The sequence below is a fragment of the Kitasatospora sp. NPDC043949 genome (genome assembly GCF_056435365.1).
The window spans coordinates 108646-163651 of record NZ_JBWKEQ010000012.1 but is presented as its reverse complement, the minus strand read 5'-3'; the positions used below and the strand labels follow the sequence as shown (position 1 = coordinate 163651).

The window sequence follows — 55006 nt, the reverse complement described above, 5'->3', positions numbered from 1 at the left end:
CCTGCGCCCGGCCTTCTCCGGCTACCCGACCGACTCCCTCGTCCGGCAGGACTCCTCGGGGATCCCGGACGCGAAGGAGGACGCCAAGCGCAACTGGAAGCAGTTCGAGTGGAACCCGATCTCGACCGGGCTGAACGACGTGGTGCGCAAGGTGCTGTGGAACCAGCCCAACTGCGTCAACGGGGACACGAAGTCGGACGGCTCGCACGACCTGTGCCCGCCGCTCAAGATCGGGAAGCGGACGCTGTTCGCGATCATGGACACCGGTGAGGCGAAGGCCTACTCGCTGCCCGAGGCCCAACTGCTCAACCCGGCCGGCGGTTTCGTCTCACCGGACGGCCCGGGCTTCCAGGCGGCCGTCGCCGACATGACCGTCGACCAGGCCACCGGCGTGCAGTCCCTGCCGTACGGCGCGTCCGACTCGGCCCTCTCGCGTGACCAGAAGGCCTACCCGCTGACCGCCGTGCAGTACGCGATGCTCCCGACCAAGGACGTCGCGGCCGGCAAGGTGGCCGCGATGACCAAGTTCATGCGCGCGGTGACCACCACCGGCCAGGTCTACGGGTACGAGCCCGGCCACCTCGCCCCCGGCTTCCTCGCCCTGACCGCCGCCCAGCGGACCCAGGCCGGGGACGCGATCAGCCACCTGGAGGCGCAGGACGCCAAGCTGCCCGGCAACCAGGCCGCGCCGCCGAACCCGCCCGCGACCGGCGGCGACGGTTCGACGCCGGCCTCCGGTACGGGGGGTGGGCAGGGCGTCGCCCCGGTCACCCAGGTCGGTGAGGGCGGGGCGTCCGGCGGGAGCGGGGCCGCGGCCTCCGGCGAGACCGGGGACCAGGCGTCCGGCGGGTCCGGCGGGTCCTCCACCGGTGGCCTGTCCGGCACCGGTGCGGGCTCCGCGTCCGGTGGAGCGGGAACGGCGGCCGGTGGAACTGCGGCGGGTGGAGCGGCGGCGGGTGCCGGTGCCGGTGCCAAGCCCGGCGCGACGCCCAGCACGCCCGGCAAGCCGCTGTCCGCCGCGCCCGTCGCGGCCGGTACTCCGGCGCCCGACCGCTCCGGCGCCGCGCGGCTGCTCCTGCCCGTCGCCCTGATCGGCGGCCTGGTGCTGCTGGTCGGCGGTCCGGCGGTCCTCTTCCTGGGCGGGACGCCCGCCGGGGCGCGGGCGCTGGCGGAGGTGCGGAAGGGCTGGTCGCGGTTGCGCCGCCGCCCGTGACGGACTGACGCGGGGACACAACAGAATCACCGAAGCACGACTCGGCGGGGCCGCCGTTTCGGCCCCGCCGAGTCGTTTTCGCATGGCTGAAGTCGCTTGGAGCCAACGCGCGTTGCGTCTGGGATGGAATCGGCCAATGGTCCGGCCGCGCGTGATCGAAGGCAAATACCTTTCACATCAGAGGACTTGGGTGAGAAGCCCCAGCACGGACATGTCATTCGCCGGTCCGGTCCGGCCATTCGGAGTTCCCAACTCCGCCACCGAGTTGCCGCGTTGGGCCCTCGTACACACGCACGACCCGATCCGGCCACCTGTGGCTGGCCGAATGGGTACGCACCGGATCCGTCCCCCGCACCCGAGCACGGAGAGCAGACCATGACATCCGCCGCCGAGCCCGCGGCACCGTACGCCGGGGTGCCAGGCCAACCCGGCCACGGGCCCGACCGGGACGTCCCGCGCACCATCACCGCCCCCGCGACCCCGGGCGACCGGGTGTTCCGCGGGGTGCTGCGGGTCGCCGGGCTCTCAGTCTTCGCGATCATGGGGATGATCGCGTTCTTCCTGGTCCTGCGGGGCACGGACGCGCTGCGCGCGGTCGGCTGGTCCTTCCTGACCGAGCAGAAGTGGCAGACCGCCGCGCACAACTTCGGCATCGCGGCCGTCCTGCCGAACGGCCTGCTGATCGCCGTCATCGCCCTGGTGATCGCCGTCCCGGTCGCCCTCTTCACCGCGATCTTCATCTCCGAGTACGCGCCGGTCCGGTTGCGGGCGGCGCTGATCTCGCTGATCGACCTGATGGCGGCGATCCCCAGCATCATCTACGGCCTGTGGGGGCTGTTCTTCCTCCAGCCGCGCATCATCGGCTTCGTCCGCTGGCTGACCAACCACCTCGGCGACACGATCCCCTTCCTCAAGGTGCGCACCGGCGACATCGGCACCTCCTACACCTCCTCCACCTTCATCGCGGGCGTGGTCGTCGCGTTGATGATCATCCCGATCGTGACCTCGCTCAGCCGGGAGGTGTTCTCCCAGGCCCCGCAGGGCGAGCGGGAGGGCGCGTACGCGCTGGGCTCGACCCGTTGGGGGATGGTGCGCGCGGTGGTCCTGCCGTTCGGCAAGGGCGGGGTGATCGGCGCGATCATGCTGGGCTTCGGCCGGGCGATGGGGGAGACGATCGCGGTCGCGCTGATCGTCTCGCCGAGCTTCAAGACCATCACGCACATCCTGGAGAACGGCGCCAACTCGATCTCGGCGCTCATCGCGCTGCGCTTCGGCGAGTCGGACGCGCTCTCGCTCTCCGCGCTGATGGCAGCCGGCCTGGTGCTGTTCGCGCTGACCCTGCTGGTCAACGTGGCAGCCGGCTTCGTGATCAACCGGTCCCGCTCCGGGGCCTCCACCGCGGACTGAGGCGGCGTACCGACATGACCCACCGCGTCGAAGGGACGACCCGATGACCACGCTCGACCTGCCACCGGTCGCCGCGTCCGGGCCCGGAGGTCCGACGCCCTCCGGCTCCGCCGAGGCACCTGCCGAGGCCGCGCCACCGCGCTCCCAGACCAAGGTGCGGCTCGGCGGTGTGACCCGCGAGGACGTGTTCACCGTGGCCGGCTCACTGGTCGGCTCGCTGGCGCTGAACTGGGCGCTGTACGAGCGGGTGCTGCCGTTCAGTGGCGCGTTCGGCTTCCTGGTCTGCTGGTACCTCCTGTTCCTGGCGGGCTACTTCGCGCTCGGCCGGCTCCAGTGGGGCAGGCTGATGGTGCGCGACCGGCTGGTGTCGGTGGCCTCCTGGAGCTCCGGGCTGCTGGTGGTCGCGCTGATCGTCGACCAGATCGGCTACGTGGCCAGCCGCGGCTTCGAGGCGGCTCAGCACCTCAACTTCTTCACCGAGTCGATGGAGCGGACCGCCGCGCTCTCCCCGATCACCTCCGGCGGCGCGCTCAACGCGATCGTCGGCTCGCTCGAACAGCTGGGCCTGGCAACGCTGTTCGCGGTGCCACTGGGCATCGCGGCGGCGATCTTCATGTCCGAGGTCGGCGGCCGGCTGGCGCGCCCGGTGCGGACGCTGGTCGAGGCGATGACCGCGCTGCCCTCCATCGTGGCCGGCCTGTTCATCCTCGGCGTCTTCATCATCACCTTCGGTTTCGAGAAGAGCGGCTTCGCGGCCTCGCTGGCGCTGACCGTGATGATGATGCCGATCGTCACCCGGGCCGCCGAGGTGGTCATCCGGCTGGTGCCCGGCACCCTGCGGGAGGCCTCGTACGCGCTCGGCGGCAGCCAGTGGCGCACGGTGTGGAACGTGGTCCTTCCCACCGCCCGGCCCGGTCTGGTGACGGCGGTGGTGCTCGGCATGGCGCGCGGCGTCGGCGAGACCTCGCCGGTGCTGCTGACCTCGGGCTTCACCTCGCAGTTCAACGCCGACCCGCTCCACGAGCACCAGGTGTCGCTGCCGCTGTACATCTGGAACTACGTCAAGCAGCCCTACCCCGAGATGGTCGCCCGCGCCTTCGCGGCCGGACTGACCCTGATGGTCCTGGTGCTGATCCTCTTCGTCACCGCGCGCGTGCTCGGCGGCCGCAAGCCGGGCGAGCTGACCAGGCGGCAGAAGCGCCGGATCGACCTGGAGGCGCGGCGCGCCGAGGCCGCCGCACGAGCCGCCCGGCCGTCCGACACCGTCCGTCCGGCGCTGGCGCGGACCGCGTCCTCCCATGCGTCGGCCACCGCCCTCCCACTCCCCGGGAACAGCTGATGACCCACCCAACCACCCTCCGTCCCAGAGGAGTCCCCATGTCGTGGGAGGCTGCCGGCCGCCCCGTGGCCCGCGCGCTCGCCCTGCTGATGTCCCTGTTGCTGCTCGCGGCCGCGCCGATGCTGGGGCCGGGCTCCCGGGCCTTCGCGGCGAGCGTCGCGCTGAGCGCGGACGGGTCCAGCTGGGCCGGTCCGGCCATCGACCAGTGGCGCCAGGACGTCGGGTCGCAGGGCATCCAGATCAGCTTCAACCCGGTCGGCTCGGCGGCCGGCCGCAACTCCTGGACCCTCGGGCAGAACGACTTCACCGCCTCCGACGTGCCGTTCCGCACCACGCCCGACGCCGGCGTGAACGACGCGGGCCGCCGCAACGGCCAGGGCAGCGCGGAGCAGCCGACCTACGGCTTCTCGTACGTGCCGATCACCGCCGGCGGCACCACCTTCATGTACAACCTGGTGGTCGGCGGCAAGCAGGTCCGCGACCTGCGGCTCTCGCCGCAGACCGTCGTCGACATCTTCACCAACAAGATCACCAACTGGAACGACCCGAAGATCACCGCCGACTACGGCAAGACGCTGCCCAACCTGCCGATCACCCCGGTGGTCCGCTCGGACGGCTCCGGCGCCACCGCGCAGTTCACCCGCTGGATGGAGCACACCCACAAGGACCAGTGGGACGCGTACTGCTCCTCCGTCAACGGCGTCTCCTGCGGTGACTACACCGAGTTCTTCCCGCCGTCCGGCCGGATGGTCGCCCAGAACGGCTCGGACGTCGTCGCCGGCTACATCAAGGCCTCCTCCGGCCTCGGCACCATCGGCTACGACGAGTACGCCTTCGCCAAGCGCAGCAACTGGCCGGTCGTGAAGGTGCTCAACCAGGCCGGCTACTACTCGCTGCCGACCGCCTCCAACGTCGCCGTGGCGCTCACCGCGGCGAAGATCCGCGGCGTCGACGACAACACCCCGGTGTCCGACCCGAACTACCTGCAGCAGAACCTCGACGGCGTCTACACCATGGACGACCCGCGCTCCTACCCGATCTCCAGCTACAGCTACGTGATCGTGCCGCGCTCCGGGGCCGCGCTGCCCCCGCCGCCCCGCTTCAACAACGACAAGGGCAGTGCCCTCAGCCGCTTCCTCGCCTACGTGCTGTGCGAGGGCCAGGGCGAGGCGGACGGCCTCGGCTACTCGCCGATCCCGCGCGGCCTGGTCAAGGGCGGCCTGCTGCAGACCAGGAGCATCCCCGGCAACGCCAGCCCGGTCGACCCGGACACCCTGTCCAACTGCGCCAACCCGACCTTCAACTCCACCGGTGAGCTGACCGTCCTCAAGAACGCGCCGCAGCCCAGCCCCTGCGACAAGCAGGGCGCTCCGCTGGACTGCACCGTGCAGGGCGGCCAGGCGGTCAAGACCGGCTCGGGCGCCGGCGGTTCCAGCAGCGGCGGCAGTGGCGGCGGCGCGGCCGGCGGTACCGGTGGCGGCGGCGGTACGGGTGGCACGGGCGGCGGCAGCGGCGGCGGCACGGGCCGGACCGGCAGCGGAACGAGCGGTGGTGCGGCCGGCGGCGCCGGCGGCACGGGCGGTGGCGCCGCGGGCACCGGCGGCACCGGGGACGGCGCCGCGGCGGCCGACGGCGCGGCCGGCACGGACCCGAACGCGGACGGCGCCGCACCGGGCGACCCGGGCACCGAGGACGTGGTCGACCCGCAGACCGGCCAGGTGGTCGCCCGCGGCCGCGGCGGCAGCACCGAGGTCGCGGCGAACGTGGTCGAGGTGGCCGGCAAGCCCGAGGACTGGACGCTGAGCACGCTCACCGCCCTCGAACTGCTCGCCGTGGTGCTCGTCCCGCCGCTGCTCGGCCGACGGCTGCTGCGCCGGCGCAAGTCCTCGGACGGCGCCTCGTGACCGCCCCGGTGCTGGAGAAGCCGGCCGCCCCCGCGCGGCCGGCCACGCCCGCGGGCCCGCCCGCCGCGACCCCCGCGACCGGGCCCGCCGCCGCCCCCGCGCGGCGCCGCCTCCTCCAGGGCGCCCGGGTGGCCAGCCTGCTGGCCGCGCTGGTGCTGGGCTTCGTCGGCTACCTGTTCACGCTCTCGCACGTCCAGGAACGGCACTTCCAGTCCACCGCGTACAAGACCTTCCGGGACCAGCTCGCCCGGGCCGTCGCCCCCACCGGGGCCGCCGCCGACGGCGCCCCGGTGGCCCTGCTGGACATCCCGGCGATCGGCCTGCACCAGGCCGTCGTGGTCGAGGGCACCACCGGCCGGGACCTCATGCGCGGGCCCGGCCACCGCCGGGACACCGCCCTGCCCGGCCAGGGCGGCGTCGCGGTGCTGTTCGGCCGCGGCGCCACCTTCGGCGCGCCCTTCGCCGAACTGTCCGGGCTCCGGGTCGGCGACAAGATCGAGGCCACCACCGGGCAGGGCAAGTTCACCTACACCGTCAACGTGTACGGCGACGGCGACCACCCGATCACCGACCCGGCCCGCAACCGGCTCGTCCTGGTCACCGGGGACTCGGACTGGATCCCCGGCTCGACCGTGATGGTCGGCGCCCGGCTGGACGGCGACCCCGAGCAGAACCCCGGCGGCCGGCCCAGGACCGTCCCGTACGACAAGGCGCTGGCCGCCGACAAGGGCGCGCTGGCCACGCTGCAGCTGTGGTCGCTCGGGCTGCTGGGCGCGGTGCTCGGCGCGCTCCTGCTGGCCCGGTACTGGCGGGCCTCGGCGGCCTACCTGAGCCTCGCGCCGGTGCTCGGCGCGCTGCTCTGGGCGGTCTACGAGAACGCCGCGGCCCTGCTGCCCAACCTCTACTGAAGCGCGCCCGGAAGGCCGTACCGATGACGGATGCACCGATGACCGACACCCCGACCACCGGCCTGGGCACGGCGGACGCCCCGGCGACCGACCCGGCCGCCGACACCCTCACCCTCCCGCCGCTGCCGCCGGCCCCGCACCCGGGCAGCGAGCCGCTGGCCGGGCTGGAGACCAGGGAGGTCTCCGCGTGGTTCGGCGCCCGCAAGGTGCTGGAGCGGGTCTCGCTGGCGATGCCGGCCGGCGAGGTCACCGCGCTGATCGGCCCGTCCGGCTGCGGCAAGTCCACCTACCTGCGGATCCTCAACCGGATGCACGAGATGGTGCGCGGCGCCGCGCTCGCCGGCGAGGTGCTGCTGGAGGGCGACGACGTCTACCGTCCCGGCCGGCGCCCCGCCGAGGTGCGGCGCCGGATCGGCATGGTGTTCCAGCGGCCCAACCCGTTCCCGGCGATGTCCATCCAGGACAACGTCGCCAGCGGCCTGAAGCTGGCCGGGATCAAGGTCTCCAAGGAGGAGCGCCGGGACCTGGTGGAGACCAGCCTGCGCCGCGCCGGGCTCTGGGACGAGGTCTCCACCCGGCTGCACACCCCGGGCGGCGCGCTCTCCGGCGGGCAGCAGCAACGCCTGTGCATCGCACGGTCGTTGGCGGTCTCGCCGGACATCCTGCTGATGGACGAGCCGTGCTCCGCGCTCGACCCGACCTCCACCCGGAGGGTCGAGGAGACCATCGCCGAACTGCGCGGGCGGCTCACCATCGTGATCGTCACCCACAACATGCAGCAGGCCCAGCGCGTCTCGCAGACCTGCGCCTTCTTCCTGGCCACCCACGACACCCCGGGCCGGATCGTGGAGGCCGGGCCGACCGCTCAGGTCTTCGGCAACCCGCGCGACCAGCGGACCTCCGACTACGTGAACGGCCGCTTCGGCTAGGTCCTGTTGTCCAGGGCCCGGGCGGCACGCCTTCAGGGGAGCCGCAGCAGCTCCTCCAGCACCGCCGCGACGCCGTCCTGCTCGTTGCTCACGGTGTGCAGCGGCACCGCCGCCAGCACCTGCGGGTGCGCGTTGGCGACGGCGTACGCGGTGCCGGCCCAGTCCAGCATCTCCAGGTCGTTCGGCATGTCGCCGAAGGCCACCACCTCGCTCCGGTCGATCCCGTGCCCGGCGCACCAACGGGCCAGCGTGCTGGCCTTGGTGACGCCGGGCGCGCTGATCTCCAGCAGCGGGATCGGCGCCGAGCGGGTGATCTCGGCCAGGTGCCCGGCCGCCTCCCGGGCCCGGGTGAGGAACGCGTCCGGGTCGAGGTCGGGGTGCTTGGCCAGCAGCTTGAACAGGCCCCGGACCGGCCCGCCGGCGCCCAGCAGCTTCTCCGCCGGGCCGACCGCGTGCTCCAGGTCGTCGCCCCACATCGGCACCGCGTACTCGGGCTCGCGGGCCCACCCGTCCGGGTACTCGAAGGCGAACGCGGTGCCGGGCAGCTTGGCGCGCAGCACCTCGACCACCGCCAGGGTGGTCTCCACCGGCAGCGGGAACGACTCCAGCAGCTCGCCGCGCCGCACGTCCACCACCGCGCCGCCGTTCGAGCAGATCGCCACCCCGTGGCCGCCGATGTGCGCGCTCACCTGCTGCATCCAGCGCGGCGGACGCCCGGTGACGAACACCACCTGCACCCCGGCCGCCTCCGCGGCCGCCAGGGCCGCGGCGGTGCGTTCGCTGACGGTGCCGCCGGCGCACAGCAGGGTGCCGTCCAGGTCGGTGGCGATGAGGCGGGGGGCGGTACGGGCTTCGGTCACCGGTCCATCTTCGCCCATCGGTGCCGCACCGGTCACCGGCGAGGACGGACCTCGTCGCGGACCCGCAGGACGGCGCCGCCGACCCGCCGGACCTGTGGCTTTCGGCCCCCTTTCGGCCCCCGAGGCTCCGTTTCCGGCCTATTCGCCCGCCGGCCGGGGTGTCCCCGGGGCGCGACGGGCAGGAGTGTGCACGGCCACCCCGTCGGCAGGAAGAGCCATGCCCACTCGCCAGCTCCGAGACGAGCCTCCCCCGACCATCCCGCCCGCCGCCTCCCCGGACGCCTCCCCGGACGCCTCCCCGGACGTCTCCTCGGGCGCTTCCCCGGACGCCTCCCGCGAGCCGGTCCTGCTCGGCGACGTCCTCTTCCACACCCTCGCCGAGATCGCCCGCCGCGCCCCCGAGCCCCGCCTCCCGGCCCAGCGCACCCGCCCGCACCCGTAGCTGCGGCACCGCCCGTTCGGGGCAAGGAATTTGATGCCGTCTCACCCCTGGTCGAGGCTTGTTCGATTCCCTAAACTGCACTCCCCACCCGCCGGCACCGGAGCACGTCATCGGGGCGTGCTCGGCCGCGCCGGCCAGCCCCACCAGGAGGTCTTGACATGGTCAAGCACTACTTCAAGTACGCCCTGAGCACCCTCACCGCCGCCATGTTCGCGCACATGGCCTGACCGAGTCGTCCCGGCCTGGGCCGGGGTGAGCATCCCCGGCCCAGGTTCCAGGAGGTCTCGTGTTCGGCACTGCGGTGAGTCAACTCCGGTACGGCGCATCGATCCTGCTCAACCGCAGGATCCGCCCCAAGGACCTCGGGCGGATCGCCGACGACATGGTCCGCACGCTCGCCGAGTTCGGCGAACCGGGCGCGGACTCGGCGCTGCTGCCGGGGCAGGCCGGTCAGGTCGACCCGGAGGTGCGGCGCACGGTCACCCGGCGGAGCCTGCGGGCCACCGCGCGCGCCGCCGTCCGCCACACGGCCTACTACCGGCGGACCTTCGACGACCTCGAGATCGACCCCGAGACGCTCGACACGGAGACCTGGTCGCGGGTGCCCGTCACCCCGAAGGCGGCCCTGCGCGGCCTGCCCGCCGCGTTCGTCTCCGCCGCCGCCACGCCCGCCCTGATGGCGCTGACCACCGGCACCAGCGGCACCCCGACCGCGGTCTGGTACTCCCGGGCCGAGTTGGAGACCACGATCGCCCTCAGCACCATCTCGGCGGCCCTGACCCTTGGGCTGCGCCCCCGGCACACCGTGGCCTACGCGGGCTGCTCCAGGGCCACCCTGCCACTGGTCGTCGCCGAGGAGTCCACCACCCGGGTCGGCGCCTCGTTCGTCCAGTTCGGGACGATCGACCCCGCGCTCGCCCTGGAACGCCTCGCCGCACCGCTCGGCCTGCCCGGCAAGGCCCCGCAGATCACCCACCTCACCGCCTCCGCGTCGTACCTCTCCGCGCTCGTGCAGGAGGCCGAACAGGGCGGGTGGCGGTCCGCGGACTTCGGGCTGGAGAGCATCGGGGTGGGCGGCGAGGTGCTGTCGGCCCCCCTGCGGGAGCGGGCCGAAGCGGCGTTCGGGGCACCGTTGTCCACGTCCTACCTGATGACGGAGACGCTCCCCTCGGGCGGCACGCCGTGCTCCCAGGGGCATCTGCACCACACCACCGAGTTCGGGCACCTGGAGGTGCTCGACCCGCAGACCTGGGAGCCGACCGCGCCGGGGGAGGTCGGGATGCTGGTGCACACCCCCTTCGTGCCCTACCGGGAGTGCACCCTGCTGCTGCGGTACGCCACCGGCGACCTGGTCCGGCTGCCCGTCGGCGGGACGGGGTGCGAGTGGGCGCACCTGCCGGCCACGTCCGCCGTCCTGGGCCGCTGGTCGGGGCCGCTCAGCGCCTCCGTGCCGACCAGGGACGTCCTCGACCTGGTCGAGGGGGAGCCGGACGTGCCGCTGCCGGCCAGGTACACGCTGACCGAGGAGCCGGACGGCGGTGCGCTGCTGCACCTCCTGGTCCGGGCGCTGCCCGCGGCGACACTGCGCCGCAGGCTGGAGGAGCGGGCGTCGGCGGCGGGGCTGCCGCTGGCCGGCATCGTGCTCCACGACGACCGGTCGAAACTGCCGCCGTCCAGTCCGGTCCGCGCGGACCTGCGGGAACACACCTTCGAGTCGGCCCGTCCGGTCGGCGTCCGGGCCGGGAGCGGCGCATGAACGCGATCCCCCTCATCGCCCTGAGCTGCTGCGTGGCCCTGCTGATGGCCGCGGCCGGGGGGTACCTGGTCCGCGTGCGGATGCCCAGGCCTCCGGTGGGCGTCTACACCTCCGGCGACATCGCCGTCCTGTGCGTCGGCGTCGTGCTGGCCCCGCTGCTCTACCTCGAGCTGCCGGGCGTGGTCGTCTCGGCGCTGTTCGGCCTGGTGCTCTGCCTGGCGGTGCAGTTCACCCTGGCGCCGGTCTGCTCCGGCCGCTGGGCCTGGGGCCTCGCGCTCGTGGCCGCCGGAGCCACGGCGGCGTGCAGCGGCCACCCCGTCGCGGTGCGCGCCTGCACCGACGTGATGCTCGCCGTCGCGGTGGTGGGCGTGGCCAACCTGTGGACGCAGAGCGGAATGCGATCGGCGCACGCGGCCGGCCTGGCCGCCGTCCTGTCCTGCTACGACCTGGTCGCGACCACCCTGACGCAGGTCACCGCGAACTTCGTCACCCAGGTCCAGGGAAGGCCGTTCGCCCCGATGCTCGTCCTGACGGGCGGCAGCCCGCCGGTCGCCGTGGGCCTCGGCGACCTGCTGCTCCTCGTGCTGTTCCCCCTGGTCGCCGCCAAGGCGTTCGGGCGGACGGCCGCGTTGCTGGCGGCGGTCGTCGGAGTGGTCGTGACCAGCGCGGTCAGCGCGCTGTTCGCCCTGGGCGCGCTGACGGCGGGCTTCCCCCTGCTGACCGTGCTCGGCCCCCTGATCGTGGTGCAGCACGTGGTGTGGTCGCGCCGGCTGGGCGGCGAGCGGACGACGGCCCGCTGGCGCGCCGGCACCGCGTCGCCGGCCCCACGCCCCGACCGCCTCCAGCCGGACCACGCCGTGACGTCGGCCCTGTCCCTCACCCCGCCCACCGGGCTGGCACCGGGCACCTGGATCGCGATCGCCGACGGCCGGATCCTCGGCACCGGCAACTCCCCCGGCCTCGCCCGCCGCGACGCCCGCCAGCGCGGCACGGCCACCCTCCCCGTCGTGCGCCAGCTCTGACCGGGCGTCGGCCTTCTGACGGCGGCGGCCACGGCGGCCACGGCGGCCACGGCGTTCTCGGCGTTCGTGGCTAGGGGCGATGGGGTTGGCCCGGCACGCGCCGTGCGCTGGTGAACCGCTGCCGTCGCCCGCCGGCCGCCAGTTCGCCGAGGCGCTCGCCGACGACGGAGACGCCGGGCCGGGGCTCCTGCGCGTAGTACCAGGGCTTGCGTCGGCGCAACAGTTCCTCGCCGTGCTCGCTCCAGGCGAACCCGGGTTTCCGCAGCAGCTTCCGGAACACCGAGTCGGCGGTCTCCGGGTGGGCGGCGGCCAGTCGCCGGATCGGCAGTGGCGTGATCGACTGCTCGCGCAGGTACGTGCGCAGCAGGTCCTGGTGCGGTTTGCGACCCGTGAGGGAGGGGTCGGCGAAGAGCTCCCGCAACAGCCCGTAGTCCGCGTAGAAGTTGAGCCCGTCGACCTCGTCGTAGATGACTCCGATGGTGTCCGCGTCCGCAAGGTCCCGCGGCAGCTCGAAAGCCGGAAAGTCGAGGCCCGGGAGCCGCCTGCCCCGGGCGCGGTCGGGACGCCCGGCGGCGGTGTCCTCCTGCCGGTGCCGGTAGTAGGCGTTGAGCCGTTCCTCGGTTTCGGCGGGCGGAAGGACCAGTTCGTCGCCGCCGAAGAACTCGACGAACGCGTCCCGGTCCGCCCGCATCGACTCCCATCCCTGCTCGATCTTCTCGGGGTTGCGGAAGACCAGTTCGGGGTGGCTGGTGGCCAGTTGGAGTGCGGCCCGGGCGATCTCGGTGGCGCTGGACCTGGGGTAGAACGACATCGCCCCGGAGATCAGCCACGTCCCGTCGGCCGAGAAGACCGGCACCAGGCAGGCGTGGAGGAACCCTCCCTTCGTCACTCCCCGGAAAGCAGCCCGTCCGGCGTTCGAGTACGTGCGGTACTCCAGGTCGTCGATCAGGTTCAGCAGGACGAGGGCATCCCCGTCCTTGCGGCGGATCTCGAAGATCCCCTCGACCGGGTCCCGCCAGCCGAGCAGCATCTCCCGGTCGATCCCGTCCAGGTCCCGCCGCCCACCGACGAACCGGTCCACCACCGTCGAACCGTCCGGCAGGCGGAAGCGCAGGATGAAGTGGTCGGTGATCCGGACCGCCTCACCCTCGTCCAGCAGCCGTTCGGGCCCGGCCGCCTCCAGCAGCAGGGGAGTCAACCACCGGTCGAAGCGCGCACTCTGCGCGAAGGCGACCAGCTCCCCCTTCAACTCGGCACAGCGCTCGATCAGGTCGGTGAGCGAGCGCTCGCCGTGATCCGCGCCTCGAACGGCGATCGCCATGTCCTGCTCTCCCCACAAGCCGGTTCCGAAGTAGTGATGTGCGAGTTGCTCGGCTCTCGCCGTGGGCATCGACGGTGGCCCTCATCCAGCACGGCCAAAAGCTCGGCCCGCCCGGCCCGCTGCACCCATGGCGCCACGGTAGCGGTCGTGAGGGCGCCGTCGCCGAGGGTCGCTCGAAACCTCACCTGCCGGAGTGAACACGCAGGGTCGACGGCACGCGTCTGGGTACCGTGATCCCGGCAACAAGAAGGCCGACCGAGTGGGCCGAGCCGGGCGTCGGCGCGACGCCCGACGGAACGGAGTTCGTGGTCACCCAGGGCCGAGACGGCTGAGCGTCGCCGCTAGTCCGCCAACGGCCCGTCGGCCGCCGGCGGACTGGTTGCTTCGCGTGGGTCGGCGGCGCGAACCACGGGAAGCGAATCCTTGATCAGGCCAGCTGGGCGAGGCCCTCGGTGGCGATCCTCTCGAAGACGGCGAGGTCGTTCTCGAAGATCGAGTCCGGGACGGGCCAGTGGATCACCAACTCGGTGATGCCCAGGTCGCGGTAGGTGCCGGCCCAGTCCACGAAGGCGTCCAGCGACTGCAGAGGCTTCTCGGCGGTCGAGCCCTGGAGCAGCACCTTCTCCAGCTCGCCGGCGTCCCGGCCCCGTGCCTCGCAGGCGGCCGTCAGCTTCGCGATCTGCGCGGCGATCACGCCGGGCGCCTGCTCGACCGGCACGTCCGCGGGGCCCTTCGGGTCGCCGTACGTCACCCAGCCCTGCCCGTACTCGGCCGCCAGCCGCAGCCCGCGCGGCCCGGTCGCGGCGACGTAGAACGGCACCCGGGGGGTCTGCACGCAGCCGGGGACGTTCCGCGCCTCGACCGCCGAGTAGTACGTGCCCTCGCGCGTCGTGGCGTCGGTGCGCAGCAGCTCGTCCAGCAGCGGCAGGAACTCGCCGAAGCGGTCCGCCCGCTCCTTCGGCGACCACGCCTCCTGCCCCATCGCCGTCGCGTCGAAGCCGGTACCGCCGGCGCCGATGCCCAGTGTGACCCGCCCGCCGGACACGTCGTCCAGCGTGATCAGCTCCTTCGCCAGTGTCACGGGGTGGCGGAAGTTCGGCGATGTCACGAGCGTCCCGAGCCGCAGGCGCTCGGTCGCGGTGGCCGCCGCGGTCAGTGTCGGGATCGATCCGAACCACGGCTCGTCGCGGAGCGACCGCCACGACAGGTGGTCATAGGTGTACGCGGCATGGAACCCGAGCTCCTCGGCCCGCCGCCAGATCTTCTGCCCCTCGCTCCACCGGTGGATGGGGAGGATCACGGTACTCAAGCGCATGCCCTCGACCCTACGCGTGTGCTCCGGCAGGTGAGGTTGCGAGCAACCCGCAGTGACGACACATGCGTAGCCGCTAGCGTAGTGCCATGGGTGCATTGGGCAGGACCGAGCTTGAGGCCATGATCGATGAGGCCACCGTCGACGCCTACGGCGAGGACGAGCAGCTGACCGGTCTGTTCACCATGCTGGAGGAGAACCTCGCGGTGCCGTTCGGCACGACGGTTCTCGGAGTGGAGGTGACTGTGCGCGGCGTCGACCTCACTCAGGATGGCCGGATCGTCGCACTGTGCTTTCGCGGCCGTGTTCGACAGGAGATCGGGATCCTGGAGCTGCCGATGCCGACACCTGCCCCGGACGGCGCCGAGTGGATCGAGGCTTACCGCCACTGGACCGGCTGACGCCAAGCAGCTCACACATCACTTCGGAACTCACCTGCAGAGAAAGCAGGACATGGCGATCGCCGTTCGGGATACGGATCACGGCGAGTGCTCGCTCACCGATCTCATCGAGCGCAGTGCCGAGTTGAAGGGGGAGTCGGTCGCCTTCGCGCAGAGCGCGCGCTTCGATCGGTGGTTGACTCCCGCCCTTCTGGAGGCGGCGGGCCCTGAGCGGCGGCTGGACGAGGGCGCGGCGCGTCTCGGCGGCCTCATCCGGGTGAAATGCTGGCGAGCCTGATGCCCGTACGGGACGATGAAGTAGCGTCGGATTGTCGTCTGGAGCCAAGGAGGTGCCGCATGTCGTACGAGCCCAAACTGGCTGCCGCGTTGTCCGGTGCGACTCTGCGGCAGCTGTCGCACTGGCGGCGGGCCACCGGCGAGCGCGGCGCTGTCCTGGTGCCGGAGATCTCGACGTCTCGTCCGATCCTCTACTCCTTTCGCGACGTGGTCGCTCTCCGAGTCTGTGTCCGTCTTCGCGAGGAGGCATCCCTCCAGAAGATCAGGCGGGCGCTGAGCACGTTGCGCGAGGGCCTCGACGAAGGGGAACACCTCTCGGCCTACCGGCTGGTCGCGGGCGGTGACACGATCTACCTGGCAGACCCGGACCACGCAGTGGACCTTGTGCGGAGCAAGGGCAATGTCGTCATTCACGACATGGTGGACGTGCTTGCGCCTTTCTACCGTGGTGGTCGGCGAATCCCGGACCTCCTTGAACCCCGGCCGCACGTGTCTATTGACCCTGCTGTGCGAGGCGGCGAGCCGGTCGTCGAGGGGACACGTATCCCGGCGACAGAGGTTGCTGCTCTCCTACGGGACGGCGTGCCACCTGAGCAGATCGGCGACTACTACCCGGGCGTCACAGCAGAGGCAGCGCGCGACGCAGCGGACTTCGCCGACTATGTCGACAGTTACGAGGATGCGGAAATCCGGCAGGCAGCGTCTTGAAGCTGCTGCTCGACGAGAATGTGCCGCTTCCCATGGCACGGATCGTGCGGCTGCTCCTGAAGCACCACGTTGTCGAGCACGTGGCCGAACTCAGCGGGTGGGCGGGAACCAGGGACGTCGACCTCTATGCGCGTGCGGCAGCGGACGGCTTTCAGATCGTTGTCACGAATGACACGAAGCAACTGAGCCGTCCACTCGAGGTAGTCGCCATCGCCGAGTCGGGCCTGCATCGCATCGAGTACCGCCAGAATCACAAGCACGGCGGGTTGGTGGGTCTCGGTGCAGCTATCGCCACCGTGTGCGCCGGCCTGCCCCATGCCTTGGCTGAACTCGACCAGGCAGACAGTCAGCGCCTGATCTCGCTGAATGCGGTCGACCCGTCCCAGCAGAGCCGCTTGCGGATCGTGGATCCTGCCAGCGCCCCGCCCAAGTTCTGGCCCGCCGACTCACAGGGGTAGTGGCATCAGGGGCTGAACCAGCGGAACATCGCAGGTCAGCGTGTGATGCATGAAGAAGGATTGACTGATGTCACGGCGTCCCGAGCCGCAGGCGCTCGGTCGCGGTGGCCGCCGCGGTCAGTGTCGGGATCGATCCGAACCACGGCTCGTCGCGGAACGACCGCCACGACAGGTGGTCATAGGTGTACGCGGCATGGAACCCGAGCTCCTCGGCCCGCCGCCAGATCTTCTGCCCCTCGGCCCATCGGTGGATGGGCAGGATCACGGTGCTCAGTCGCATGGTGTCGACCCTATGGGTCGGAACGGCCGCGTGGTCTTCGCGTCTCCCGGCCGGGTCGTCGAGGGCCGTCGACCCGGAGAGCATCGGAAGCGGCCGGTACCGCGGGCACGGCGACTCCGGTGGCGTTTCCGAGTCGGACCTCGCGCCGGATTCCCCGTTGCCGGCCTCGCACGGGCGACGAGGACGTCCTGACCCTGAGGGGGAGGTGCTCCGCCCCTTAGGGGAGATCCTCCGCGGCGTCATACCGCAGCAGCAGACGGGCTCGTCATTCCAGCTCATAGCCCTTGGCGCGTAGGCCCGTTACGTTGAGCAGGTGTCCACTGCTGTCATCAAGACGGACGGCCTCACCAAGAGGTTCCCCCGGGTCACCGCCCTCGACCAGCTCACCGTCGAGGTGCGGCCCGGGGTGGTCGGGCTGGTCGGGGCCAACGGGGCGGGCAAGTCCACCCTCATCAAGATCCTGCTCGGCCTCGCCCCGGCGACGTCCGGCCGCGGCGAGGTCCTCGGCCTGGACGTCGCCACCCGGGGCCCGGAGATCCGCGAACGGGTCGGCTACATGCCCGAACACGACTGCCTGCCACCCGACGTGTCGGCGACCGAGTTCGTGGTGCACATGGCGCGGATGGCGGGGCTGCCGGCCACCGCCGCCCGTGAGCGCACCGCGGACACCCTGCGGCACGTCGGCCTGTACGAGGAGCGGTACCGGCCGATGGGCGGGTACTCGACCGGCATGAAGCAGCGGGTCAAGCTCGCCCAGGCGCTGGTGCACGACCCGAAGCTGGTGCTGCTGGACGAGCCGACCAACGGCCTCGACCCGGCCGGCCGGGACGAGATGCTGGGCCTGATCCGCCGGGTGCACACCGACTTCGGGATCTCGGTGCTGGTCACCACCCACCTGCTCGGCGAGCTGGAGCGCACCTGCGACCACCTGGTCGTGATCGACGGCGGCAAGCTGCTGCGCTCCTCCTCCACCGCCTCCTTCACCGAGGCGACGGCCGTCCTGGCGGTCGAGGTGACGGACCACCCGCAGGACGCCGTCCCGGAGCCGGGCGACGCCGTCCGCGAACGGCTGGCCGCCGCCGGGCTGTCCGTCCAGCCGGAGGGCTCGCACCTGCTGCTGGTCCGGCTGGCCGGCGACGACACCTACGACACCATCCGCGACACCGTCGCCGGCCTGGGTCTCGGCCTGGTCCGGCTGGAGCAGCGCCGCCACCGGGTCGCCGAACTCTTCACCGACGAGAACAGGGGAGGGACGGACGATGTCGCTGCCTCCTGACACCAGGTCCGCCGACACCGGCGTCATCCACGACATCGGCTACCGCGGCTACACCGGGCCCCGGCTCGGTCGGGCCTACGCCACCCGCTCGCTGTTCACCCAGAGCCTGCGCGCCGCGTACGGGCTCGGGCGCTCCGGCAAGTCCAAGGTGCTGCCGATGCTGGTGCTCGGCGTGGTCACGATGCCGGCCGTGGTCATGGTGGCGATCGCGCTCGCCACCAGCGCGAAGGAGCTGCCGCTGGACTACCCGCGGTACCTGTCCTCGTTCGTGCTGGTCGTGTCGATCTTCCTGGCCTCGCAGGCGCCGGTGCTGTTCTCCCGGGATCTCCGGCACCACACCGTCCCGCTGTACTTCTCCCGCCCGATCACCCGCGCCGACTACGTCCGGGCCAAGTTCGCCGCCATGGTCAGCGCCCAGTTCCTGCTGATGGCGGCGCCGTTGCTGGTCCTCTACATCGGGGCGCTGCTCGGCGGGCTGGACTTCGGGCACAACACCGGGCACTTCCTGTCCGGCCTGGTCGCCGCCCTGCTGTACTCCCTGGTGCCGACCTCGGTGGCGCTGGTGGTCGCCGCCGCGACCCCGCGCCGCGGCTTCGGGGTGGCCGGGATCATGGGCTACCTGGCGATCAGCACGGCCGTGGTGGCGATCCTGACCCGGATCGGCACCGCCACCGAGCTCACCGTCCCGGACTCCGCCCAGTGGATCGCGCTGCTGTCGCCGAACGACCTGGTGGAGAGCCTGACCAACCAGCTCTTCGACGTCGGCGGGATGGACGGCCGGATGCACGCGCCCGGCGGGCTCGGCGTGGTCGTCTTCACCGCCGCCGTCCTCGCGATGGTGTCCGGCTCGTACGGGCTGCTGCTGCGCCGCTACCGCAGCGTCTGATGAACCGAGGAGTTTGAGAGGCGTCATGGCCACCATCACCATCGACAAGGTCTCCCGCTGGTTCGGGAACGTGGTCGCCGTCAACGACATCAGTATGACGATCGGCCCAGGTATCACCGGCCTGCTCGGTCCGAACGGCGCGGGCAAGTCGACCCTCATCCACATGATGAGCGGCTTCCTCTCGCCCTCCAGCGGGGCGGTCACCCTGGACGGCGCGCCGATCTGGCGCAACCAGCAGGTGTACCGGCAGATCGGCCTGGTCCCGGAGCGGGAGTCGATGTACGACTACCTGACCGGCTGGGAGTTCGTGCTCGCCAACGCCGAACTGCACGGTCTCGCCGACCCGGGCGCCGCCGCCCGGCGCGCCCTGGACCTGGTGGAGATGGCCTACGCCAAGGACCGCCGCACCGGGACGTACTCCAAGGGCATGAAGCAGCGGGTCAAGATGGCCTCCGCGCTGGTCCACGACCCGGCCGTGCTGCTGCTCGACGAGCCGTTCAACGGCATGGACCCGCGCCAGCGGCTCCAGCTGATGGAGCTGCTGCGCCGGTTCGGCGCGGACGGCCGGACGGTGCTGTTCTCCTCCCACATCCTGGAGGAGGTCGAGCAACTGGCCCGGCACATCGAGGTCGTGGTGGCCGGCCGGCACGCCGCCTCGGGCGACTTCCGGAAGATCCGCCGGCTGATGACCGACCGGCCGCACCGCTACCTGGTCCGCTCCAGCGACGACCGTCGGCTGGCCGCCGCGCTGATCGCCGACGGCTCCACGACCGGTGTCGAGGTGGACGCGCGGGAACGGGCGCTGCGGATCGAGGCGGTGAACTTCCAGGGCTTCACCACCCTGCTGCCCCGGGTCGCCCGCGAGGCGGACATCCGGCTGTACACCGTCTCGCCGGCGGACGAGTCGCTGGAGAGCGTCTTCTCCTACCTGGTGTCCGCGTGAGGCCGGGCATCCGCGTGAGGCCCGGCGTCCGCGCGAGGCCCGGCGTCCGCGCGAGGCCCGGCGTCCGAGCCACCGAACTCCCGTACCGGACCCAGGAAAGGGCCGACCGACCATGAACCCGACCGTCGCCAGGCTGACCCTGCGCGGCCTGCTGGGCCGCCGCCGCGGCCTCCTGCTGCTGGTGGTCCCCGCCCTGCTGCTGGTCATCTCGGCCGTCGCGAGCGGCACCGCCAGCGGGAACGAGCACGACCTCACCGTCAAGATCCTCGGGCAGCTCGGCCTCGGCACCCTGGTGCCGATCCTCGGCCTGGTCGTCGGCACCGGCGTGATCGCCACCGAGATCGACGACGGCTCGATCGTCTACCTGCTGGCCAAGCCGCTGCCGCGGTGGAAGATCGTCACCACCAAGCTGGTCGTCGCGATCGGCACCACCTGGGTGTTCGCCGCCCTCCCGACGCTGCTCTGCGGCCTGCTGCTGATCGGCACCAGGGACGGCATCGCGCTCGGCTACACCGTGGCCGTGCTGGTCGCCGGGGCGGCGTACAGCGCGCTGTTCCTGCTGCTCGGCGTGGTCACCCGGCACGCGGTGGTGGCCGGACTGGGGTACGCGCTGGTCTGGGAGTCGCTGATCGGCAACTTCGTGTCGGGCGCCCGGACGCTGAGCGTCCAGCAGTGGGGCCGGTCGGTGGCCGAGGCGGTCGCCGGGGACGCCGCGATCGGCGCCGACGTCTCGCTCGGGGTGGCCGTCCCGCTGCTGCTGGCGGTCACCGTGGCGGCGACGGTGCTGGCCTCGGTGAAGCTGGCCGGACTGACCCTGGCCGCCGAGGAGTAGCCGGACGGGGCCGACCCGGGGCAGTCGGGGTCGGCCCGAGCGGAGGTGCTAGCCGAGCGTCCGGTTGCGGCCCGCGCCCCAGCCGGCCGCGCCGACCACGGTGGCCAGCACCAGCATCAGCACCAGGGTGGCCGTCCAGCCGCCGGTGAGCTGGTGCAGCGCGCCGGCGCCGACCGGGCCCGCCGCCGCGACCAGGTAGCCGACCGCCTGCGACATCCCGCCCAGCTGGGCGGCGCCGGCCGCGCTGCCGGTGCGCAGCACGATGAAGGCCAGGCCCAGGCCCAGCGAACCGCCCTGGGCGACGCCCAGGATGGTCGCCGACACCCAGGCGCCGGACACCGGCGCGATCAGCAGCAGGGCGATGCCGAGGCCGTTCAGCCCGGCCATGACCACCGCCAGCCCGCGCTGGCGGGTCATCCGGCCGGCCAGCAGCGGCACCAGGAAGGCGCCCGCGACCTGCACCAGGTTGGAGAAGGCGAAGACCAGACCGGCCTCGCCGCGGTCCATGCCGTGGTCGGCCAGGATGGTCGGCATCCAGGCGACCAGGGTGTACACCAGCAGCGACGAGATGCCCATGAAGAGGCTGATCTGCCAGGCCATCGGCGAGCGCCAGATGCCCTCGATCGGCTTCTCGGCCACACGACCGGCCACACGACCGGCCGCAGGACCGGCAGGGGCCGCTGCCCCGGACGCCGCCGCCCCGGACGCCGCCGCCCGCTCCTGCCGGGAGCGCAGCACCTGCGGCAGCCAGGCCACCGCGGCGATCAGCGCGAGCAGCGACCAGGTGCCCAGCGAGGCCTGCCAGCCGCCGCCGAGGGCGTGCTCCAGCGGCACCGACAGACCGGCCGCCAGGGTCGCGCCGACCAGCATGGTGGTCGAGTAGACGCCGGTCATCGCCGCCGCCCGGTCCGGGAACTCCCGCTTCACCAGGCCCGGCATCGACACGTTCAGCACCGCGATGGCCACGCCGATCACCACGCAGCCCGCGTACAGCGCCGCCACCGAGGGCAGCACCCGCAGCAGCACGCCCGCGCCCAGCACCAGGACCGCGCCCAGCACCACCCGTTCGGTGCCGAACCGCCGGGTCAGCCGGGGCGTGAGCGGGGCGCCGACGCCCTGGAACAGCACCGGCACGGTGGTGATCAGTCCGCTCGCGGTGGCGGAGAGTCCGAAGGTCCGCTGGATCTCGCCGACCATCGGCGACACCGCCGCCAGGCAGGCGCGCATGTTCAGCGCGACCAGCAGGATGCCGGTCAGCAGCAGCGCGGGGTGGGCCAGCCGGGTGCGGACGGGAAGCGGGAGGGACGTGGTGGCAACCGGCTGCTGGGCACGGGTGACGGCCATGGGTGTGCTGTTCTTTCGTGAATGTGCGAGAGGGCGCGGAGGACGGAAGGGAGGCGGGTGCCTACGTCACTTCCGGGCCGCGATGGCCGCGAGGAGCTGCTCGACGGCCGCGGTCGGCTCGGCGAGCAGCGCACGACACGCGGCCTCGGCACGGTCCGGGTCGCCGCTCTCGATCGCGTCGACCAGCGCCGCGTGGGTGGCCACGGCCACCTCGGGCATGTCGTGGTCGCCGAAGGCCGAGGTCATCGACTCGCGCACGGAGGCACCGAAGTAGCGGTAGACCTCGGTGAGCGCCGGGTTGTGCGCGGCCTCGACGATGGCGGTGTGGAACTCCAGGTCGTGCTCGACGGTGGCCTCGCGGTCGGTCCGCTCGGCGTGCGAGGCGATCACCTCGGCCTCGCGGGCCAGCGCGGCCCGCATCCGCTCGACGTCCTCGCGGGTGTGCCGCAGCGCGGCCAGTCGGGCGGCCTCGGTCTCCAGCGCGGCCCGGACCTCCAGGACGTCCCGGATGCCCGAGCGCTGGACGCCGCGCAGGACGGCGGCCGGGTCGCTGGTGGAGCGGACGAACGTCCCCTCGCCCTGGCGGGAGACCAGCATGCCGGCGTGCACCAGCACCCGGATCGCCTCCCGGACGGTGTTCCGGCCGACCTGGAGCCGCTCGGCGAGTTCGTGCTCGGTGGGGATCTGCGATCCCACCGGCCAGACGCCGCCGGCCAGTTGTTCGCGCAGCTGGTCGATCGCGGTGTCCACCAGGGAGCGCCGTCCGGCCGCCTGGAGGCTGTTGCCGTCGTTGGTCATGCCGGTACTCCCTTCGTTGTCGGTCACCGCGCCGCTGGTCAACGCCGGTCATCGGTCATCCTACAACCGCTTGCCCGGTCATCCTACAACTGGAGGTGAACCCCCGCCGAACACTACGGCGAGGTCGGGAGGAGGAGGGCCTAGACGCCCGGGTAGAGCTGTTCCAGGACGACGGCGACGCCGTCCTCGTCGTTGCTCGCGGTGACCTCGTCGGCGACGGCGAGCAGTTCCTCGTGGGCGTTGGCCATCGCCACGCCGCGGGCCGCCCAGCCGAACATCGGCACGTCGTTGGGCATGTCGCCGAAGGCGATGGTGTCGGCCCCGCGGACGCCCAGGCGGCGGGCGGCGACGGCCAGCCCGGTGGCCTTGGACAGGCCCAGCGGCAGCAGTTCGACCACTCCGGCGCCGGCCATCACGACGCCGACCAGGTCCCCGGCGACGCGGCGGGCGGCCTCGGCGAGCGCGTCGTCGGTCAGGCCGGGGTGCTGGATGTAGAGCTTGCTCACCGGGGCGTCGAGCAGCTGGTCGCGGTCGACCCGGACGACCGGGAGGTCGGAGCCGATCAGCAGCTCGTAGCCGGGGCCGGCCAGCACCTGGCCGTCCAGGCCGTCCTGGTTGGCGGCGACGGCCAGCGGGCCGGTCTCGGCCTCGATCTTGGCGATGGCGAGCCCGGCGAGCCGGCGGTCCAGGGTGAGGGAGGTGAGCAGCCGGTGCGCGCCGGCGTCGTACACCTGGGCGCCCTGGCCGCAGACGGCTATCCCGGTGTAGCCGATCTCGTCGAAGACCGGGCGGGCCCAGGCGGCGGAGCGGCCGGTGACGACGATGTGCAGCGCGCCCGCGCCGGTGGCCGTGGCCAGGGCGGCGCGGGTGCGCTCGGAGACGGTTTCCGTGCTGGTCAGCAGGGTGCCGTCGAGGTCGGTGGCGACCAGCCGGTAGGGCAGGTCGCCACCGCTCGGGCGCTCACCGTTGGGGGAGACGGGGCTGGGGCTGGTGGTGCTCATGGGCCGTACGTCTCCCGGGAGTTGCGGGTGGTGCGGGTGGCGCGGTGCTACTTGACCGGTTCGAGGACGGTCCGCCCGCCGAGGAACGGCCGCAGTGCCTCGGGCACGACCACCGAGCCGTCGGCCTGCTGGTGGTTCTCCAGGATCGCCACGATGGTGCGCGGGACGGCGACCAGGGTGCCGTTCAGGGTGGCCAGCGGGCGGGTCTTGCCCTCCTCGCGCATCCGGATGGCGAGCCGGCGGGCCTGGTACTCGGTGGTGTTGGAGGTCGAGGTGACCTCGCGGTACTTGCCCTGGGTCGGGATCCAGGCCTCGATGTCGAACTTGCGCGCGGCCGAGGCGCCGAGGTCGCCGGAGGCGACGTCGATCACCCGGTAGGGCAGCTCCAGCGCGTTGAGGAAGTCCTTCTCCCACTGGAGCAGGCGGCGGTGCTCGTTCTCGGCGTCCTCGGGAGTGGTGTAGACGAACATCTCCACCTTCTCGAACTGGTGGACGCGGATGATGCCGCGGGTGTCCTTGCCGTAGGTGCCGGCCTCGCGGCGGAAGCAGGACGAGTAGCCGGCGTAGCGCAGCGGCAGCTTCTCGGCGTCGAGGATCTCGTCCATGTGGTACGCGGCGAGCGGGACCTCGCTGGTGCCGACCAGGTACCGGTCGTCCTCGGCGAGGTGGTACACGTTCTCGGCGGCCTGGCCGAGGAAGCCGGTGCCGTCCATGGCGGCGGGCCGGACCAGGGTCGGGGTGATCATCGGGATGAAGCCGGCCGCGGTGGCCTGGGCGATGGCCATGTTGACCAGGGCGAGCTCCAGCAGCGCGCCGACGCCGGTCAGGTAGTAGGAGCGGGCGCCGGCGACCTTGGCACCGCGCTCGGTGTCGATCGCGCCCAGGATCTGGCCGAGCTCGACGTGGTCGCGCGGCTCGAAGCCCTCGGCGGCGAAGTCGCGCGGGGTGCCGATCTCCTCCAGGGTGACGAAGTCCTCCTCGCCGCCGACCGGGGCGGCCGGGTCGATGAGGTTCGCCAGCGAGCGGAGCAGGCGATCGGCCTCCTCCTTGGCCGCGCCCTGCTCGGCGTCCGCGGCCTTGACCTCGGCGGCCAGCTCCTTGGTGCGCTGCAGCAGGGCGGCCTTCTCCTCGCCCTTGGCCTGGGCGACCTGCTTGCCGAGCGTCCGCTGCTCGCTGCGCAGTTCGTCGAAGCGACTGCCCGAGGACCGGCGCCGTTCGTCGGCGGAGAGGAGGGCGTCGACCAGGTCGACGTCCTCGCCACGGACGCGCTGCGAGGCGCGCACTCGGTCAGGGTCCTCACGAAGCAGGCGAAGGTCAATCACAGGCCCAAGCGTACCGGGCGGAGGCTCATCCACCGGTACGGGTTTTCCCCTGGGGATAACCGCCCGGATCCTGTGGATAACTTCTGTGGGGAACGGGCGGGGCCGGGGTTATCCACAGGATCCGGGCGGTGCCTGTGGATTGAAGGGGAGGTTGGCCCTCCGATCACCGAAGCCAGGGAATTGAGGTTTCAAACCTCATTTGACCTTCTCGGGTGAGGGAATTGAAGCACTCGGACGGGTGATTTGCTGGCACACGGGTGACTCTGGTCCGATTAGTCATCTCTACGCCGCTAACCAATGATCCGACCGAAACCTGCAGTGGCTATACCGGTTTGTCGACTCATCCCCAGGCCTGTGGATAACTTTCGGCTGTGGATAGTCCCCGCCCCTGTGGATGGCGGGTTCCGGCGCCGCGGGCCCCTGTGGACGACGGGTGCGGTCACCCGCCCCCTTCCGCCCGGCCGGGAGAAAGCGATCGGAAAAGGGCGGAAAGACAAAGGGCATCGATCAGATGTCGTCACGATGCCCTCGCGTGGATCAGATGTCGCCGCGCCCGTCGAGGCACCGGGAGAGCCAGTCGGCGGCGGCCGTGAAATCGTCGTCCGAGGTCCCCGGCCGCCGGTGCGTGGAGACCTGCCGGTCGGCGCGCGGATAGGAGCCGAGGAACCGCACCTGCGGGCTGATCCGCTTCAGCCCCATCAGGGCCTCCGCCACCCGGCGCTCGGACAGGTGCCCCTCGCAGTCGATCAGGAAGCAGTAGTTGCCGATGCCCTCGCCGGTCGGCCGCGACTCGATCCGCATCAGGTTGACCCCGCGCACCGCGAACTCCTGGAGCAGCTCCAGCAGCGCGCCCGGGTGGTCGTCCGGCAGCCAGACCACCATCGAGGTCTTGTCCGCGCCGGTCGGCGAGGAGACCCGGCCCGGGCGGCCGACCAGGACGAACCGGGTGGTCGCGGTCTGCGCGTCCGCGATGTCCTTGACCAGCGGGTCCAGGCCGTAGATCGGCGCCGCGAACTCGCCCGCGAACGCCCCGTCGTAGCGGCCCTCGGCGACCAGCCGGGCGCCGTCCGCGTTGGAGGCGGCCGACTCCCACTGCGCGTCCGGCAGGTTGGCCGCCAGCCAGCGGCGCACCTGCGCCTGGGCCACCGGGTGGCTGGTCACCGTCTTGACCCCCGCCAGGTCGGTGCCCGGCCGCACCAGCAGCGCGAAGGAGATCGGCAGCAGCACCTCACGGTAGATCATCAGCGGTGCACCGGCGGCGAGTTCGTCATTGGTCGCGGTGACGGCGCCCTCGACCGAGTTCTCGATCGGGACGAACGCCCCGGAGGCGTCCCCGCCGCGCACCGCGTCCAGCACCAGCGGTACCGAGGCCAGCGGCACCAGCTCCCGGGTCGCGGCCTCGGGCAGGGTGCGCAGCGCAGCCTCGGTGAAGGTGCCGGCCGGACCGAGGTAGGTGTAGCGGGTGGCCGACATGACGCCTCCGTGGGAAACAGGGGGGAACCGGGGCAGGGGTGTTGCCGAAGAAGTCACCATAACGACTCCGCCCGTCGGCCAGGAAAGCGTTTCGGTGGCCGGGACCGGAGACTGCCGGGACCGGAGACCGCCGGGGGCGTGCTACTCGAAGAGCTGCTGGCCGAGGTAGCCGCCGGCCGGGACGCCCGGCGGCACCGCGTACAGGCCGCTGGCCTCGTGCCGCAGGAAGCGGGAGAGGCCGTCCCCCCGGGCCAGCTTGCGCTGCACCGGGGTGAAGCCCTTGCGCGGGTCGGCCTGGAAGGCGAGGAAGAGCAGCCCGGCGTCCGGCGAGCCGTCGGGCAGCAGGCCGTCGTGGTACGAGAACCCGCGCCGCAGCATCGCCGCCCCGCCGTTGGCGGCCGGGGCGGCCACCCGGACGTGCGCGTCGGCGGGGATCGCCAGCGCGCCGTCCGGGCCCTGCGCGGCCAGGTCGACGGGGGTGCGCTCGCCGGCCCCGGCGGGTGCGCCGAGCGGTGCGCCGTCCGACTTGCGCCGCCCGATCACCCGCTCCTGCCGGTCGGTCGGCAGCGCCTCCCAGTTGTCCAGCAGCATCCGGATCCGCCGGAACACCAGGTACGAGCCGCCGACGAGCCAGGCCGGCTGGTCCGGCCCGGCGGTGCAGAACACCTTGGCGGCGAAGCCGTCCTCGCCCGGCTGGGGGTTGTTGGTGCCGTCGATCTGGCCCATCAGGTTGCGGCCGGTCATCGGGCGCGCGGTGGCACCGGGCGTACGGGCGAAGCCGGCCGACTGCCAGCGCAGCGCCGCCGTGCCGGCCGCCTGGCGTTGCAGCACCCGCAGCGCGTGCACGGCCACCAGGGCGTCGTCGGCGCCGATCTGGACGAACAGGTCGCCGTCGCCGCGTGCGGGGTCGAGCGCGTCGGCGGGGAAGGGCGGCAGCGGTTCGAGCGCCTGCGGGCGGCGGTCGGCCAGCCCGGCCTTGTCGAACAGGGCGGCGCCGAAGCCGACGGTGAGGGTGAGCGAGCAGGGGCCGGCGTCCAGCGCCACCTGGTTGTCGGCGTCCTCGGCCGGCTCCCCGGCGGTCAGCCGCTCGGCGGTCTTCGTCCAGCGCTGGAGCAGGGCGCGCAGCCCGTCCCGGCCGGCGCCCTCGGCCAGGTCGAAGGCGGCCAGCTGGACCCGGGCCTGCTGGGGTTCGAGGATGCCGGCCTGGTGCTCGCCGTGGAACGGCACCCGGGCCGCGCCGAGCGCGCCGCCCGGCCCGGCGGCGGGCGCCGCGCCGGGGTGGCGGTCCAGGGCGACCGCCCCGGCGGCGCCGGCTCCGGCGCCGGCCAGCAGCCCGGCGCCGGCGGTGCCGAGCAGGGCCCGCCGGGTGAAGCCGGCGCGGCCGGGCGCCTGAGCACCCTGTGCTGCGGGCCTCGGCACCGTGGCCCGGTCCGCCGTGGCCCGGTCCGCCGTGGTGCGGTCCGTCGTGGTGCGGTCCGTCGAGGTGTGCTCCATCGCGGTCAGCCGATCTTGAACTGCTGGGTCGGGGTGGTCTGGTCGATGTCGGAGGAGCGGATCTGCACCGACACCACCCAGGTGCCGGCCAGCGGCAGCTGCGCGGTGCCGCTCCAGCGGCCGGTGCCCTCCGGGGTGAGCGCCACCGGCAACGGGCCGAGGTCGCGGTCCGGCAGGGTGAAGGCGAGCTGCACCTCGGGGACGTCCACCGGCTGCCCGTCCGCGCCGGTCAGCGCGAGGTGCACTTCGTTCGGACCGGTCCGGGCCGGGTTGAGGGTGACGGTCGCCGTCCCCTTGGCGTTCGGGGTGCGGCCCTTGGTGTCGTACGGGAGCTTGAGCTCCACGGTGCGGCCCGGCTCGGTCTGCGGGGCGGGCGCGCCCCCGGCGGCCGGTCCGGCGGCGGGTGCGACGGCACCGGCCTTGACCTCGCTCGCCACCCGCCCGGGCGGGGAGTTGGTGAGCATCGTGGTGACCACCAGCACCGCCACCGCGACGAGCGCCTCGACCAGCACCGAGCGGCGCAGCCCCGCCCGGGTCGGGGTCAGTCCGCGCTCGCGCCCGGCGCTCTCCCGGGCCGCCTGCTGGCGGGCCAGCTGGGCCTGCCGGAGCGGGTCCTCGGAGTGCGCGGCGGCGACGCCGACCGGCTCCGGCACAGCGGCCGGCTCGACCTCCGCCGCCTCGGCCGGGGCCGCGCGCAGCCGGGCCAGCCAGGTGCGGGAGAACCAGGCGGCGCCGAGCATCACGGCCACGCAGCCGGTCTTCACCAGCAGCAGCCGCCCGTACTCGGTGCCGGTCAGCGCGCCCCAGCTGCCGAGGCCGCGCCAGGACTGGTAGACGCCGGTGGCGGCCAGCACCGCGACCGAGCCGAAGGCGACCTTCGAGAAGCGGTCGACGACCTGCGCGCCGACACCCTCGCGCAGCGCGACCAGCAACGCGGCCAGGCCGCCCAGCCAGAGCGCCATCGCGATCAGGTGCAGCATGCCGAGCGGCAGCGACAGCCAGACCTGGATGCCGACCGAGGCGTGGTCGGCGCCGACCCAGGTCGCCGCCAGGGCGATCGAGAGCACCAGCCCGGCGACGCCGAGGCCCAGCCGGGCCTCGCGTTGCGGCCGCTCGGCGGCGCGCTGCTCCAGCTCCCGCAGCTCGGCCTCCTCGGCCTCCTCGTCGCTCGCGCCTCCGGCGCTCCCCGTGCTCCCGGCGCCGCCGGGCCGCACCGCCGGCCGGGCCGGCTGCCCCAACTGGCCGACCAGCAGCGACAGGAACACCCCGCTCGCCGCGAGCAGCAGCAGCCGGGCGGCCAGCGCGGTGCCGATCCGCTCGTCCAGGGTGGCGCGCACCAGCGACAGGTCGAGGGCCTTGCCGATCCCCGAACCGCGCTCGTACGGGCCGCGCAGCATCAGCACCGCGACGGTGGAGGCCAGCAGCGCCGCCCAGCCGGTCATCAGCAGCCGCTGCATCCGGCGCCGGGCGGCGCCCTCCGGCCAGCAGATCAGCACGAACGCGGCGACGCCGGCGAGCAGCGCGAACGCCGCGTACGCGACGGTGCGCCCGGTGCCGTAGAGGGCGGAGACCAGGCCGTCGGCCTTGGCGCCCTGGAGCGCGGTGGCGGACACCGAGGTGTCCGAGGGCGCGCCGATGGAGAAGGTGAACGCGCCGCCGATCGGGTGCGAGTCCTCCGAGACGGCCCGCCAGGCGACGGTGTACGTGCCGTTGGCGAGCCCGCTGTTCAGTCCGACCCGGGCGGTGTCCGCCTTGCCGTCGGCGTGCCCGGGGTTGCCGGTGTCCACCGCCTTGCCGGCCGGGTCGAGCACCCGCACCGAGTCGCTGGACAGCGACACGGACTCGCTGAAGGTCAGCGTGACCGCCTGCGGGGCGGTGGCGACCACCGAGTTCTGGTGCGGGTCGGTGGACTCCAGGGTGGCGTGCGCGGCGGCCGGTCCGGCGCCGGCGAGCATCAGCGCGAGCAGCACGCCGAGCGTCCCGAGCAGTCCGGCGATGCGGCGGTGGGCGGCCTTCTCCATGCTGGCGGTCCCCTTAACTCTGGCCGGGGCGGTAGGTGAGCTCCTTGACCGGCACCTTGACCGACAGGGTGCCGGACTTGGCGAAGGTCAGGTCGAGCTCCAGCTCGTCGCCGAGGGCGGGGGCCTTCTGCCATCCCATGATCATCAGGTGGGTGCCGCCGCGGGCGAACTCCAACGCGCCGTGCGCGGGCACGTCCAGGCTCGGGACCTGCTCCATGCTCGACGGGGTCGAGCGGTGCATGGTGACGGACTCGGCGCCCGGGCTGCTCACCTTGACCAGCTGGTCCTGCCCGCCGTCGTTGCGGACGGTCAGGTAGCCGGCGGCCATCCCGCCGGCCGGGGGCAGCGGGATGTAGGAGTCGGCGACGCTCAGCTTCGCCGCCCCGCCGCCGGCACCGCCCTGACCGCCTGCCCCGCAGGCGACCAGGATGGCGCCGCCGCCCAGGGCCGTCGCCAGTACCGCGCCCGTGAGCGCCGTCCGTCGGAAGCCGAGGGTCGCGCGGCCGGCCGGGGCGTGGCCGGTCGAGGCCTTCATGCCGCGACCCCCTTGGCGAGCAGCGGCAGGTCGTGCTCGTAGGTCTTCTCCTCGGTGCCGCTCAGGTAGAGCACGTGCGCCTTGTCGTCCGAGGGGAGGAAGGCCAGCACCTGCGCGCCGTGGGTCGAGGTGACGGTGCCGTCCGCGTTGACCACCGGGTCCTCGATCATGATGCCGAGCGACCTGGCGGCCGTCTTCACCTTGGCCAGGTCGCCGGTCAGGCCTATGAAGTCGCTGCCCATCGAGTCCAGCCAGGTGCGCAGCACCTTGGGGGTGTCGCGCTGCGGGTCGGTGGAGACGAAGACGACGTTGACCTTCTGCCGCTCCTCGGCCGGGAGCGCCTTCATCGCGACGCCGATGTCGCCCATGGTGGTCGGGCAGACGTCCGGGCAGCTGGTGTAGCCGAAGAACAGCAGCGTGGTCTTGCCGTTGGTCTGCTGCCGCAGGTCGTACGGCTGGCCGGAGGTGTCGGTCAGCTGGAGGTCGGGCTTCTCGAAGTTCTTGGTGAGCACCGTGCCCTGGTACGGCGAGTCGGACTTCTGCTGGACGACCTTGGCGGCGGTCGAGCCGCCCCCGGAGGAGCCGCAGGCGGTCAGCGTCAGGGCGGCGGCGAGCGCGACGGCGGCCGCGCCGGCCAGGCGGGTGGTGCGGGTGGTGCGGAGCATGGGAGATCCGATCGTGCGGGGTGGGACCGCCGGCGGGACCGTACCCGGGGCGTGGGTACGGCCCCGCCGGCGGGGTGGGTCAGGAGGCGGAGCCGCTGCTCCGGCGGCGCAGGCCGAGCACGCCGACGGCGGTGCCGATCACGCCGACCACGATGCCGACCACGCCGAGCACCCGGGCGGTGGAGTCGCTGGACTTGGCGCCGGCCGGGGCCGCGGCGTGGTCGGAGCTGTCGCCATGGGCGCCCGCGGAGGGGGAGGCAGTGACGCCGCCGTGGGCGTCCTCACCGGCGGCGGCCTTGGTGAGCTTCAGGACGGGGGCCGGGTGGGCCGGCTCGGGCTGGCCGTCCTTGGACTCGTCGATCCAGCGGACGATGTCGCCGTTGTCGTAGGTCTGCAGGGTCTTGAAGACCATGCTGTCGGCGTCGGACGGCAGCGGGCCGATCGAGACCCGGAACTCCTGGAACTGACCGGGGGCGATCTTGGTGCCGGCGTCGGCGGTCCAGGTGATCTTGGAGACGGCCTCGTTGACGTCGCTGCCGTGCACCTTGATCGGCTTGTCGAGCTTCGCCTTCTCGACGGTCGCGGTCCAGCCCGGCAGCGGCAGGGTGCGGACGGAGGCCAGCGGGTGGTCCAGCGGGAGGTTGACCTCCAGCTTCACCGTGCCGGCGGCGTCGCTCTCGTTCGGCACCCGGAAGTCGACGGCCGTGTAGCCGCCCTGGGCGGCCGCACCCGGGTTCACGGTGACGTGCGCGAACGCGGGACCGGCCAGCGCCACCACGGAGGCGGCGGCGGTGAGGGCGACGGCGGCGAGACGGCGGGTGGGAAGGGAACGCATGATGCGGTGTCTCCGATCGGAGCTCGGCGGACCGGCCCGCGTCCGGGCGACGGGAAGACCGTGCCTCGGCGGGGCCGCGCGTGGGGACGTGCTGGGGACGTGTGGGGCGGAACCGGGGGCCGTCGGCGTGTCGGGGACACACGGGATGTCGGGGACACGCGGGACCGGCCCGGGACGCTGCGCACGACCGGGGCCCGACACGAACGGGGCGCCAGGAGCCGGATCAGTACGCGAAGGCCCCGAGCGGCGGACCGCGCCGCACCACGCTGTGCCGCAGCGCGGCACCCGCCGGAAGCGGACTCTCCCCGCCCCGGACGCCGAACCGGCGGGCCGGACCGGCCGCGCCGAACAGGCCGCGCAGCAGCGCCGCCACCAGCACCAGCGCCGACCGCAGCGGCGCCGCCCAGTGCTCCCGGGCCGCCGACGCGGTCACCCGCACCAGCCGCCACAGCGCCGCCTCACCGCGCCGCAGCCACCAGCCCGCGACCAGCGCGGCGGCCAGGTGCCCGGCCAGCATCGACGGCGTCATCCCGAACACGCCGCCCTGCCACCACGGGGCGACGGCGTACGCGTTCGGGTCCAGGCCCGCCGAGGAGACCAGCTGCTCGGCGGTCGGGCTCCCCGGCAGGCCGGCCAGCGTGCCGGGGCGCGCCTCGTTGCAGATCAGCCGGCCCGCCACGGTCGGCAGGGTCAGCGGACCGGAGCCGCCGTGGTGCATGCCGGCCATGCCGCCGATCGCGGCGTGGCCGTTGAAGCTGTGGAACAGGCAGTGCAGCCCGAGCTGCCCCGCGCCCAGCGCACCGGCGATGGCCGTCAGCGAACGCTCCCGCCCACCGCAGGCCACCGCGAGCACCAGCACCGCGGCGAAGCCCGTCGCCAACGCGGCCGGCGGCACGTTCCCGCCACCCGCCAGGGCGTGCCCGGCAGCCGCTATCAACGTGCACACCAGGGCGAACGGGACGGCCCGGGCAAGCCGCAGGTCCCAGGCGGCGGCCCCCACCGGCGCATCCGGTGCGAGGGCGCCCGGGAGCGGGGCGGCGGGGAGGGCAGTCATGGCCGAGACATCATCTCACCGCCTACCTCGCCCGCGTGGGCAGGGTGGGAAATCCCTACGAATGCCCCGTTCGGCAGCGGCGTGCAGGCCGGCGAGTGCGCCACTCGGCACAATCCACGGCCTCAGTCCATCCGCCGAACGGGCGGCAGCGGGCCCCGGGCACGGTTCACCGCCGAATCGCCCGGAGATACCTAGTTGTATGTGGAGCCGCAGCCAGGAGGGACCTCCCGTGGACATCTGGTGGACTCTGCACCTCAAGCGCGACCCGGCCAGCGTCCCGCTGGCCCGGCGCATCCTGCTCGGTGCCATGGCGACGGCGGGCGTCGACCCGCAGATCGCCCACGACCTCGGCGTCGCCCTCAGCGAGGCCTGCGCCAACGCCGTCGAGCACGGCGCCTGCGGGCGGCCCGACGGCGGCTTCCAGGTCACCGCCTCGATCAGCGGCGACCGCCTGCGGATCGAGGTCACCGACTCCGGCCCCGGCCTGCCCGGCCCCGTCGGCACCCCCGCCCCGGCGCTGCGCCGCCGCCCCGTCCCCCCGCCGCCGCCCCGCCCGGCCGCGCACCGCCGCCCCCGCCGCGGCCGCGCCACCGTCCCGGCCCGCGTCCTCACCGCCCACCAGCCCCGGCGCGACGGCCACCCCTACGACACCCACGTCCTCCCCGCCCGCCCCACGGCGCCCACGCTGCGCCCCGTGGACCTCGACACCCTCCCGGACCTCACCGCCGAATCCGGCCGGGGCCTCTTCCTCATCCACGCCCTCACCGACCACGTCCAGCTCCGCAACCACCCGCTCCGGGGCGCCATCGTGAGCTTCGACAAGATCCTCAAGTGGCAGGACGGCGCCTTGTTGCGGGCAGCGTCCTGACACGGCGAACCGATGACGACGGACTGATACGACGAACGCCGGGGGCGCGGACCACGGTCCGCGCCCCCGGCGTTCACCCGGGTGCAGGGGTCAGCTGTGCGCGCCGGCCTTGCGGCGGCGCAGGACGAACACGGTGCCCGCGCCGGCCGCCAGGACGGCGGCGCCGCCGAGGGCGATCGGCAGGGTGTTGGAGTCGGTGCCGGTCTCGGCCAGGTGCGGGCCCGCCGACGGCGAGGCGGAAGCCGAACCGTGGGCGGCGGCCGCGGGGGTCGTGGCGCCACCGGCCTCGGCGACCCGGAACTCGCCCTCGAAGGGGTTGTAGAACTGGGTGCAGGCGTTCGGCTTGTTGTTGGCCGGGGTGGGCACCTTGTCGTTGTCGAACGCGTCGGAGCCGGCGTCGTAGTTGGCGCCGTACTTCCCGACCGGGGCCTTGGCGGTGGCGGCGATCCGGACCTGGTAGGTGATCTTCTCGCCCTTGGCCAGCTTGAGGTCCGGCGACTGGAGGGAGCGGTCGTCGAGCTTTGCGGGCTTCCAGCCGGAGCCGGTGTTCAGCTGCACGTCGAAGAACTCGGTGCTCCACTGGACGGGGTAGTCCCCGTCGAACTCGTCGGTGACGTAGAGCGAGTTGTGGACGGCGGGCAGATCGACGCCGCTGTTGTTCTGCCAGGTCACGCTCAGCTCGGCGGCCGGTCCGCCCTTGACCAGGGTGGTGCCGTACAGGCCGGAGCCGGTGACCTTGAGCAGCGGGCTCTGGTAGACGCCGCCGTGGCACCGGTCGCTGGTGGTCGGGGTCGGCGTCGGCAGGGTGGACGGCCGGTTGGTGGGGGTGGCCGTCGCGGTGCGGCTGGGGGTGGTGCTTGGAGTCGCCGTGGCCGGGGCGCTCGGGGTGGTGCTCGGGGCCGGGGTGCTCGGCGCGGGGGCGCTCGGGGTGGCCGTGGTGGAGGTGGGGGGCGGAGAGGAGGGGACTCCGACCGCACTCGCGCTGACGGCGCCGACCGTGGTGCCGAAGGAGAGCGCCATCAGCGCGGACGCGGCCAGAAGGCGAGAAGAGCGCACGTTGAGAAGCTCCAGATTGGGGTAAATGGGGTTGATTTCGGGCGACTTGAGGCCTCCGGCAGGGCCGTCGGCGCGGGTCGCGCCCGCGAACCCTACCGGTTGCGGATGGCTGGTTTCGATCGGATTTGGCGCTAAGTGATCGATGCTGCCCAGCACGCCCGTTCGGCCACCGGTTGCCGGGGTGGCCGGGGGGCCGGACGATGGCCGCATGAAGCACCAGATGCGAGCCGAGTACGGGGCCGGGGGTGCGACCGGCGGGGTGCGGTTGTGGCACATGGTCCGGGGGGCGGAGAGCGTGGCGATGTGCGGCCGGGAGCTCGACCCGGGCGCGCAGGTGCGGGAGCCGGTGGACTGGGGCAAGACGCCGGAGCTGTGCTGCCACACCTGCGGGGCGTACTACCTGCGCGAGACGCCGTACCTGTCGGCCGAACACCAGTAGCGCGCCAACGGGTGGTCTACCGTGATCGGCATGGAGCAACCCCTCGCCCGGCCGCGGTCGTTGACCCGTGAGGCCGCCGGGCTGCGGTCCGGCGCACCGGGCCTGTCCGAGCACGTCGACCGGTTCTGCGGGCTGGTCGAGCGGGTGGATCCGCTGATCCACGCGTTCGTCCCGGAGCCGGGGCGGCACGAGCGGCTGCGCGCGCAGGCGCGGGCGCTGGCCGCGCGGTACCCCGAGCCGGCCGGGCGGCCGCCGCTGTACGGGGTGACGGTGGGGGTCAAGGACATCGTGCACGTGGACGGGCTGCCCACGCACGGCGGTTCGGCGCTGCCGCCGGGGGTCCTGGCGGGGCCGCAGGCCGTGGTGGTGGACCGGCTGCGGGCGGCCGGGGCGCTGGTCGCCGGCAAGACGGTGACCGCCGAGTTCGCGGCGAGCGCGCCGGGACCGACCCGCAACCCGCACCATCCCGGGCACACCCCGGGCGGCTCCAGCAGCGGGTCGGCGGCGGCGGTCGCGGCGGGGCTGGTGCCGCTGGCGGTCGGCACCCAGACGGTGGGATCGGTGATCCGGCCCGCCGCGTACTGCGGGGTGGTGGGCTTCCGGCCCACGTACGGGCGGATCCCGATGGCCGGGGTGATCCCGAACGCGCCGAGCTTCGACACCCTGGGGGTGTTCACGGCCGACCTGGCCGGGGCGGCCCTGGCGGCCGCACTGCTCTGCGACGACTGGCGGGGCGACGACTGGCGCGGCGGGCCGGCGGCCGGGGGCCGGCCGGTGCTCGGGGTCCCGGACGGCGCGTACCTGGAGCGGGCCGAGCCGGCGGCACTGCGCGCCTTCGAGGAGAGCCTGGAGCGCCTGGCGCAGGCCGGCCTGACGGTGCGCCGGGTGCCGCTGTTCCCGGACTTCGCCGGGATCACCCGGCAGTTGCAGACGATCAACCGCTTCGAGCTGGCCCGCGGCCACGCCGACTGGTTCGCCCGGTTCGGCGGCCTGTACCGGCCGGAGACGGCGGCGAGCATCCGGGTCGGCCAGGGCGTCGCGGCAGAGGACCGGGCGGCCGCGCTCCAGGCCCGGGAGCGGTTGCGCGAGCGGGTCGCCCGGGCGACCGCCGAGGCCGGAGTGGACCTGTGGCTGGCGCCGTCGGCGACCGGCGGGGCGCCGGAGGGCCTGCACACCACCGGGGACCCGGTGATGTCGCTGCCGTGGAGCTACCTGGGCCTGCCCGCGCTGAGCCTGCCGGCCGGGCGGACGGCGGAGGGGTTGCCGCTGGGCCTCCAGGTGGTCGGCGCGGCGGGCGGCGACGAGCGGCTGCTGGCCCAGGCGGCTTTCCTGGAAGCGGCGCTGGGCGGAGAAGCCCGGATCCTGTCCTAGAAGCTTCCTAGGCGAGCGCCGGGTCGGCCGGGTCGGTGGCCTCGGCGCGCAGCAGGCGCAGCAGGAGGCGGCCGGCCCGCTGGTAGGGGGTGTCCTCGTCGTGCAGCACGGCCTGCGAGTTGGCCGTCTCCAGGAGGGCGATCAGGGCGAAGGCGAGGTCGTCGAGGTCGGTGCCGGGCCGCAGGCCGCCGGTGGCGCGGGCCTCGGCGAGGGCGTCGGCGATCACCTGGCGCCACTCGCGGGCGCAGTCGGCGAGGGCGTCCCGGACGGCGCCGGGGCGGGCGTCGAACTCGGCGGTGACCTCGTAGAAGAAGCAGCCGCCGGGGAAGACCCGGGCCCGGGAGTAGGCGAGCCAGCTCTCGCAGAGGGCGCGGGCCCGGGCGAGGCCGGGCGGGGTGTCGGCGACCGGGGCGACGACGGCGTCGGCGAAGATGCGGCGGGCGGCGCGGACGGTGGCGAGCTGGAGCTCCTCCTTGGAGCCGAAGCCGGCGAACACGCCGCTCTTGCTGAGCCCGAGGTCGGTGGCGAGGCGACCGATGGAGAGCGCGCCGAGGCCTTCGACGGAGGCGATCGCGACGGCGCGGTGCAGCACCGCCCGGCGGGTCTCCTCGCCGCGCAGGACCCGTCCGTCCGTGGTCGATCCGGCCATCGGCCACCTCAGTTCTCGTCGTCGCCGTCGCCGTCGCGGTGCGTGCCGCCAGGGTAGCCCGGGGGCGGGCGGCGGACTTCCCGCCCATGAAACTGCACGAACGGTCGTGCTAATATCCGGGCCCAGTACGGCCCCCGCACCCCGGCACGCCCGTCCGCACCGACAGGGAGACCGCATGGACCCGGCCCTCGCACTGGTTCGCACCGCCCTCAACACCACCTCGCACCTGGCGCCCCGGCTGGCCGGCCGCGCCGCGTACGAGCTGTTCCAGCGTCCGCTGCGGCGCAGCGCCGTCCGCCCCGCCGAGCGGGAGACCCACCGGCAGGCCGCCGTCGAGCGGATCACCGTGAACGGCAAGGAGGTCGTGGTCTACCGCTGGGGCGACGGCGCCCGGCCGGTGCTGCTGATGCACGGCTGGCGCTCCCGTGCCTCGCGCTTCGCCCCCTACGTGCCCCGGCTGCGCGCGCTCGGGCTGAGCCCGGTCGCCTTCGACGCGCCAGGCCACGGCGACTCCGGCGGCCGGGCCACCACGGTGCTGGAGTACCGCGCCATCGCCGGGCAGCTCCAGGACGGCTACGGCGGGTTCGAGGCGATCGTGGCGCACTCGCTGGGTGTGGCCGGGGCGTTCCTGGCGCTGCGCGAGGGGGTCCGGGCCGGGCGGCTGGTCGCGCTCGCCGGGGTCAGCGAATTCGCCTACCTGCCGGGCGCGTTCTGCGCCGGGCTCGGCCTCGGCCCGGTGATCGAGCGGGACCTGCGGCACCGGATCGAGCACGAGCTGTTCGCCGGCACCGAGGACCCGTGGCGGCGCTTCGACGCCGCGCACCGGCCCGAGGAGGTGTCGCCGCCGATCCTGGTGGCGCACGACGAGGGCGACGACGTGGTCGGAATATCGCACGCGCGGCGCCTGAAAGCCGCGTACGGTGACCGGCTGGAACTACTGGTCACCCGAGGGCTCGGCCACCGCCGGATCGTCGCCGAGCCCACCGTCATCGACAACGCGATCGGCTTCCTGTCGGCCGGTCAGGAGGTCAGCGCCGCATGAGCCGTGCCGGAGAGCTCGTCGAACTGCACGCCCGGTCCCTGGAGTCGGCCGCCGAAGTGGTGGACGGCCTGCGGTCGGACCAGCTGGAGCTGCCGAGCCCGTGCGCGGGCTGGACGCTGCGCCGGCTGATGGAGCACATCGTCGGCCAGCACCAGGGCTTCGCCGCGGCCGCCCGCGGCGCCGGGCCCGACCTCGCGCTCTGGGCCGACGCCCCGGTCGGCGACGACCCGGCGGGCGCCTTCCGCCGCACGGGCGCCGAGCTCACCGAGGCGTTCCGCGAGGCCGTGGCGGCCGGGCGCGAGGTCTGGCTGCCGGAGATCCAGCACGGCGGCCCCTTCCCGCTGGCGCACGCGGTCGGCTTCCACCTGCTCGACACCCTGGTGCACGGCTGGGACGTCGCGGCCTCGCTCGGTGTCCAGGCCCCGTTCACCGCCGTCGTGGACGGCGACGAGGCGCTGGCGGCGACCCTGCTGGCGGTCGCCGGGGCCGTCCCGGCCGCGCCGGAGAACCGGGTGCCGGGCAAGGCGTTCGCGCCGCGCCTCGAACCGGGTGCGGCGGGCGGCCGGTTCGACCGCGCGCTGGCCCTGCTCGGGCGTGACCCGGCCTGGAAGGCCTGAAGCTTTCGGGTGCGGGCGGGCGCAGGCCTGGCGTCAGGCGTGCCGGCCGCCGCGCTGTTCGTCGGGGAAGCGCGGCCCGCCGATCAGGAAGAGCAGCGCGGCGGTCGGAAAGCCGGTCGAGGCGGCCACTAGCACGATGAACTCCCAGAACATCTCCTGCTCCTCGTCAGTCCCGGGCCGCCCGGACACCCGAAGGTGATCCCAAACCTGACAGGCCCTGATTGGCCGAATTGTCCGGTCGCTATTCGACGGTATGACCGGATTGCCCCGGCTGCCACCGGGCGGCGGGGACCGGCCCGCGCCACACCGGCGCAGGGGTCTGGGCGCGGGCCGGGGGCGGCGGCCACACTGTCGGGATGCAGCTACAGCTCGCAGGGGAAGCACGGCGGCCGGACCGCGAGAGCGAGGACTTCGCGGCGGCCTCGCCGGAGGCGCTGGTACTGCTGGACGGTGCGAGTTCGCCGGCCGGCCTGGAGTCCGGGTGCCGGCACGGAACCGCCTGGTACGTCCGCCGGTTGGGCGTGCACCTGCTCGCCCGGCTCACCGACCGGGTGGACCGCTCGATCGCCGAGTGCCTGGCCGACGCCATCGTGGAGACGGCCGCGCTGCACGGCGGCCGCTGCGACCTGGGCCACCCCAACACCCCCGCGGCCATGGTGGTGGCGGCCCGCCGGCACGGCGAGTCGCTGGAGTACCTGGTGCTCGGCGACTCGCTGCTGGTGCTGGAGTACAAGGACGGACCGCCGAAGGTGATCGGGGACAACCAGCGCTTCCCCGGTGGGGAGGAACTGCGCCGGCAGGTCTGGGCGACCGTCCCCGGCTCGGCCGAGCGGGCCGCGCTGCATCTGGAGTACGCGCTGGCCGTCCGGTCCGCCCGCAACCGGGGCAACGGTCCGTGGATCGCCGCGGCCAGCCCGAAGGCGGCCGGGCACGCGGAGACCGGCTTCGTCCGGCTGGAGCGGCTGCACGCGCTGGCCGCGCTCACCGACGGCGCCTCGCGCTTCACCGAGCGCTTCGGGCTGGGGAGTTGGGCGGACGCGCTGCGGCTGCTCGCCGAGTCCGGTCCGGGCGAACTGATCGCGCAGGTCCGCGAGGTCGAGCGGGCGGACGCCGCCTGCGAGCGCTGGCCGCGCGGCAAGGCGCACGACGACGCCTCGGCCGTCTACGCGCTGCTGTAGCGCGTAGACGGCCGAGGCGCCGGGGGCGGTGCGGTCACCGAGCTGGTGCCGTCACCGAGGGCGGTGCGGCCGCCCGGGATGGTGCCGTCAGTCGATCGGGTGGCCGAACCGGCCGGACTGGAAGTCCCGCATGGCCTGCTCCAGTTCGCGGTGGCTGTTCATCACGAACGGCCCGTACCAGGCGACCGGTTCGCGGATCGGCTGCCCGCCGAGCAGGATCACGTCCAGGTTGGGGTGGCGGGAGTCCTGCTTGGTGTCGGCGGTGATGGTGATGGTGTCGCCCTCGCCGAACACGGCCGCCTGCCCGGTGTGGACCGGGCGGCCCTCGGCGCCGACGGTGCCGTCGCCGTTGAGGACGTAGGCGAGCGCGTTGAAGTCCGGCCGCCACGGCAGGGTGACCTGCGCGCCCGGGGTGATGCTGGCGTGCAGCAGGGTTATCGGCGTGTGGGTGACGCCCGGGCCCCGGTGGCCGTCCAGCTCGCCCGCGATCAGCCGCAGGATCGCGCCGCCGTCCGGGGTGGAGAGCAGCTTGACGTGGCCGCCGTGGATGTCCTGGTAGCGCGGGGCGGCCATCTTGTCGGAGGCCGGGAGGTTGACCCACAGCTGGATGCCGTGGAACAGGCCGCCGGTGGCCACCAGCGACTCCGGCGGGGTCTCGATGTGCAGGATGCCCGAGCCGGCCGTCATCCACTGGGTGTCGCCGCCGCCGAGGTGGCCGCCGCCGCCGTGCGAGTCCTTGTGGATGAACTCGCCGTCGATCAGGTAGGTGACCGTCTCGAAGCCGCGGTGCGGGTGCCAGGGCGTGCCCTTGGGCTCGCCGGCGGCGTACTCCACCTCGCCCATCTGGTCCATCATGATGAACGGGTCGAGGTACTTGGTGTTGATCTTGGCGAAGGCGCGGCGGACCGGGAAGCCCTCGCCTTCGAAGCCCTCGGGTGCGGTCGCGACGGTGAGGACCGGCCGGGCGCTGGTGGCGGCGGGGTCCGGGGTGGCGACGCGCGGCAGGGTCAGCGGGTTGTCGACGGTCACGGCGGGCATGTCGGCCTCCTTCGGGGGGTTCCTCTGGCCTACGTCCACGAGGTTAGTTCAATTCTCAACAACAAGCAAGTTGAAAGTTGAACCATATGGCGACGAAGGAGCGCGGGGCTCCTCCTCCAGGATGGGTCAGCCGTACATGCGGCGCATGGTGAAGTCGACCATCTGCTCGACCGCCTTGGCGTCGAACACCATCCGGTGCTCGCCCTCCATGTCCAGCGCGAAGCCGTAGCCGGTCGGCAGCAGGTCCAGGACCTCGGCGCCGGTGACGGTGAAGTGCTTGGAGTCCTTGCCGGCGTAGCGGCGCAGCTCCTTCAGCGAGCTGAACATCGGGATCACCGGCGTCGGCGTGTTGTGCAGCGCCAGGAAGCCGGGCCGCTCGCCGCGCGGGCAGTGCACCTTCGAGGTGATGAAGATGGCCTGGAAGTCCTCGACCGCCATCGAGCCCGTGGTGAACGCCCGGACGGCGTCCGCCAGCGACGGCGGGGAGGGTTCGGGGTAGAGGGACTGCTGGGACGCCTGCGACTGCGCGCCGTAGGCGTCGGGGCCGGGCATGCCGTTCATGCCCGGCTGCGGACCCGCCTGCTGCTGGTAGGGGTCGCCCGGGTATGCGTTCTGGTCATATCCGTACACACGGACAGGCTATCGGGAGCGCACCCGCCCGTGCGGGCGTCGATCCTGACAAGGACTGGTCGTCCCGACTTGTGGGACGTGACCACGTTCATAGCGGATTCACCGCCAGGGGCTTGCCCAAGTTACCGCTGGGTAGCATCATGATGCGTACTGGTGGGTACGGGGCGCCCGAACGCGGCGGTCTCCCGGAAGCGACGAACCGGAGAAAACGGCCATGGGTCACTACAAGTCCAACCTGCGGGACGTGGAGTTCAACCTCTTCGAGGTGTTCGGTCGCGAGCAGGTCTACGGCTCCGGACCGTTCGCGGACATGGACGTCGAGACCGCGAAGAACATCCTGAGCGAGATCTCGCGCCTCGCCGAGAACGACCTCGCCGCGTCCTTCACCGACACCGACCGCAACCCGCCGGTCTTCGACCCCGAGACCAACACCGCGCCGGTCCCGGCCACCTTCAGGAAGAGCTACCAGACCTACATGGACGCCGAGTGGTGGCGTCTGGGCATCCCGGAGGCGATCGGCGGCCAGGTCACCCCGTCCTCCCTGATCTGGGCCTACGCCGAGCAGGTCCTGGGCTCCAACCCGGCCATCTGGATGTACTCCTCCGGCCCCGCCTTCGCCGGCGTCGTCCACGACGAGGGCACCGAGGAGCAGAAGAAGGTCGCCCAGCGGATGACCGACCGCCTCTGGGGCGCCACCATGGTCCTCACCGAGCCCGACGCGGGCTCGGACGTGGGCGCCGGCCGCACCAAGGCGATCAAGCAGGAGGACGGCTCCTGGCACATCGAGGGTGTGAAGCGCTTCATCACCTCGGGCGAGCACGACATGTCCGAGAACATCATCCACCTGGTGCTGGCGCGCCCCGAGGGCGGCAAGCCCGGCACCAAGGGCCTGGGCCTGTACATCGTCCCCAAGTTCGACTTCGACTGGGAGACGGGCGAGCTGGGCGAGCGCAACGGCGCCTACGCCACCAACGTCGAGCACAAGATGGGCCTCAAGGCCTCGAACACCTGCGAGATGACCTTCGGCGCCAAGCACCCGGCCAAGGGCTGGCTGCTCGGCGAGAAGGTCGACGGCATCCGCCAGATGTTCAAGATCATCGAGTTCGCCCGGATGATGGTCGGCACGAAGGCCATCGCCACCCTCTCCACCGGCTACCTGAACGCCCTGGAGTACGCCAAGGAGCGCGTGCAGGGCGCCGACATCTCGCAGTTCCTGGACAAGACCGCCCCCCGCGTCACCATCACCCACCACCCGGACGTGCGCCGCTCGCTGCTCACCCAGAAGGCCTACGCCGAGGGCATGCGCGCGCTGGTCCTGTTCACCGCGTCCGTCCAGGACGACATGGTGGCCGCCGGCCTGCGCGGCGAGCGCGACGAGGCCGCCGAGCGCCTCAACGACCTGCTGCTGCCGATCGTCAAGGGCTACGGCTCCGAGAAGTCCTACGAGCAGCTCGCCCAGTCCCTGCAGACCTTCGGTGGCTCCGGCTACTTGCAGGAGTACCCGATCGAGCAGTACATCCGGGACGCCAAGATCGACACCCTCTACGAGGGCACCACCGCGATCCAGGGCCAGGACTTCTTCTTCCGCAAGATCGTCAAGGACGGCGGCCAGGCGCTCACCGCGCTGTCCGAGCAGATCCAGAAGTTCCTCGGCGCGGCCGAGGGCGGCGACGCCCTGGCCGCCGAGCGCGAGCTGCTCGCCAAGGCCGTCGGCGATCTGGACGCCATCGTGGGCAAGCTGCTGGCCGACCTCACCTCGGTCGAGCAGGACGTCAAGAACATGTACAAGGTGGGCCTCAACACCACCCGCCTGCTGCTCGTCTCCGGCGACGTCGTCGTCGGCTGGCTGCTGCTGCGTCAGGCCGCGGTGGCGCTGGCCAAGCTGGAGGCCGGCGCCTCGGAGAAGGACGTCCCGTTCTACCAGGGCAAGGTCGCGGCGGCCCGCTTCTTCGCCAAGAACGTCCTGCCGACCGTCGCCCCGCAGCGGCTGATCGCCGAGGGCATCGACAACGAGATCATGGACCTGGCGGAGGAGGCCTTCTGAGGCCCTCGCCCCACCCGTCACCCGCCGCGGTGCCCCCAGGGGCGCCGCGAGGGGCGTGACACCTCTCCGACCGCCTGACAGCACCCTCACGTCGAAGGGCCCGGCTCCCGCCGGGCCCTTCGACGTTGCGGCCCGTCCGCCCCGCACCCGTCGCCGAGTTCGCCCGTTTCGCACCCGTTGTTCGGGGGCCTCAGGCGCCGGGCCCGGCATGGCGATGACCGTCCGCGACCGGCGCGGATCTCTGGGTGTACGGAGTTCGGCGCGGCGTCACTTCACGGTTGTGTCCTCGTTCTGCATCCGTTGGGAGGTTCCGAATTCCCTGTCCGTGTACGGGCATATGCTCAAGGTGCGAAGCCGACTCCCCATCCGGCTTCAGCCCTCCCTCGACTCAGGAGCAGTATGTCGACCGCCGCCGCCCGCCAGGCATTCTTCGACCGGACGCACAGCGACGATCTGATCGCGTTCCTCGGCACCTCGCCGTCCCCGTACCACGCGGTCGCGAGCGCCGCCGAGCGGCTGGAGAAGGCAGGCTTCCGGCAGGTCGCCGAGACCGACGTCTGGGACGGCGCCGCCGGCGGCCGTTACCTGATCCGGGGCGGCGCCCTGATCGCCTGGTACCTGCCGGAGAGCGCCCGCCCCGAGACCCCGTTCCGGGTGGTCGGTACCCACACCGACTCGCCGAACCTGCGGGTCAAGCCGGTGCCGGACACCGGCTCGGCCGGCTGGCGCCAGGTCGCCGTGGAGATCTACGGCGGTGTCCCGCTGAACACCTGGCTGGACCGTGACCTCGGGCTCTCCGGCCGCCTCGCGCTGAAGGACGGCAGCTCGCGGCTCGTCCAGCTGGACGAGCCGCTGCTGCGGGTGCCGCAGCTCGCGATCCACCTGGACCGCCAGGTCAACGACGGCATGAAGCTCGACAAGCAGCGCCACCTCACCCCGATCTGGGGCCTCGGCCCGGTCGACGAGGGCTCGCTGATCTCGTACGTCGCCGAGCGCGCGGGCGTGGACGCCGCCGACGTGGCCGGCTGGGACCTGATGACGCACGATGTCCAGCCGGCCGCCTACCTGGGCCGCGACCGCGAGCTGCTGGCCGGCCCGCGCCTGGACAACCTGCTGTCCGTCCACGCCGCCACCGCCGCGCTGGCCGCCGTCGCCTCCGCCGAGGACGCCGCCGACCTGCCGTACATCCCGGTGCTGGCCGCCTTCGACCACGAGGAGACCGGCAGCGAGTCGGACACCGGCGCGCAGAGCCCGCTGCTCGGCAACGTCCTCGACCGCACCGTCCACGCGCGCGGCGGCACCCCGGAGGACCGCGCCCGGGCGCTGGCCGGGACGATCTGCCTCTCCTCGGACATGGGTCACGCCGTCCACCCGAACTACGCCGAGCGGCACGAGCCGGGCCACCACCCGCTGCCGAACGGCGGGCCGATCCTCAAGGTCAACGTCAACAACCGCTACGCGACCGACGGCGTCGGCCGGGCGGTGTTCGCGGCCGCCTGCGAGAAGGCCGGCGTGCCGTGGCAGTCCTTCGTGTCCAACAACGCGATGCCCTGCGGCACCACCATCGGCCCGATCACCGCGGCGCGCCTCGGCATCAAGACGGTGGACTGCGGCATCGCGGCGCTGTCCATGCACTCGGCGCGCGAACTGTGCGGCGCCGAGGACCCGTACCTGCTGGCCAGCGCGATCAAGGCGTTCCTGGAGGGCTGATCCCCCCTCAACGGCGAAGGGGCCCGGCGGAGTACGCTCCGCCGGGCCCCTTCCACGCCGGACGGGCTACTCCAGGCCGGCGAGCACCAGCGGCAGCCGGCGCGCGCCGTCGGCGACCAGCTTCACCGGCACGCCCCAGTCCTGCTGGTGCACGTGGCAGGCCGGGAACTCGATCTCCGGATCGTCGTCGCAGGACGCGGCCATCGCCGAGACGTGCAGCACGCCCTCGGCGACCTCCTCGGAGAGGACCAGCTCGCGCGACAGGTCGCTGTCCGCGCCCGCTCCGGAGACCAGCAGCTCGGGCGGGGTCGCGCTGACCAGCAGTCGGGTGGACGGGCCGTACCGCTCGTCCAGCTTCTGGCCGCTCGGCGCCGAGAACACCACGTCCAGCCGGAGCGCGCCCGGCGCGACCTCGGTGGCCGCCCGCCGGGTGCGGTGCGCGACCGACTCGACCCGCACCGCCTCCTCCGGCAGCCGCAGCCTGGTCAGCCGGTGCCGGGCCGACTCGACGACCACGATGTCCCCGTCCACCAGGACCGCGCCGGACGGCTCGCGCAGGTCGGTGGCCAGCGTGGTGACCTCGCCGCTCGCCGGGTCGAAGCGGCGCAGCGCGTGGTTGTAGGTGTCGCTGACCGCCACCGAGCCGTCCGGCAGCACGGTGACGCCCAGCGGGTGCTGGAGCAGCGCCTGCGCGGCCGGGCCGTCCCGGTGGCCGAAGTCGAAGAGGCCGGTGCCGACGGCGGTGTGGACCGTCCCGGTTCCACGTGCCCCCTCCGATCGGCTGAGCCAACGGATCGAGGAGGTCTCCGAGTCGGCCACCCACAGCCGCTCGCCGTCCGCCGAGACCGCCAGACCGGACGGCTGGGCGAACCAGGCCTCACCGACGGGCCCGTCCACCAGGCCCTCGTTGGTGGTGCCGGCCGCGACGCCGACCGTGTCGGCGGCCGGGTCGTACGCCCACAGCTGGTGCACGCCGGCCATCGCGATCCACACCCGGCCGTCGAACCAGGCGACGTCCCAGGGCGAGGAGAGGTCCACCTCGCGGGCCGGGCCCTCGGTCGCCGAACCCTGCCACCACTGGCGGCCGGTGCCCGCCAGCGTGGTCACGGAGCCGTCCGCCAGCCGCACCCCGCGCAGCGCGTGGTTGACGGTGTCGGCCACGATCACGTCGTAGTCCGAGCCCTCCGGCAGCAGTGCCAGCCCCTGCGGCTCGCTGAACCGGGGGCTGGTGCCGTCCACCAGGCCGCGCTGCCCGTCGCCGATCCGGCGGACCACCGTCTCGCCGTCCTCGGCCAGTTCCACCAGCGAGTGGTGGCCGGAGTCGGCGACCAGGAAGTGCCCGTCGGGCAGCCGGACCGCCTTGCCCGGGAACTTGAGGTCCCCCGCGGTCGGCTCCGGCGCCACGTACGGGCCGTCGCCGCGGCGCAGCGTGCCCTTCGCCGCGTGCTCGGCCTCCAACTCCTCCACCAGCCGCGCGATCGCGTGCGCGTGGCCCTCGCCCGCGTGCTGGGCGACCACGTACCCCTCCGGGTCGATCACCACCAGCGTCGGCCAGGCCCGCACGGCGTACTGCTTCCACGTCGCCAGCGCCGGATCGTCCAGCACCGGGTGGTGCACCTCGTACCGGGCGACCGCGTCCACCACGGCCTGGTGGTCCGCCTCGTGCACGAACTTCGGCGAGTGCACCCCGACGATCACCACGGTGTCCCGGTGCTTCTCCTCCAACTCCCGCAGCTCGTCCAGGACATGCAGACAGTTGATGCAGCAGAACGTCCAGAAGTCCAGGACGGTGATCTTGCCCCGGAAGTCGGCGAGCGTCAGCTCCTTGCCACCGGTGTTCAGCCAACCGCCTGCCCCGACCAGTTCGGGGGCGCGTACACGTGCACGAGATGCCATGCCTGTATCCAACCGCATCGTGGTCGGGCGGCATTCCGGGGCGGCGGTCGTGGTGGGGGCGCGGTCGGGGGTGGTGGGCGTGTCGGAGGGGTGGGGGCCGGGGTTCGTGCTGTCGTTGGCCGCATGATCACCTCACCCCTGCTCCGGTCGGCCCTGACGGTCGCGACCGCTGTCCTGCTCGCCACCGGTGCCGGCGCCGCTTCGGCGGCGGCCGCCCGGCCCGGTCCGCGTGACGTCACCGCGGAGCAGTGCCAGGACGCCGGGGGGTGGGTGGAGGGCTCCGGGTACTGCGTGGGGGCCGAGGGCGACGACGACTGGGGGCAGCCGATCGACGGGCAGGCCATCAACCCGCATCCGGCGCCGGGCGAGGAGGACTGAGGGCGCCAGGGCCGGGTCCGGGTCAGGGCCGGGTCAGGGCCGGGGGAGTTCCGCCTGCCAGCGGGTCTCGCCGTCCTGCTGCTCGCCGGTGGGGGTGAGGCCGAGGGCCCGGGCGACGGCGGCGGAGGCGTGGTGGTCGGGGTGGATGTGGGCGGTGACGGTGCTGACGCCGGTGGCGGCGAGGTGGGAGAGCAGGGCGCGGGCGGCCTCGGTGGCCAGGCCGCGGCCCTGCCAGGGGGTGCCGACCACCCAGGCGAGTTCGGCGGCCCCGGGGCGGACGGTGGTCTGGACGTAGCCGGTGAGGCGGCCGTCGGCGCGCAGCCGCAGCGCCCAGTTGCCCCAGGTCTCGGCGGGGTCGGGGGAGCCGGCGGCGAGCCGGGCGTAGCGGACGCGCAGGTCGTCGGCGGTGGCCGGGGAGCCGCCGGTGAAGGCGTGCAGGGCGGGGTCGGCGAGGGCGGCGGCCAGCTCCTCGGCGTGCTCGGGGCCGATCGGGAGGAGGTCGAGGCGCTCGCTGTGCAGCGGGGCGGCGGGGTGGGGACGCATGCCGCCATTGAACGCCCGTGTGTGGCGGTGCTTCCCGGCGGGTGGGGGGATCGGGTCGAATGGGGGTCACGTCGACACGGAGGAGGCCGCTGTGCGGTACCTGGTCAGGGAGAAGCTGTTCGCGGTCGGAGACGACTACTGGATCGAGGACGACCGGGGCCACAAGGCGTACCTGGTGGACGGCAAGGTGTTGCGGCTGCGGCACACCTTCGAGCTGAAGGACGCGCACGGGCGGGTGGTCGCGGTGGTGAAGGAGAAGGCGTTCACCGTCCGCGACGCGATGAAGATCGAGGACGCCGACGGCGAGGTGATCGCGACCGTCCGGGAGAAGCTGTTCACCCCGTTCCGCGACAAGTACCTGGTGGAGCTGGCGTCCGGCGGCGAGCTGAAGATCCACGGCAACCTGATCGACAAGGACTACCGGATCGAGAACCACCACGGCGACGACCTCGCCCGGATCTCCCGCAAGTGGTTCCGGATCCGGGACACCTACGGCGTGGAGATCGCCGACGGCGCCGACACCGGCCTGCTGCTCGCGATCGCCGCCTGCGTCGACCACCTGGTGCACGAGGAGCACTGATCCCCACTGACGTCAGGGGTCCTGCTTCCCCGGTCCGCCGCCCGCCCCGGTGGGGTATCTTTTGCCAACCCTTGACCAGGCCGGTCGGGGATCGGCGAGCGGACCGGGGGCTGGGACCACGATGAACGACATCCTGCACGGGCTCGGCGCGGCAGCGGCCTACGGAGCCCTCGGGGTGGTGCTGCTGCTCCTCGGCGTCGGCCTGGTGGACCTGTTGACGCCCGGCAGGCTCGGCCACCAGATCTGGGTCGAGCGCAACCGCAACGCCGCCGTGCTGCTCAGCTCCGCGCTGCTGGGCATCGGCGGCATCGTCTTCACCGCGATCATGTACACCTACGCGGACTTCGCCAAGGGCCTGGTCTCGACCGCCTGCTACGGCCTGCTCGGGCTGGTGCTGATGGCCGTCGCCTTCTGGGCGGTGGACCTGCTGACGCCCGGCAGGCTCGGCGCGATCCTGGTCGAGCCGGAGCCGCACCCGGCGGTCTGGGTCTCGGCCAGCTGCAACATCGCGGTCGCGGCGGTGGTGTCGGCCGCGATCGCCTGACGGTCCGCCCGAGCGCCTGGGCGCGCCCGGCCGCGTTCGGCTGATGGAGCGTCGGCCGACGGTCGGCGGTGGCGGTGAGGATCCGACCGGGGTCGCCGACCTGCTGCGGCGGTGGGGCCCGGCCGGTAACGTACCGGCATGGCTGACCTTGAAGAACGCGCCAACGTCGTCGCGTCCGGCTCGCGGCAGGCCGGGGCAGGGGTGTCCGTCCGACGGCGCCGCGTCACCGACCTCGCCGACTGCGTCCGGGTGCTCGGCGACGTCCACGCCACCGACGGCTACCCCGCCGACTGGCCCGACCGCCCCGCCGCCTGGCTCACCCCCGGGGGCCTGCTCGCCGCCTGGGTCGCCGAACTGGACGGCCGCCCGGCCGGCCACGTGGGCCTCTCCCGCAGTGCCCCCGGCGACGTCGCCCCCGGTCTGTGGAGCCGCCGCACCGGCGGCCGCCCGGAACTCACCGCCGTGATCGGCCGGCTCTACGTCGCCCCCACGGCGCGCGGCCACCGGATCGGCGCACAGCTGGTGGCGTCCGCCGTGGCGCACGCGCGGGCGCTCGGCCTCCACCCCGTCCTCGACGTCCTCGCCACCGCGGCCCCGGCGAACGCCTGCTACCGCCGCCTCGGCTGGACCTGGCTCGGCAGCGGCGAACAGCAGTGGGCCGCCGACCGCACGGTCGTGGTCCACTGCTTCGCCGCCCCGAGGGAGTAGCCGGCTCCCCGCGGGCGGCCGGTGGCGGCGACCCGTCCGGAAGTGGCGACGGCACCACTGGAGCGGGGCCGTTCGTCACACGGGGATGACGTCGACGCCCTGCTCCAGGCCGACGAAGTCGCCCGCGTTCCGCGTGTAGAGCGGCAGGCCGTGGGCGGCCGCGGTCGCCGCGATCATCAGGTCCATGCGGCGGGGGCGGGGGTCCCGCCTGGCCTGGATCGTGAGGGCGACCAGGGTGCCGAACCGCCGAGCTGCCTCGCGGTCGAAGGGGAGGGCGGCGAACTCCGCCTCCACGTCCGCGAGTCGCTGGGCCCTGGCCATCATCTGCACCGGGTCCTTGGCCATGGCGACGCCCTGGGCGAGTTCGGCCAGCACGATGGACGACAGCGCGGCGTCGGCCGGCAGGAGCTGTGGATCGATCTGCGGCAGATCGATCACGACGCAGGTGTCGAGCAGTCCGCGTCGGCGTCGCTCGGTCACTTCCGCTCCCACGGGTCGTCGCCGCCGATCCGGTCCTCATCGCCGTAGAAGGCGTCGGCTTCCGCGCGCATCTGCGTCGCGTCGACCGTCGGCGCGTTCCGCCACTTTCGCTGGAGTTCCTCGACGGGGACGAATCGGCGGCGGCTGCTGATCGGCCGGACTTCCGCGATCTCGGTGCCGTTGCGAGTGATGTGGTAGATCTCGCCGGCTTCGACATCGTCGAGCACGGCCTTGGACCGCGCTGCGAGTTCGCGCTGCGTGATGGTCTTCATGGGGCAAGTGTATCGCGCCGTAATGCACCGTGTCGCACTGGCGGGGGAGACCGGTTCGGCTATCCGGCCGGTCGGTCCGTGGTGGGGCGGCGGCGGAGGGCGGGGGTGGTGACGGACGGGGGCTGCCAGACGCCGTCGGGGTGGTAGACGTCGGTGCCGGGCGGGACGATGGCGTCGATGCGGTCCAGGGTGGCGTCGTCGAGGACCAGGTCGGCGCCCTTGAGGGCAGCCTCCAGCTGGTCGTGGGTGCGCGGGCCGAGGATCACCGAGGTGACAGCGGGGTGCGCCAGCGGGAAGGCCACGGCCAGTTCGGGGAGGGTGCGGCCGAGATCCCCGGCGAGGGCGGTGAAGGCCTCGACGGCCTCCAGCTTGGCCGCGGTGGTGGGCAGCGTCGGGTCGAAGCGGCCCGGGTTGATGGTCGGGCGGCCGGTGGTCAGGTCGGCCGGGCGGTCCTTGCGGTAGCGGCCGGTGAGGAAGCCGGAGGCGAGCGGGCCCCAGGTCAGTGCGCCCATGCCGAGCCGCTGGACGACGGGCAGCACGTCGCGCTCCACGCCGCGGGCGAGCAGCGAGTACGGCGGCTGCTCGGTGCGGAAGCGCGGCAGGGCGCGGCGTTCGGCGACGTGGTGCGCGTCGACGATCTGTTCGGCGGGGAAGGTGGAGCAGCCGAAGGCGCGGATCTTGCCGGACCGGACGAGGTCGCCGAGGACGGACAGGGTCTCCTCGACGTCGGTGGTGTGGTCCGGCCGGTGGATCTGGTAGAGGTCGATCCGGTCGGTGCGCAGCCGGCGCAGGCTGTCCTCGACCGCCCGGAGGATCCAGCGCCGGGAGTTGCCGCCGCGGCCGCGGCCCTCGCCCATCGGGAAGTGCCCCTTGGTGGCGAGCACGATCTCGTCGCGGTCGCCGCGGGCGGCCAGCGTCCTGCCGACGATCTCCTCGGACTCGCCGGCCGAGTACATGTCGGCGGTGTCCACGAAGTTGATGCCCCGGTCGAGCGCGGTGTTGATGATCCGGGCGCAGTCGTCGTGGTCGGGGTTGCCGACGGAGCCGAGCATCATCGTGCCGAGGCAGTAGGTGCTCACTTCGATGCCGGTGCCGCCGAGGACGCGGTATCGCATGGTGCTGCTCCCCCTGGTGGTGGGTCGGTGGTGCGTCAGAGGCTAGGAGTTGGAGTGCACTCCATGGCAAGGGTCGGTCCGGATCCCCGTCCACCGGGGGGAGTCCGGGCCCGTGGCGCGGAGCGGGCGGGCGGTGGCCGGTCGGGGTGCATCGTTTGCGGAAACGGCAACAAAGCTTGCCGATACGGCCGGTCCGGTCGCAGCCTGGCGGTGGAGGTGAGCGCCATGGGCGACACGATGAGGACGGCAGGGCCGACGGCCCCCCGGGACGACTACGACGCGGTGGTGGTCGGCGCGGGTGCGGCCGGGCTGAGCGCCGCGCTGGTGCTGGGCCGGGCCCGGCGCCGGGTGGCGGTGGTGGACGCGGGCCAGCCGCGCAACGCCCCCGCCGCCCACATGCACGGGTACCTGAGCCGGGACGGCATGCCCCCGGCGGCGCTGCTGGAGGTCGGCCGGGCGGAGGTCGCCGGCTACGGGGTCGACCTGATCGACGCCCGGGCCGACCACGTCGAGGGCGTCGCGGACGCCGAAGGCGCGGGGACGGGCTTCGCCGTCCACCTGGCGGGCGGCCCCGTGCTGCACGCACGCCGGGTGGTCGTCGCCACGGGTCTGCGCGACGGGCTCCCGGAGCTCCCGGGCCTGCTCGAACGCTGGGGCCGCGACGTGCTGCACTGCCCGTACTGCCACGGCTACGAGGTCCGCGACCGCCCGCTCGGCGTGCTCGGTACCGGCCCGGGCGCGGTCGACCAGGCGCTGCTGCTCCGGCAGTGGTCCGCGGACGTCGTCCTGATCACGCACACCCTCACGCCGACCGGGGCCGAGCGGGAGCGGCTCGCCGCCCGCGGCGTCCGGGTCGTCGAAGGCCGGATCACCCAGCTGGTGACGGACGCCGACCGGCTGCGCGGCGTGGAACTCGCCGACGGCCGGGTGGTGCCGCGCGAGGCCGTGTTCGTCTTCCCGCAGCCGGTGCCCCGGGACACGCTGCTGTTCGGCCTGGAATGCGCCCGGGACGAGAACGGCTGGGTCACCACCGACCGGGCCGGCCGCACCAGCGTCCCCGGCGTCTGGGCGGTCGGCAACGTCGCCGACCCGCGGGCGCAGGCCGTCGTCGCCGCCGGGATGGGCGCTGCGGCGGCGTTCGACCTCGACCACGACCTCGTCGCGGAGGAGATCGGACAGGCGGTCGCCGAACACCGCGCGTCCGGCGCCGCCGTTCCCGCCTGAACGGGGGAAGCTCCCCCGGCACCTTCGTCCGGCGTCACCCATCCGCCCGCGTCACCCGTTCGACCGGCGTCACCCGTCCGACCTTCCGTCATCCGCGATCGGAGAACCCGCGATGTCCGAACACCAGCACCAGCACCAGCACGGCCAGGGCCACCAGCACGGGCACCACCACGGCGACGTCCCCGCCGCCGACTTCGACTGGGACGCCCTCGCCGCCCACCTGGAGCGGGAGGCCGAACTGCGCGCCCCCGCCATCACCGGGGCCGCGCAGTGGCTGCGGTCCCTGCACGCCGAGCCCGGCGGGGTGCGGCGGGTCCTCGACGTCGGCAGCGGGCCCGGGGTGATCGCCGGACTGCTCGCGGACGCCTTCCCCGAGGCCGAGACGGTCGCCGTCGATCAGTCGGCCGCCCTGCTGGAGCGCGCCCGAGCCCGCTCCGGCGGCCGTCTGAGCACCCAGCAGGCCGACCTGCCCGCCGAGTTCGGCAAGCTCGGCGAGGCCGACCTGATCTGGTCCGGCAACGCGATCCACCACCTCGGCGACCAGCAGGCCGCCCTGACCTCCCTCGCCGCGACGCTCCGGCCCGGCGGCCTGCTGGCCGTCGCCGAACGCGGCCTGCCGCTGCGCTACCTGCCGCGCGACTTCGGCCTCGGCCGGCCCGGCTTCCAGGCCCGGCTCGACGCCGTGCACGAGGACGGCTTCAGCACCATGCGCGCCGAACTGCCCGGCGCCATCGAAGAGGTGGAGGACTGGCCGGCCATGCTCACCCGCTCCGGCCTGACCCCCAGCGGCACCCGCACCTTCCTGATCGACCACCCGGCCCCGCTCGCCCGCCCCGCCCGCGAGCACCTCCACACCCAACTCGCCCGTCTGCGCGACCAGCTCGCCGACAACCTCGCCCCGGAGGACCGCACCACCCTCGACGCCCTCCTCGCCGAGGACACCCCCACCGGCATCCTGAACCGCCCGGACGCCTTCTTCCTCTCGGCCATGACCGTCCACACCGCCCGCAAGGCCGGCTGACGGCCGCAACCGCCCCGGCCGCAGCAGAGGCCTACAGGCAGGGGCCTACAGGGTGTGGCCGAGAGCGGTGATGAGGGCGGCGATGCGGGCCTCGTCGCGGCGGTAGTGGGTCCACTTGCCGATGCGGGTGGCGCGGACGAGGCCGGCGCGCTGGAGTTCGGCGAGGTAGGCGGAGACGGTGGACTGGGCGAGGCCGGCCTTGGCCTGGATGTGGCTGACGCAGACGCCGACCTCGCGCGGGTCGGCGACCGCTTCCTCCAGGGGGAAGTGGCGTTCGGGTTCGCGCAACCATGCCAGCAGTTGCAGGCGCGTCGGGTTGGCGATCGCCCGCAGGGCGGTGACCAGGTCAACATCCATGGCTGGAAGCGTACCGGCGTGTGACAGCAGGGCCTCGGCGAGCCGACGCCGGTCAGTGGGGCAGTGCGGTGTCGCCCGGTGGGGTGCCGATGACCTGAGCGAACCATCGGTGATGGTGCGTCAGAGTCCCCCCGGTGTCAGGCGGGTGGGGGGGGGGGGGGGGGGGGGGGGGGGGGGGGGGGGGGGGGGGGGGGGTGGGGGGGGCTGCATACGTACCCCCAATAGAACCGC

General features: G+C 73.3%; 55 protein-coding genes and 1 pseudogene (1 of these 56 cut by a window edge). 31 read left to right on the top strand and 25 right to left on the bottom strand.

What is annotated here, in order from left to right:
- From AC07AL_RS13260 to AC07AL_RS13235, 6 genes are all read left to right on the top strand, one after another.
- A protein-coding gene (locus AC07AL_RS13260) for a hypothetical protein (protein ID WP_478317425.1) crosses the window boundary here: on the top strand, nt 1-1213 show its 3' end. It extends 1367 nt beyond the left edge of the window; 1213 of the gene's 2580 nt are visible here — the last part of the coding sequence; its start codon lies beyond the left edge, outside the window; it ends in the stop codon at nt 1211-1213.
- A 375-nt stretch (nt 1214-1588) separates the two neighbouring features.
- Nucleotides 1589-2620, top strand: a complete 1032-nt coding sequence (pstC, locus tag AC07AL_RS13255) for a phosphate ABC transporter permease subunit PstC (protein ID WP_363628045.1) — start codon at nt 1589-1591, stop codon at nt 2618-2620.
- 43 nt (nt 2621-2663) lie between these two features.
- Complete coding sequence (gene pstA / locus AC07AL_RS13250) at nt 2664-3959, top strand: phosphate ABC transporter permease PstA (protein WP_400985462.1); 1296 nt, start codon at nt 2664-2666, stop codon at nt 3957-3959.
- A 38-nt stretch (nt 3960-3997) separates the two neighbouring features.
- A complete protein-coding gene (locus AC07AL_RS13245; protein WP_363581520.1) occupies nt 3998-5863 on the top strand; it encodes a substrate-binding domain-containing protein in 1866 nt (621 codons plus the stop codon).
- Entirely contained in the window at nt 5860-6771 is a 912-nt protein-coding gene (locus AC07AL_RS13240; RefSeq protein WP_400985461.1) for a class E sortase, read from the top strand. The genes AC07AL_RS13245 and AC07AL_RS13240 overlap by 4 nt, the downstream gene beginning before the upstream one ends.
- Nucleotides 6772-6809: 38 nt before the next feature.
- The gene (locus AC07AL_RS13235) at nt 6810-7700 is read left to right on the top strand and encodes a phosphate ABC transporter ATP-binding protein (RefSeq protein WP_400985460.1); all 891 of its coding nucleotides are present in this window, start codon (nt 6810-6812) and stop codon (nt 7698-7700) included.
- A 32-nt stretch (nt 7701-7732) separates the two neighbouring features.
- On the opposite strand, the gene AC07AL_RS13230 is transcribed toward AC07AL_RS13235, so the two are convergent.
- The gene (locus AC07AL_RS13230; protein ID WP_363581514.1) at nt 7733-8578 is read right to left on the bottom strand and encodes an HAD family hydrolase; all 846 of its coding nucleotides are present in this window, start codon (nt 8576-8578) and stop codon (nt 7733-7735) included.
- Between the two features lie 199 nt (nt 8579-8777).
- On the opposite strand from AC07AL_RS13230, the gene AC07AL_RS13225 reads away from it, so the two are divergent.
- The 3 genes from AC07AL_RS13225 to AC07AL_RS13215 all read left to right on the top strand — a co-directional run bounded on the left by AC07AL_RS13225 (nt 8778) and on the right by AC07AL_RS13215 (nt 11780).
- On the top strand, nt 8778-9002 hold the full coding sequence (locus tag AC07AL_RS13225; protein ID WP_400985459.1) for a hypothetical protein: 225 nt from the start codon (nt 8778-8780) through the stop codon (nt 9000-9002).
- Between the two features lie 286 nt (nt 9003-9288).
- A complete protein-coding gene (locus AC07AL_RS13220) occupies nt 9289-10758 on the top strand; it encodes a phenylacetate--CoA ligase family protein (protein WP_400804428.1) in 1470 nt (489 codons plus the stop codon).
- Nucleotides 10755-11780: a hypothetical protein gene (locus AC07AL_RS13215; RefSeq protein ID WP_363581508.1), complete on the top strand. Its 1026-nt coding sequence runs from the start codon at nt 10755-10757 to the stop codon at nt 11778-11780. Before AC07AL_RS13220 ends, AC07AL_RS13215 begins: the two co-directional genes overlap by 4 nt.
- Before the next feature lie 70 nt (nt 11781-11850).
- On the opposite strand, the gene AC07AL_RS13210 is transcribed toward AC07AL_RS13215, so the two are convergent.
- Together AC07AL_RS13210 and AC07AL_RS13205 are read right to left on the bottom strand one after the other, a co-directional pair.
- The gene (locus tag AC07AL_RS13210) at nt 11851-13101 is read right to left on the bottom strand and encodes a hypothetical protein (RefSeq protein ID WP_363581506.1); all 1251 of its coding nucleotides are present in this window, start codon (nt 13099-13101) and stop codon (nt 11851-11853) included.
- A 427-nt stretch (nt 13102-13528) separates the two neighbouring features.
- Nucleotides 13529-14416, bottom strand: a complete 888-nt coding sequence (locus tag AC07AL_RS13205) for an LLM class flavin-dependent oxidoreductase (RefSeq protein WP_400985457.1) — start codon at nt 14414-14416, stop codon at nt 13529-13531.
- An 86-nt stretch (nt 14417-14502) separates the two neighbouring features.
- Between AC07AL_RS13205 and AC07AL_RS13200 the strand changes: the two genes are divergently transcribed.
- From AC07AL_RS13200 to AC07AL_RS13185, 4 genes are read left to right on the top strand one after another with little or no spacing between them, the layout of a single operon-like run.
- Nucleotides 14503-14814 (top strand): hypothetical protein, encoded by a 312-nt coding sequence (locus AC07AL_RS13200; RefSeq protein ID WP_363581502.1) that lies wholly within the window; start codon nt 14503-14505, stop codon nt 14812-14814.
- 52 nt (nt 14815-14866) lie between these two features.
- Nucleotides 14867-15091 carry a hypothetical protein gene (locus AC07AL_RS13195; protein ID WP_363581500.1) on the top strand — a complete coding sequence of 75 codons (225 nt, stop codon included), beginning with the start codon at nt 14867-14869 and terminating at the stop codon, nt 15089-15091.
- A gap of 59 nt (nt 15092-15150) precedes the next feature.
- On the top strand, nt 15151-15798 hold the full coding sequence (locus tag AC07AL_RS13190) for a DUF433 domain-containing protein (RefSeq protein WP_363581498.1): 648 nt from the start codon (nt 15151-15153) through the stop codon (nt 15796-15798).
- The gene (locus tag AC07AL_RS13185; protein WP_363581496.1) at nt 15795-16256 is read left to right on the top strand and encodes a DUF5615 family PIN-like protein; all 462 of its coding nucleotides are present in this window, start codon (nt 15795-15797) and stop codon (nt 16254-16256) included. The genes AC07AL_RS13190 and AC07AL_RS13185 overlap by 4 nt, the downstream gene beginning before the upstream one ends.
- Nucleotides 16257-16332: 76 nt before the next feature.
- On the opposite strand, the pseudogene AC07AL_RS13180 reads toward AC07AL_RS13185, so the two are convergent.
- Nucleotides 16333-16536: pseudogene (locus AC07AL_RS13180) on the bottom strand (LLM class flavin-dependent oxidoreductase); the annotation flags it as partial.
- A gap of 313 nt (nt 16537-16849) precedes the next feature.
- Between AC07AL_RS13180 and AC07AL_RS13175 the strand changes: the two are divergent.
- The 4 genes from AC07AL_RS13175 (at nt 16850) to AC07AL_RS13160 (ending at nt 20473) form a co-directional block, all read left to right on the top strand.
- The gene (locus AC07AL_RS13175; protein WP_363581494.1) at nt 16850-17812 is read left to right on the top strand and encodes an ABC transporter ATP-binding protein; all 963 of its coding nucleotides are present in this window, start codon (nt 16850-16852) and stop codon (nt 17810-17812) included.
- Complete coding sequence (locus AC07AL_RS13170) at nt 17796-18698, top strand: ABC transporter permease (RefSeq protein ID WP_363581492.1); 903 nt, start codon at nt 17796-17798, stop codon at nt 18696-18698. The genes AC07AL_RS13175 and AC07AL_RS13170 overlap by 17 nt, the downstream gene beginning before the upstream one ends.
- Before the next feature lie 25 nt (nt 18699-18723).
- A complete protein-coding gene (locus AC07AL_RS13165; protein ID WP_363621121.1) occupies nt 18724-19641 on the top strand; it encodes an ABC transporter ATP-binding protein in 918 nt (305 codons plus the stop codon).
- Nucleotides 19642-19753: 112 nt separating this feature from the next.
- Complete coding sequence (locus tag AC07AL_RS13160; RefSeq protein ID WP_063348377.1) at nt 19754-20473, top strand: ABC transporter permease; 720 nt, start codon at nt 19754-19756, stop codon at nt 20471-20473.
- A gap of 48 nt (nt 20474-20521) precedes the next feature.
- Here the strand turns inward: AC07AL_RS13160 and AC07AL_RS13155 are convergent, their stop codons facing one another.
- The 11 genes from AC07AL_RS13155 to AC07AL_RS13105 all read right to left on the bottom strand — a co-directional run bounded on the left by AC07AL_RS13155 (nt 20522) and on the right by AC07AL_RS13105 (nt 33015).
- Nucleotides 20522-21817: a CynX/NimT family MFS transporter gene (locus AC07AL_RS13155; protein WP_400804442.1), complete on the bottom strand. Its 1296-nt coding sequence runs from the start codon at nt 21815-21817 to the stop codon at nt 20522-20524.
- 66 nt (nt 21818-21883) lie between these two features.
- Nucleotides 21884-22615, bottom strand: a complete 732-nt coding sequence (locus AC07AL_RS13150; protein WP_063351236.1) for a FadR/GntR family transcriptional regulator — start codon at nt 22613-22615, stop codon at nt 21884-21886.
- Between the two features lie 140 nt (nt 22616-22755).
- Nucleotides 22756-23616, bottom strand: coding sequence for an HAD family hydrolase (locus AC07AL_RS13145; protein WP_400985449.1), 861 nt, complete (start codon nt 23614-23616; stop codon nt 22756-22758).
- Nucleotides 23617-23663: 47 nt separating this feature from the next.
- Nucleotides 23664-24938, bottom strand: a complete 1275-nt coding sequence (gene serS, locus AC07AL_RS13140) for a serine--tRNA ligase (protein WP_363581482.1) — start codon at nt 24936-24938, stop codon at nt 23664-23666.
- A 537-nt stretch (nt 24939-25475) separates the two neighbouring features.
- Entirely contained in the window at nt 25476-26411 is a 936-nt protein-coding gene (gene pheA, locus AC07AL_RS13135; protein WP_363581480.1) for a prephenate dehydratase, read from the bottom strand.
- Between the two features lie 141 nt (nt 26412-26552).
- On the bottom strand, nt 26553-27905 hold the full coding sequence (gene efeB / locus AC07AL_RS13130) for an iron uptake transporter deferrochelatase/peroxidase subunit (protein WP_478317424.1): 1353 nt from the start codon (nt 27903-27905) through the stop codon (nt 26553-26555).
- 5 nt (nt 27906-27910) lie between these two features.
- Nucleotides 27911-29926 (bottom strand): copper resistance CopC/CopD family protein, encoded by a 2016-nt coding sequence (locus AC07AL_RS13125; protein WP_478317423.1) that lies wholly within the window; start codon nt 29924-29926, stop codon nt 27911-27913.
- A 13-nt stretch (nt 29927-29939) separates the two neighbouring features.
- On the bottom strand, nt 29940-30461 hold the full coding sequence (locus AC07AL_RS13120; RefSeq protein WP_363581474.1) for a copper chaperone PCu(A)C: 522 nt from the start codon (nt 30459-30461) through the stop codon (nt 29940-29942).
- On the bottom strand, nt 30458-31126 hold the full coding sequence (locus AC07AL_RS13115) for an SCO family protein (RefSeq protein WP_363581472.1): 669 nt from the start codon (nt 31124-31126) through the stop codon (nt 30458-30460). Before AC07AL_RS13115 ends, AC07AL_RS13120 begins: the two co-directional genes overlap by 4 nt.
- Before the next feature lie 79 nt (nt 31127-31205).
- Nucleotides 31206-31961, bottom strand: coding sequence for a YcnI family copper-binding membrane protein (locus AC07AL_RS13110; RefSeq protein ID WP_363581470.1), 756 nt, complete (start codon nt 31959-31961; stop codon nt 31206-31208).
- Between the two features lie 223 nt (nt 31962-32184).
- Entirely contained in the window at nt 32185-33015 is an 831-nt protein-coding gene (locus tag AC07AL_RS13105; RefSeq protein ID WP_363581468.1) for a hypothetical protein, read from the bottom strand.
- A 229-nt stretch (nt 33016-33244) separates the two neighbouring features.
- Between AC07AL_RS13105 and AC07AL_RS13100 the strand changes: the two genes are divergently transcribed.
- Nucleotides 33245-33883, top strand: coding sequence for an ATP-binding protein (locus tag AC07AL_RS13100; RefSeq protein ID WP_400804451.1), 639 nt, complete (start codon nt 33245-33247; stop codon nt 33881-33883).
- Between the two features lie 90 nt (nt 33884-33973).
- Here the strand turns inward: AC07AL_RS13100 and AC07AL_RS13095 are convergent, their stop codons facing one another.
- Nucleotides 33974-34939 (bottom strand): LAETG motif-containing sortase-dependent surface protein, encoded by a 966-nt coding sequence (locus tag AC07AL_RS13095; RefSeq protein ID WP_478317422.1) that lies wholly within the window; start codon nt 34937-34939, stop codon nt 33974-33976.
- A 208-nt stretch (nt 34940-35147) separates the two neighbouring features.
- On the opposite strand from AC07AL_RS13095, the gene AC07AL_RS13090 reads away from it, so the two are divergent.
- Both AC07AL_RS13090 and AC07AL_RS13085 read left to right on the top strand, forming a co-directional pair.
- The gene (locus AC07AL_RS13090) at nt 35148-35378 is read left to right on the top strand and encodes a hypothetical protein (protein ID WP_350880659.1); all 231 of its coding nucleotides are present in this window, start codon (nt 35148-35150) and stop codon (nt 35376-35378) included.
- Between the two features lie 30 nt (nt 35379-35408).
- Complete coding sequence (locus tag AC07AL_RS13085) at nt 35409-36749, top strand: amidase (RefSeq protein WP_478317421.1); 1341 nt, start codon at nt 35409-35411, stop codon at nt 36747-36749.
- A 7-nt stretch (nt 36750-36756) separates the two neighbouring features.
- Here the strand turns inward: AC07AL_RS13085 and AC07AL_RS13080 are convergent, their stop codons facing one another.
- The gene (locus AC07AL_RS13080; protein WP_363581458.1) at nt 36757-37398 is read right to left on the bottom strand and encodes a TetR/AcrR family transcriptional regulator; all 642 of its coding nucleotides are present in this window, start codon (nt 37396-37398) and stop codon (nt 36757-36759) included.
- Nucleotides 37399-37573: 175 nt separating this feature from the next.
- Here AC07AL_RS13080 and AC07AL_RS13075 point away from each other — a divergent pair, with 175 nt between their 5' ends.
- The 3 genes from AC07AL_RS13075 (at nt 37574) to AC07AL_RS13065 (ending at nt 40235) form a co-directional block, all read left to right on the top strand.
- Nucleotides 37574-38440, top strand: a complete 867-nt coding sequence (locus AC07AL_RS13075; protein ID WP_363368033.1) for an alpha/beta hydrolase — start codon at nt 37574-37576, stop codon at nt 38438-38440.
- A complete protein-coding gene (locus tag AC07AL_RS13070) occupies nt 38437-39057 on the top strand; it encodes a TIGR03086 family metal-binding protein (RefSeq protein ID WP_478317420.1) in 621 nt (206 codons plus the stop codon). Before AC07AL_RS13075 ends, AC07AL_RS13070 begins: the two co-directional genes overlap by 4 nt.
- Before the next feature lie 356 nt (nt 39058-39413).
- Entirely contained in the window at nt 39414-40235 is an 822-nt protein-coding gene (locus tag AC07AL_RS13065; RefSeq protein WP_363581452.1) for a protein phosphatase 2C domain-containing protein, read from the top strand.
- An 87-nt stretch (nt 40236-40322) separates the two neighbouring features.
- Here the strand turns inward: AC07AL_RS13065 and AC07AL_RS13060 are convergent, their stop codons facing one another.
- Both AC07AL_RS13060 and AC07AL_RS13055 read right to left on the bottom strand, forming a co-directional pair.
- Complete coding sequence (locus AC07AL_RS13060) at nt 40323-41273, bottom strand: pirin family protein (protein ID WP_363581450.1); 951 nt, start codon at nt 41271-41273, stop codon at nt 40323-40325.
- Between the two features lie 126 nt (nt 41274-41399).
- Nucleotides 41400-41903 carry an SseB family protein gene (locus AC07AL_RS13055; RefSeq protein ID WP_063348360.1) on the bottom strand — a complete coding sequence of 168 codons (504 nt, stop codon included), beginning with the start codon at nt 41901-41903 and terminating at the stop codon, nt 41400-41402.
- A gap of 214 nt (nt 41904-42117) precedes the next feature.
- Here AC07AL_RS13055 and AC07AL_RS13050 point away from each other — a divergent pair, with 214 nt between their 5' ends.
- Together AC07AL_RS13050 and AC07AL_RS13045 are read left to right on the top strand one after the other, a co-directional pair.
- The gene (locus AC07AL_RS13050; RefSeq protein WP_363581448.1) at nt 42118-43947 is read left to right on the top strand and encodes an acyl-CoA dehydrogenase; all 1830 of its coding nucleotides are present in this window, start codon (nt 42118-42120) and stop codon (nt 43945-43947) included.
- A 399-nt stretch (nt 43948-44346) separates the two neighbouring features.
- Nucleotides 44347-45657 (top strand): M18 family aminopeptidase, encoded by a 1311-nt coding sequence (locus AC07AL_RS13045; RefSeq protein ID WP_363581446.1) that lies wholly within the window; start codon nt 44347-44349, stop codon nt 45655-45657.
- Between the two features lie 66 nt (nt 45658-45723).
- Here AC07AL_RS13045 and AC07AL_RS13040 read toward each other — a convergent pair whose 3' ends face one another.
- The gene (locus AC07AL_RS13040) at nt 45724-47553 is read right to left on the bottom strand and encodes an NHL domain-containing thioredoxin family protein (protein WP_363581444.1); all 1830 of its coding nucleotides are present in this window, start codon (nt 47551-47553) and stop codon (nt 45724-45726) included.
- 123 nt (nt 47554-47676) lie between these two features.
- Here AC07AL_RS13040 and AC07AL_RS13035 point away from each other — a divergent pair, with 123 nt between their 5' ends.
- Nucleotides 47677-47931: a hypothetical protein gene (locus AC07AL_RS13035; protein ID WP_363581442.1), complete on the top strand. Its 255-nt coding sequence runs from the start codon at nt 47677-47679 to the stop codon at nt 47929-47931.
- Nucleotides 47932-47964: 33 nt separating this feature from the next.
- On the opposite strand, the gene AC07AL_RS13030 is transcribed toward AC07AL_RS13035, so the two are convergent.
- The gene (locus AC07AL_RS13030) at nt 47965-48474 is read right to left on the bottom strand and encodes a GNAT family N-acetyltransferase (protein ID WP_363581440.1); all 510 of its coding nucleotides are present in this window, start codon (nt 48472-48474) and stop codon (nt 47965-47967) included.
- 91 nt (nt 48475-48565) lie between these two features.
- On the opposite strand from AC07AL_RS13030, the gene AC07AL_RS13025 reads away from it, so the two are divergent.
- From AC07AL_RS13025 to AC07AL_RS13015, 3 genes are all read left to right on the top strand, one after another.
- Nucleotides 48566-49054 carry an LURP-one-related/scramblase family protein gene (locus tag AC07AL_RS13025; protein ID WP_363581438.1) on the top strand — a complete coding sequence of 163 codons (489 nt, stop codon included), beginning with the start codon at nt 48566-48568 and terminating at the stop codon, nt 49052-49054.
- Between the two features lie 121 nt (nt 49055-49175).
- Entirely contained in the window at nt 49176-49598 is a 423-nt protein-coding gene (locus AC07AL_RS13020) for a DUF350 domain-containing protein (RefSeq protein ID WP_363581436.1), read from the top strand.
- Nucleotides 49599-49736: 138 nt separating this feature from the next.
- On the top strand, nt 49737-50306 hold the full coding sequence (locus tag AC07AL_RS13015) for a GNAT family N-acetyltransferase (RefSeq protein WP_363581434.1): 570 nt from the start codon (nt 49737-49739) through the stop codon (nt 50304-50306).
- 75 nt (nt 50307-50381) lie between these two features.
- On the opposite strand, the gene AC07AL_RS13010 is transcribed toward AC07AL_RS13015, so the two are convergent.
- Genes AC07AL_RS13010 through AC07AL_RS13000 form a run of 3 tightly spaced genes read right to left on the bottom strand, consistent with a single transcriptional unit; the run spans nt 50382 to nt 52173 of the window.
- Nucleotides 50382-50786: a PIN domain-containing protein gene (locus tag AC07AL_RS13010; RefSeq protein WP_363581432.1), complete on the bottom strand. Its 405-nt coding sequence runs from the start codon at nt 50784-50786 to the stop codon at nt 50382-50384.
- Nucleotides 50783-51058, bottom strand: a complete 276-nt coding sequence (locus tag AC07AL_RS13005; protein WP_350880629.1) for a type II toxin-antitoxin system Phd/YefM family antitoxin — start codon at nt 51056-51058, stop codon at nt 50783-50785. The genes AC07AL_RS13010 and AC07AL_RS13005 overlap by 4 nt, the downstream gene beginning before the upstream one ends.
- 59 nt (nt 51059-51117) lie before the next feature.
- A complete protein-coding gene (locus AC07AL_RS13000) occupies nt 51118-52173 on the bottom strand; it encodes an aldo/keto reductase (protein ID WP_363581429.1) in 1056 nt (351 codons plus the stop codon).
- A 225-nt stretch (nt 52174-52398) separates the two neighbouring features.
- Here AC07AL_RS13000 and AC07AL_RS12995 point away from each other — a divergent pair, with 225 nt between their 5' ends.
- Together AC07AL_RS12995 and AC07AL_RS12990 are read left to right on the top strand one after the other, a co-directional pair.
- Nucleotides 52399-53397 carry an NAD(P)/FAD-dependent oxidoreductase gene (locus AC07AL_RS12995; RefSeq protein ID WP_478317419.1) on the top strand — a complete coding sequence of 333 codons (999 nt, stop codon included), beginning with the start codon at nt 52399-52401 and terminating at the stop codon, nt 53395-53397.
- Nucleotides 53398-53509: 112 nt separating this feature from the next.
- Entirely contained in the window at nt 53510-54418 is a 909-nt protein-coding gene (locus AC07AL_RS12990; RefSeq protein ID WP_363581425.1) for a class I SAM-dependent methyltransferase, read from the top strand.
- A 45-nt stretch (nt 54419-54463) separates the two neighbouring features.
- Here AC07AL_RS12990 and AC07AL_RS12985 read toward each other — a convergent pair whose 3' ends face one another.
- Nucleotides 54464-54775, bottom strand: coding sequence for an ArsR/SmtB family transcription factor (locus AC07AL_RS12985; RefSeq protein WP_063348348.1), 312 nt, complete (start codon nt 54773-54775; stop codon nt 54464-54466).
- Nucleotides 54776-55006: the final 231 nt, after the last annotated feature.

Bases quoted from the DNA above. Each gene is read 5' to 3' on its own strand.
- AC07AL_RS13110 (WP_363581470.1), bottom strand. From the start codon at position 31,961: ATGCGTTCCCTTCCCACCCGCCGTCTCGCCGCCGTCGCCCTCACCGCC.
- AC07AL_RS13235 (WP_400985460.1), top strand. From the start codon at position 6,810: ATGACCGACACCCCGACCACCGGCCTGGGCACGGCGGACGCCCCGGCG.
- AC07AL_RS13020 (WP_363581436.1), top strand. From the start codon at position 49,176: ATGAACGACATCCTGCACGGGCTCGGCGCGGCAGCGGCCTACGGAGCC.
- AC07AL_RS13210 (WP_363581506.1), bottom strand. From the start codon at position 13,101: ATGGCGATCGCCGTTCGAGGCGCGGATCACGGCGAGCGCTCGCTCACC.
- AC07AL_RS13070 (WP_478317420.1), top strand. From the start codon at position 38,437: ATGAGCCGTGCCGGAGAGCTCGTCGAACTGCACGCCCGGTCCCTGGAG.
- AC07AL_RS13145 (WP_400985449.1), bottom strand. From the start codon at position 23,616: ATGAGCACCACCAGCCCCAGCCCCGTCTCCCCCAACGGTGAGCGCCCG.
- AC07AL_RS13200 (WP_363581502.1), top strand. From the start codon at position 14,503: ATGGGTGCATTGGGCAGGACCGAGCTTGAGGCCATGATCGATGAGGCC.
- AC07AL_RS13050 (WP_363581448.1), top strand. From the start codon at position 42,118: ATGGGTCACTACAAGTCCAACCTGCGGGACGTGGAGTTCAACCTCTTC.
- AC07AL_RS13230 (WP_363581514.1), bottom strand. From the start codon at position 8,578: ATGGGCGAAGATGGACCGGTGACCGAAGCCCGTACCGCCCCCCGCCTC.
- AC07AL_RS13000 (WP_363581429.1), bottom strand. From the start codon at position 52,173: ATGCGATACCGCGTCCTCGGCGGCACCGGCATCGAAGTGAGCACCTAC.
- AC07AL_RS12995 (WP_478317419.1), top strand. From the start codon at position 52,399: ATGGGCGACACGATGAGGACGGCAGGGCCGACGGCCCCCCGGGACGAC.
- AC07AL_RS13245 (WP_363581520.1), top strand. From the start codon at position 3,998: ATGTCGTGGGAGGCTGCCGGCCGCCCCGTGGCCCGCGCGCTCGCCCTG.
- AC07AL_RS13195 (WP_363581500.1), top strand. From the start codon at position 14,867: ATGGCGATCGCCGTTCGGGATACGGATCACGGCGAGTGCTCGCTCACC.
- AC07AL_RS13075 (WP_363368033.1), top strand. From the start codon at position 37,574: ATGGACCCGGCCCTCGCACTGGTTCGCACCGCCCTCAACACCACCTCG.
- AC07AL_RS13205 (WP_400985457.1), bottom strand. From the start codon at position 14,416: ATGCGCTTGAGTACCGTGATCCTCCCCATCCACCGGTGGAGCGAGGGG.
- AC07AL_RS13045 (WP_363581446.1), top strand. From the start codon at position 44,347: ATGTCGACCGCCGCCGCCCGCCAGGCATTCTTCGACCGGACGCACAGC.
- AC07AL_RS12985 (WP_063348348.1), bottom strand. From the start codon at position 54,775: ATGGATGTTGACCTGGTCACCGCCCTGCGGGCGATCGCCAACCCGACG.
- AC07AL_RS13105 (WP_363581468.1), bottom strand. From the start codon at position 33,015: ATGACTGCCCTCCCCGCCGCCCCGCTCCCGGGCGCCCTCGCACCGGAT.
- AC07AL_RS13160 (WP_063348377.1), top strand. From the start codon at position 19,754: ATGAACCCGACCGTCGCCAGGCTGACCCTGCGCGGCCTGCTGGGCCGC.
- AC07AL_RS13065 (WP_363581452.1), top strand. From the start codon at position 39,414: ATGCAGCTACAGCTCGCAGGGGAAGCACGGCGGCCGGACCGCGAGAGC.
- AC07AL_RS13190 (WP_363581498.1), top strand. From the start codon at position 15,151: ATGTCGTACGAGCCCAAACTGGCTGCCGCGTTGTCCGGTGCGACTCTG.
- AC07AL_RS12990 (WP_363581425.1), top strand. From the start codon at position 53,510: ATGTCCGAACACCAGCACCAGCACCAGCACGGCCAGGGCCACCAGCAC.
- AC07AL_RS13085 (WP_478317421.1), top strand. From the start codon at position 35,409: ATGGAGCAACCCCTCGCCCGGCCGCGGTCGTTGACCCGTGAGGCCGCC.
- AC07AL_RS13225 (WP_400985459.1), top strand. From the start codon at position 8,778: ATGCCCACTCGCCAGCTCCGAGACGAGCCTCCCCCGACCATCCCGCCC.
- AC07AL_RS13030 (WP_363581440.1), bottom strand. From the start codon at position 48,474: ATGCGTCCCCACCCCGCCGCCCCGCTGCACAGCGAGCGCCTCGACCTC.
- efeB (WP_478317424.1), bottom strand. From the start codon at position 27,905: ATGGAGCACACCTCGACGGACCGCACCACGACGGACCGCACCACGGCG.
- pstA (WP_400985462.1), top strand. From the start codon at position 2,664: ATGACCACGCTCGACCTGCCACCGGTCGCCGCGTCCGGGCCCGGAGGT.
- AC07AL_RS13155 (WP_400804442.1), bottom strand. From the start codon at position 21,817: ATGGCCGTCACCCGTGCCCAGCAGCCGGTTGCCACCACGTCCCTCCCG.
- AC07AL_RS13165 (WP_363621121.1), top strand. From the start codon at position 18,724: ATGGCCACCATCACCATCGACAAGGTCTCCCGCTGGTTCGGGAACGTG.
- AC07AL_RS13090 (WP_350880659.1), top strand. From the start codon at position 35,148: ATGAAGCACCAGATGCGAGCCGAGTACGGGGCCGGGGGTGCGACCGGC.
- AC07AL_RS13120 (WP_363581474.1), bottom strand. From the start codon at position 30,461: ATGAAGGCCTCGACCGGCCACGCCCCGGCCGGCCGCGCGACCCTCGGC.
- AC07AL_RS13060 (WP_363581450.1), bottom strand. From the start codon at position 41,273: ATGCCCGCCGTGACCGTCGACAACCCGCTGACCCTGCCGCGCGTCGCC.
- AC07AL_RS13015 (WP_363581434.1), top strand. From the start codon at position 49,737: ATGGCTGACCTTGAAGAACGCGCCAACGTCGTCGCGTCCGGCTCGCGG.
- AC07AL_RS13125 (WP_478317423.1), bottom strand. From the start codon at position 29,926: ATGGAGAAGGCCGCCCACCGCCGCATCGCCGGACTGCTCGGGACGCTC.
- AC07AL_RS13035 (WP_363581442.1), top strand. From the start codon at position 47,677: ATGATCACCTCACCCCTGCTCCGGTCGGCCCTGACGGTCGCGACCGCT.
- AC07AL_RS13150 (WP_063351236.1), bottom strand. From the start codon at position 22,615: ATGACCAACGACGGCAACAGCCTCCAGGCGGCCGGACGGCGCTCCCTG.
- AC07AL_RS13040 (WP_363581444.1), bottom strand. From the start codon at position 47,553: ATGGCATCTCGTGCACGTGTACGCGCCCCCGAACTGGTCGGGGCAGGC.
- AC07AL_RS13005 (WP_350880629.1), bottom strand. From the start codon at position 51,058: ATGAAGACCATCACGCAGCGCGAACTCGCAGCGCGGTCCAAGGCCGTG.
- AC07AL_RS13215 (WP_363581508.1), top strand. From the start codon at position 10,755: ATGAACGCGATCCCCCTCATCGCCCTGAGCTGCTGCGTGGCCCTGCTG.
- AC07AL_RS13080 (WP_363581458.1), bottom strand. From the start codon at position 37,398: ATGGCCGGATCGACCACGGACGGACGGGTCCTGCGCGGCGAGGAGACC.
- pstC (WP_363628045.1), top strand. From the start codon at position 1,589: ATGACATCCGCCGCCGAGCCCGCGGCACCGTACGCCGGGGTGCCAGGC.
- AC07AL_RS13115 (WP_363581472.1), bottom strand. From the start codon at position 31,126: ATGCTCCGCACCACCCGCACCACCCGCCTGGCCGGCGCGGCCGCCGTC.
- AC07AL_RS13170 (WP_363581492.1), top strand. From the start codon at position 17,796: ATGTCGCTGCCTCCTGACACCAGGTCCGCCGACACCGGCGTCATCCAC.
- pheA (WP_363581480.1), bottom strand. From the start codon at position 26,411: ATGTCGGCCACCCGCTACACCTACCTCGGTCCGGCCGGCACCTTCACC.